This window comes from Mucilaginibacter gossypiicola (assembly GCF_900110105.1).
GTDB lineage: Bacteria > Bacteroidota > Bacteroidia > Sphingobacteriales > Sphingobacteriaceae > Mucilaginibacter > Mucilaginibacter gossypiicola.
Genome location: NZ_FOCL01000004.1, coordinates 865,866 through 920,847, shown reverse-complemented (window position 1 = coordinate 920,847; position 54,982 = coordinate 865,866). Strand labels below are relative to the sequence as shown.

Here is a 54,982-nt window from a genome sequence, read left to right as displayed (position 1 = left end):
CATTTTAATGCCGATGGCCTTGGCCTCGTTGCTGCGGGCGATCACGCAGCCGTCATTGTTCGACAGGACGACCACTACCCTGCCTTCGAGCGCCGGGTTAAACAGCCGCTCACAGCTGATATAACAGTTATTGATATCAACATGTGCAAACACGTGCGTACCTCCCCGTTCTGTGTCGCGGTTGCAAGACCGGATTAAGTGTTAGAGTAACCACTCCCCAGCAAACCCAGGTTTCACTGTTTTCAATGGAGATCGAGTCTTTAGGTTCGTCGGCTTTAAGAATCAGTTTTGTTCCCTGCGGCTGGTATTCCCGCGTGTAAAAGCCGTCCTCATGGAAGAATACGACAATACTGCCAGGCACGGGTTGCAGCGTGCGGTCTATCACGAGCACATGATCTTTGAGGATGCAGTGGCCCCGCATTGAGTCGCTGCCCATCCGCATAAAAAAAGTATTATCGGGATCCATGACAATGATCTCCGATATGTCCAGTTCCGGTTCCTCATGTGTCAGCATCGGAAGCCGGAACCCCAGTACATCCCTTTTCTCCCGATGTTGCTTAAATCTCAGCATTTGTGCTCCTCCCTTTTTTGAGACATCAAAATTATCATCTTGTTTTTGTATTTGCTAATATTTTTAGCATAAATTTGTAAACGAAAAAAAGGATAGCTATGGGATACGAGGGAATTAACGAGGGAACTGAAAACCTGATTAAGGGAACGGAACTGGTAGTCTGTGTGCATACGGGCCCTGCAAATGATGGCTTAACCTACGGTTTAGGGCATCTTTATACGGTGAAAGGGGGATTCGTCCCGGTCAGGACTTATGTATTCGAGGTGACAGATCTTGCAGACGTTACCGTTGAAGCTGTAAAGAAAATCATGGATTTCTTTTTTTCGGTTTTATTGGATACAGAATGGTATGTAAAAGAAATTCCGCCCGGTTCGCGGCTGTTTCCGCAGGAAGCGAGGCGTTTATACGGTGAGGTGATTATGGAGGAGCAATATGGAGCAATTGACATTATTCGCAGCGGCTGGTCAAAGTAAGGGCCTGCCTACTCATTTGCTGGATTACCGGCCGGGCCTTTTCTGCACAGCGGAAAGCGACGAATATTTAGGAAAATTCATAGCAGAAGCACCGTGGAAACAAACGGCGCTGAAGATAAAAGATAAAGAGATCGCCACACCGCGGCTGACGGCATGGTACGGCGACCTGGGAACTGATTATTCACATCCGGGCAGGATATCTAACCCTGCGCCCTGGACGCCCGAATTGTTAAAGATCAAAGCGATAGTCGAACCTTTGTCCGGTGTAAAGTTCAACAGCGTGCTGCTGAACTATTACCGGGACGGCAATGATTCCGTAGCCTGGCATAGCGATAAGGAAAGTATTTTGGGCAAACATCCCGTTATAGCCTCAGTTAGCTTTGGCGAGGTACGCAGTTTTGATATTCGCAACAAAACGGACCATTGGGAAAAGTATTCCGTCCGCCTGGAACATGGCTCTTTTCTCTTAATGAAATCCGGTTTACAGGAACATTGGGAACACCGGATAGCCAAGTCGGTTCAGCCTATGAAGGCAAGGGTCAACCTGACTTTCCGGGTAGTGATTTGATTTCAACCGGATGAATACAGATTACTTAAACAGGGTTATGCTTTTTTTGAAGCGGGAAATGCCGGATACCGGCGAGCTCATTATATTGAGAGATAATAAAGTGTTTTTCATGGTACCGGAAGGGCAGGTTTTTCAGTCGTTTTACGATGCCGTTTTCAAAAGTGTGACCCAACACACGAAAAAAAGAAAGCGGGAAGCCGATATTAATTTCTGCGTGTGGTCGCCTACGCAGGAAAGGGATTTTATAATCCCTAAGAAATGACAATTTCTTCTATATAGGGAGAAAGCCGCCGGGTCCCGCTGAACGCTTTCATGTGTTCTATGATATCGGTTCCGACCTCGTAAAAAACTTCAACATAGAGATCACGTACATTGTACAGATAGACATAATATTGGCCGGCGTCCCGCTTCGCGAGCCGTGTCCCTTTCAACACCAATTCCATCTGCTGAAAAAAGCACAAATTATTAAACGCTAATGCCTTCATTATCGGTAAGCGACTATTGATCACTGTAATAGCATCATAACAATTGCCGTGCCCGGGCACCAATAGAAGATCTTTAGAAATGGGATTGATCACTCGTGTAGGCAAATGTGGGCGGCCTGACCAATTATCATGTCATTAAATTCCAAATATTAAAGCAGTCCACCCGGCCCGAAAACTATGGCACATTATTGGCATGCTTTTGATTCAAACCAATCATCATCACTATGTTATTACAGGCCACATTCCAGCATCAGAAGCATGAGTTCGAGGTAACCGCGCTTGTCGATCACAATGAGTTATATTTTTTAATCCGGGAAGGCGCTGAAATTATTCTTGCCCGGAGGGAAAACAGCCATACCTGGTCTTACACGGGATCCTCAAATATAACCGACCCTATTGTCCGGACTGTTTTAGAAAAGATCGAACATACCAGCGCCTATATGCTTTTAGACCAGGTAACCGATATTGAACAGCTTAAATCAGCCGCTTAAGAAGATAATTCTTTATGGAAAACTATCAGATCACCGTCCGTAAGAATAAAGAAGTACGGAATTTCGAAGTCGGCGAATACCTGCACCATGACGGGGAGAACTGCAAATTCAAAGTTTTCGAGGACGGCAAATTTGTGGCCAGCTTCGAGCCGGACGAACACCAGTTCCTGCATATCTGCCAGAACCCGAATGGCCTGGACGAAGCGATGCTTCACCTGCTGGCAGACCAGATCGAATCGCACCACCCTTACGGCATTAATGATAACATCAAAAAAATAAAGTCATGAGATCAATCTGGACAGGCTCGATAGGGTTCGGGCTGGTGAGTATTCCCATTAAACTGTTTTCAGCGGTGCAGACTTCCTCGCTCGACCTGGACATGCTGGACAGCCGCGATCATGCCAACATCAAGTTCATGCGGGTAAACGAGCACACGAAAAAAGAAGTACCATACGATAAGATCGTAAAAGGTTATAAATATGACGATGATTACGTGATCGTTGAAGATGCCGACTTCCAGGCGGCGGCGCCTGAAAAAAGCAAGGTGATCGAGATCGAAAGTTTTGTCGATATTGATTCGGTTAACCCGATGTATTACGAATCATCCTATTACACGGAACCTGCTACCAAAAAGAACAAAGCGTATGCACTATTACTGGAGGCACTGAAAAAATCCAAGAAGGCGGGACTGGCCCGTTTTGTACTGCGTAGTACCGAGAGTTTGTGCATCGTGCACCCGGTAGAAAAAGATATCGTCGTAACGCGTATCCGTTTCCAGCAGCAGATCCGAGATCAAAACGAACTAAACCTGGATGATAAGATCGAGGTGACCAAGAAAGAACTGGACATGGGACTAGCGCTGATCAACCAGTATGCCGAAAAGCTCGACCTTTCGAAATATAAAGACGAGTACCATACCGAGTTATTGAAGATCATCGAAGCCAAAGCAAAAGGTAAGCGTCCTACAATTAAGAAACTGAAGCCGAAAGCTTCCAAAAACAACGATCTTTACGAACAACTGATGAACAGTTTGCAAAGTAAAAAACAAGCATAACATGATTAACCCAGTACAAACCCATATTCCCATCGCAGACGGGACTGACCGCTATGTGATCATTGAGCCAGCGCTGCATAAGGATGCCGAGGGAAAGCTCCATCCAACCGGCCTTTTCAAAATTTACAAAGATGCTCTCGGGGACGAAACGCATCTATTCGCTGAGCCTGCGGAAAACCAAGCGCAGTCCGATGACCTTCCGGATGACCGGAACCCGGATTATCTTGGCAAAATAAATCTTTCGGCGACGGAATGGAAGTATGAAGGCAGCCTCCTGTCTTATTACGAACAGGTAGCTTTAGTAGAATTTATTTCGAATTACCGGTCGCCGGAAGAACAACAAAAGCAACAGGCTTTACAGGATGAGTTCCCTGAAAGCGCCAATCCACCGGAAGACCTGCCCTTAAACCCCGGAAGCCTAAGTTAAGCCATTTGAAGATCGCGACGTATAATATCAACGGATGTTTACCGAACCTGCTGCACTGTCTTTCGGAGACGAAGCCCGACGTTGTCTGCCTGCAGGAGTTGAAGGCTCCGAACGACTGCTTCTTCTCAAAGGTGTGCGGATAAAATATATTTTTTTTCGTTAAAACAATTTGGGGATCAATTGATTTATTTGTCTAAATTTATATATAAAATATTTAGACAAAATGAAATATTCGATATCCGATCTGGCACAGCTTTCCGGGATATCCGTTCATAATATCCGGATCTGGGAGCGGCGTTACGGGGCCTTGAAGCCCTCCCGTACGGAAGGCAACACACGGTACTATGATGATGAGCAGCTTAAACGGCTCTTATGTATCGCGGGCCTTTACCATGCCGGGCATAAAATATCGCGGGCCTGCGCGCTGGACAAGGATGATATGTCAGCCCTGTTGTTGGAGCAGATCGGAGGCGCCTTGCTGGAAGAACACCGCTTTGAATATTTCATCCTGCAGATCGTTAACCAAAGCCTGGTTTATAACGAAGCCGGGATCAATGAACTGATCTCCGACTCCTTCCAGGTCAATGGGGTGCAGGGAACCTATAAACACGTGATCTACCCTATCCTGGTGCGCATGGGGCTGATGTGGCTGAACGAATCGCTTTGCCCCTCACAGGAGCATTTCCTGTCAGCGATCATCCGGCAAAAGCTGCTTGCGGCCATAGATAGCTTAAACCCCGTTGTCGGTGAACCCGGCTCAGGATGGTTACTCTTTCTACCCGAGGATGAAGACCATGACATTGGCTTGCTGCTGGCCAGTTATTTGTTACGCGCGGCGGGGCGACCCGTGGTATACCTGGGGCCGAAAGTACCATTGTTCGCCCTGGCGAACACCGCGGATGCTACGAAGCCACAAAACCTGCTTTTTTTCATGACCCGGGCCAGGCCTGTAGCCGACGCCCAGGATTATGTCGATCTGTTATCGGCACAATTCCCGGCCGCCAATATCCTGTTGTCGGGGAATATAAAAGTGTTGGGCAGTTTGGATTATCCTCCGGGCGTTACCTGGCTGCGCAGCCTGGCGGATTTTGAGTCCCTTATTGCCAACCCAACTGAAATGCCGAAACCATGAAGGAGAAATTTGACCAGCTCTCAGCAGCATGCAGTAAGCTGACCACCCGCAGGTACAGTACCAGTTTTGCCCTGGGGATCCGCTTCCTGGACAAGGAACTACATGAGCCGATCTACGCCATTTACGGTTTTGTCCGGCTGGCTGATGAGATCGTGGACAGCTTTCATGATTATAACAAACAACAGTTGCTGGAACAGTTCAGCAAGGACTGTTTTCAGGCGATCAGCGATAAAATAAGCCTGAACCCTATCCTCAATGCCTTTCAGCGGACCGTGGCGAACTACCGGATCGATCACCGGTTGATCCGCCAGTTCCTGGATAGCATGGAAATGGATTTGGAAAAGCAAACCTACGATCAGGGCCAATACGAAACCTATATCCTGGGTTCGGCTGAAGTCGTGGGACTAATGTGTCTGCATGTGTTCACCGGGGGCGACGCTCAGGCTTTTGAGCGGCTGAAGCCCCGCGCGATGAAACTGGGTGCGGCCTTTCAGAAGATCAATTTCCTGCGGGACATCGGAGCGGATTACCGGCAATTGAACAGGTCATACTTCCCGGGCATCGATCTGGACAATTTCACAGAGCAAGACAAGAAAAGGATCGAACAGGATATCGAAGCAGACTTTAAAGAAGCCTTGAAAGGCATCCGCGACCTCCCCGGATCTTCCAGGCGCGGTGTGTTCCTGGCTTACCGGTATTACCTGCAGCTGTTCAGCAAGATCCGTCGGGCCGGTGCCAGGGCTATTTTCTCCAAACGCTTCAGGATTTCCAATGCCCGCAAATTATTGTTGCTTTGCAGCACCATCCTTAAACACCGCCTGAACTGGATCTAAACGGCCTCTTGTCGTTCTTCTCTCCGCTTTGCCGAAGACTGATCTTCAGACTCGCCTCGCTTCCAGTAGGAAACAACGGAAAACGTGTCTGACGCCCAGCCCAGCTCATGTTTAAAATAGGCTTTCAGGTCCTTCGCCGTATCGTATTCAGCTGCTGCGAACACGAACCCTTTATTTTCGGGAAGAGCCGCTTCGCGGGCTATTTCAGCAAGGCCACTGCCTTCTTCCGGCTTTGCGTTGTAGAGCCAGCGGATATCAAGATCAGCCGGGCTGGACAATTTTAGCTCATCATTCTTCCTGAAAACCTCTATGATCACCTGGGCTTTGACACCCGCGGGCAGCTGTTCCAGCATAGCGCCGATCACCGGCAAGGCGGTGCTGTCACCGATGAACAGGAATTCCTCAGCTTCAGGAAAAAGCGGCCTTCGCCCCTCTTTCATCGCGATAGCGAGATGATCGCCCGGGCGCGCGCCATTAGCCCAGGCCGATGCAGGCCCGTTATCACCATGCGCCACAAAATCCACCCACAATTCCTTTTCCACAAAGTCAATGTGCCGGGTAGCATAAGTGCGTCGGGTATCGTCATCGAACAAAAGTTTGTTGTGACCTCCGGCCTGTACATTGCTGAATAATTCCAGCTGCTCATCCGTCATGACAAATTTAACACGGATATAATGCGGCGTCAGGAAAACCTTTTCCCTGACGGTAAAAACAGATTGAACCACTTTTCTCATAAACCCCTCCCTCCTGAAACTTCTATCCGATGGGCGGTGACACACCTGGAGGCCGCTAACGCATTTTTATTTCCTGACATTTTTCCCTATTAATATGATCACAAAAGTCGGAAGCTATTGCCGCTCAAATAATAGCACCAATCCGGTGATCATAGGACAATTCACGGTATTCCCGGCGTTTTTAGGCTCAATACTTAATCTAAAACTATCTGCCACTGCTGATCGTCATTGATCATATAGCCCAGGCCGTCGCTCATTTCGTGTACTTCCTTTTGAAATCTTTCATGAATATGGGTATGCAGCTCGCGTACGGGCCCGCCGTTTTCTCTTTTAAGAAATAACAATAAAGAGGCCATATTAGGTGCGATATCTTTTAACTGTTCAGAATCGCCCTCTTTGACGAATGCGCTGCTCATAAAGAATGTATTTTTGTTGTCTTAAGAAATAACAAATATTACTGCAACAAGTTTTGCGAACCGAAACAGCCGTACTTTACTGCTGTTGCATTGTTATGCTGACTGAACCACAACCATGAGCTGGACCTGCCCGAAATGCGAACGTGAATTACCCTGGAAAGATTATCGGCATTACTGCGCAAGGGTAAACCTGGATAGTCTTTTTGAAGGACGGCCCCCTGAACTACTTTTGGCCTTTGATAAAATACTGGCTGAGGTAGCCGATTGGCCGAAAGTTTTAGTGGGCGTCACGCCCAATTGTATCGTTTTTACACGCCGGGTTGGATTCCTGATCATCCGGCCCATGAAAAAAGAACTTGACCTCAAGTTTTATTCTGCCGTTGCACATCAGGAAAGACCGGTCTTCAAAAGCAAAGCTTCGGGAAAGAAATTCGAGAACCATATCCGCATAACTTCGGTAGCGGATATTCAGCCCGCTTTGTTTGTCTACCTGCGGGAATCTTATAATCTTATATGATACGGGTTAAGCCAGATTTTTGATGTTATGACCGGCTCACGCAACAAATAAGAATGTATTTGCAACGTATGCTAAAGTCAGGTTGGATAAAATAGCCTTTTTTTGACAGGCATTAGGATCATTAAAACATCAGCGTGAAAAAATTTTATCAGCTCAGCTTTATTATTATCGTGTTATTTGCAGCTTTGTCCTTTACTGCTGACCATAATAATCCCCTCGTGGGCAAATGGGGATATTCCAGCACACAGGCCGAAGGCCTGATGGGCCTGAGTGCTCCGTCCATGGCGCAGGCAACTAAGCCTGATACAATGGACAAACTGCTTGATTATTCAAGGCCCGGGCAGGCGCACGAAGTACTGGGAAAGCTCGCGGGTACCTGGTCATTTCAGGATGCCAAACTGACTTTTGTTAAAGGTACTCTGGTACGCAAGGCGATCTATAACGGCCGGTTTTACAGTGTTGAAATGACCGGGGGAAAACTGCCAGTTCCGGTTGCGGACGGAAAAATGAAAGAAGATTTTTACCAGAGCATGCAGATCGAAGGCTTTGACAACCCCAAAATGAAATATATCACTATATCAGTCAATAACCATATCGGCAGTGACATTCAAATGCAAACCGGCACATTCGATCCTGTAAAACAAGCTTTCACCTACGAATGGGACGACGAACTGATCCCGGGGCAGATTAATAAAAATCGCAGGGTTTTGACAATCAACGATGCCACTCATTATGCCGAAGTATTCTATGAACTGAATAATAATGAATGGGTCAAAGTCAGAGAACTAGATTACACACGGAAATGAACGCTCGCAGCTCAGTCGACCGCCCATGTAAACGGGCTCATTGCTGCTTGAGTTTAGCTTCCATGCTTTGGGTAGTATGCGGAACAGCCATTAAACGTTCTTTAGGGATCAGTTTACCAGTAGAACGGCAGATCCCGTAAGTTTTATTCTCGATACGCGTCAGTGCTGCTTCAAGCTGCTCGATAAACTTTTTCTGACGCCCTGCCAGTTGGTTGGTCTGTTCTTTTTCGAAAGTAGCAGATCCGTCTTCCAGCGTTTTCCCGGCGATTGCTGCATCATCGCCATTGGAATTGGAAGAACTGAGCGTTCCAACCAGGTCCTGCAATTCTTCGCGCGCCACATTGATCTTGCCTTTGATCAACATTTTGAATTCATTTAATTCTGTATCGTTGTACTTTGTTTTAATAATTTCTGATTGCATGATTCGCTTAACAATGATTTGAGAAAATGGTTGTGTAAAAGAATATAAATATAGATTTTTCCCAATCAGGTTAAAGGTTTGAGGCTGTTAGCCGGTAACCACGGTTCGGTATCCAAAGTATAAATGCTGAAATCAGAATGATGGGAATGATTGCTGATCGTCAATGGTAGGATTATGCAGGTGCGGTATAACGTTCTCTGATCAGTTGTAGATTTATTTAACCGGGCCAGGCACCTGCCATTGGCCTGAACCGTTTTTAAAAATTACAATGAGGGAGATTTTAATTGAATTTTAATTTATATTTTTTATTATCGAGAAATAATTACTAATTTCATTCCTGTAAGGTGTAACCAATATCTGAATCTAAAATCGCTATAAACATCTTATTCGAGGTAAATGCAAAAGAGAGTAATTGTAGTCGATAACGATGACGATATCCTGCAGATCATCCGCTTTATACTTGAAGAACAAGGCTACCTCGTTGAGGCCGTCAGCGATATATTGTCATTCAATAAATTGGGCGATATTCAACCTGACCTGATCCTGCTCGATGACTGGCTTAGTGATGGCTATGGCCACCTGCTTTGCAGGGCATTGAAGCAGAATAGCCAGACCAAAACAATCCCGGTGTTGCTGATCTCTGCAAAAAATGATATCGAAACGCTCGCTGCAAAAAGCCATGCAGATGATTACATTGCCAAACCCTTCGATCTCGACTTCTTTATGAATAAAGTCCGGTCCTGGCTGTCACCACATAAAAATCCTATGTGGCCGGATTGAGTCCGGCGCGTTACGTAGGCATGAATAAACTATACATCAACCCATGCCTGGCAGTTCCTTCAATGGTTCATCACGCTTCATTGTTTTAAATCAGGTTATGAACGAGGTAGCTTACGCTCTGACAGTGTTTGGGCGTCAACGGCCTCTTAACGCCACTCTTGCAAAGGGTTATAAGCGATCAGATACTGTAACTCATTGACCTGGATAGTTTTCAGACTGATTGGTTCGGTAAGTGGTAACATGAGCCCGGCCTCAACCATATTCAGCATAGACGCAATCTGGTCAGCTGGTGCCTCAACTGATATGCTTGCGCGGTATTGTTTTTCAATCGCAATCTTATCAGCTTTGTTAACTAATTTCAGCTGCCATGGCTTATCAGGTTTAAAACCATTCTCTATCGCTATGTTTCGCAAATCGAACAGATATTCCTTTACCTGAACATTGATCATCCTGTATGTCTTCAATCTTTTTTCTTCTTGTTAATCGCTAAATTTTCGTTTGACGTCGTTTTTTTACCGGCCTGGTAATCTGAAACCGACTTGTTACCGCCAGTGACGGGTGCTTTTTTGACATTTTTAATGCCTTTGTCTTTGCTCATAGGTTTGTTTTTTTATTTTGCAACACCGGGAAAACCCTGACAGGAGCTGTTCTGCACCCACACTATTGTCAGGACTTAACAAAAAAAGCACCCGCTATTATTGACGGATGCTTCTGCGAATTTGATATGGTGATAGTTAGATTACTTTAACATTAATCGCATTAAGGCCTTTACGGCCTTCCTCTACATCGTAAGCGACTTGATCGTTATCACGGATCTCATCGATTAAACCTGTAGCGTGAACGAAAATTTCGTTCCTGTTGTCATTTTGTGAAATAAATCCAAAGCCTTTTGCGGCATTAAAAAATTTCACGGTTCCTTCTTTTTGCATTATATCTTTTTTAATAAGTACGCAATATACAAATTAAATACTGAAATTTATTTTTAATTTAAATTATTTAACAAAAAATTAAATTATCAGATCTTAGTCGCATTTTCCATTATAAACAACGGGCGAAGAGCTTTGTTACCCTATGCTCAACTTGTGAGCGATTCTTGCAGTTTTTTTAACTTTAACAAATTTCGATCTTGAATTTAATGGTGAATGATGTTTTAAATCGCAACAACGTAAATGTAGTTGGTAACGGAGTCCAGGTTATGCTGTTTGCGCATGGTTTTGGCTGCGACCAAAATGCCTGGAAGTTTGTAACTGAAGCCTTCACCGATGTTTATAAAGGGGAACTGTTTGATAATACAGGTTCAGGCAAGTCCGATATCAGCCTGTATAATTCGGATAAATACAGTAAACTCGACGGTTATGCCCAGGATGTCATCGAAAGCTGTCAGGCTTTAAATCTTGATAATGTCGTTTTTGTTGGTCACTCTGTGAGCAGTATGATTGGCTTGCTTGCTGCCTTTGAGAAACCGGAATACTTTTCCAAACTGGTTCTTTTAGTACCTCACCCCGTTATCTGAATGCCGAAAATTACAATGGAGGTTTTGAGCAAAAAGACCTGGAAGGATTGTTCGAATTTATGGAAAACAATTACCTGGGCTGTTCAAGCGCGATGGCGCCGGCTATAATGGGTAACCCTGGGCGACCCGAACTGGGCGAATTTCTGACAGATAGTTTCTGTTCTACCGATCCGAACGCCGCCCGAGATTTTGCGCGCGTAACTTTCTTTTCAGACAACAGCGCCCTTCGGGATCAGCAGAGGTTGCCGTTGATCCAGTTTTCGATGTCGTAACCTTCCGCATAGCCTGCTTACGATCATTGCAAAAGTTGGAATACATATTTATCAATTATAACCTGTCATCTGGCGATACGCGTTTTAAAATATAGGATAGCAGGGCGGCGAAGAGCACATAGCCCGCGAAAATAAAATAGCCCGGCTGCAACGATGTGCCATTCGCCGTGACCACGTTTAAAGATGCGCTGTGGATATTCAAACCGGAAAGCTGGCTTTTCAGGATCCCGTTCAAGCCGATATAGGTCATCAGCATACCGACGATCATCACATCGGACATGTCCCATTTACCCAACTCAAAAGTGAGATATAGTATCATGTTGTTATTACCTGCTTTTTTCGGTCTAAGCACATAGATCCCTTTGGCGATCAGGCGCAATAAGGGCAGGATCAATATGAACAGTAAAATAAGCGAGCCAACAAGGATGGCATCAGGTTTGGATTGCGCGATTAGTGTTTCAACGATACCTAAAATACTTTTACTCTGGTAGAAAAGCACCTGGTTTTTAAACTCCACTTTTCCGTTCAGCAATTCCAGGTCGAGCGACTGGATACGCGCATCCACCTCGATGACCGGTAACAGGCTGCCGGTAATGAGCATCACGAAGGCGAATAACAATGCGAACATGAATAAGGGTGTTTGCAGGTGCACCTGTTTGCGCAGGATAAACCACAATACCAGGGCGGCCAGTACACAGCCCAGCATCATACAGACATACCGCACGAGTTGTATTTTCAAGACAGCGAGCCTTTGATCAATACGCTGGTTAAAGGTAGCCGGATCAGACACTTTGTATTTTTTATAGACATATTTGGTGACCGTGTAATTGGCCACACTCACGCTGTCATAGATCTGGCTCGTCAACTGGTCGACCTTGCTCCCGGCGATGTTTTTCAGGCGTTTTTCGCTCTCCGGGCTGCTGATTTTGGCCACAATGGTTTTGGCAAAAGGCCTGACCTGTGCCTGCAGTTCGGCAGAGTCCACCAGCGTATTAAAAGCGAGTTTTTTCAACTTGCCGCCCAGTCCTTTCTGCGGCTGGTTGATCTCGGCTACGGTTTTACTGACCAACCCGTGCATCTCCTTTTCCACCATGACCAGGAGGTCTTTTTGCTGGGTTTTCGTGATATGATAATCCTGGATCTGGTTGCTTAGCACATCGGTGATCCGGTCCCGCCACTGGTCGATCGAGAATAAACCGAATGTGACGCTGTTGGACAAGGCATAATCTTCCTTAACCTGCTTACGTTCGGTGGAAATACCGGCCAGCCGGTACCCTGAATAAGCAGCGCCGGCCAGCAATATACCGAGCCCGGCAAGCAGGATGACGTTTAAAATGGTATATTTCCTTTTAATGGCTGTCATGCGGAGTAATGTATTTCAGGATAGTAGATAGTATCAGCCCGTACAATACAAAACTGATAAAGATAATATAGCCGGGCTGCAAAGCCGTGTTATTGGTAGTGATCAGCGTCAGGTTCTGACCGCGGATATTCAGCATGGCGAGCTGTTTATCCAAAAGGCCGTTCAGTCCGATATAGGTCATCAGTATGGCGATCACGATAACGTCGGCCATACTCCATTTCCCCGACTGGAAAGCGAAGTACTTGATCACCTTATTTTCCGCTATTTTCCGATTGCTCAATAAATGAATACCTGTAGATGTAAGCTTCATAACCGGGAAAAGGATACTGAAGCAAAGTATCAGCACACCGACCGCGATAGATTCGGCAGCGGGTTGTTTCATTAAGACCTCCACAACGCCCAGGATGCTTTTACTCTCATAAAAAAGCACCTGGTCTTTAAAGGAAACGTGCTCACCCAGCAACATAAAATCCAGCGTTTTGATCCGGCAGTCCACCTCGATCATCGAAGCGCTCAATCCCACCGCCAGTAATACAAAAGCGAATAACAACGACAGGATGAACAGCGTGCCATGCAATTCGGTTCGCTTGCGCAAAACCCACCATAAAGCCAAAACAGCGAGGATACAGCCCAGCATCAGGAAACAGTAATGATACATAGCCACACGGATCTCTTCCAGCATCCGGTCCAGTTTTTCATTTAATTGTTCTTTGGAATGAACCTGGTATTTGCGGTACATCCGGTCAAAGAGGGCGTGATTAACCCGCAAAGTACTGTCTATGCTTTCAGTGTGCTGCAGCTGGGTAAATTTACCCATCGCCAGGTTGCTCAGCTTATTCTTTTGATTCGGGTTGTCAGCCTTGGCGATGATCTTCCTGGCGAAATCCGGAACCTGCGCCTTGATCTTATCGGTTTTGACAAAAGTCTTAATGGCCAGTTTGCGGATCTTTCCGGCCAGGCTTTGCGGCTTCTTTTCCACCATGACTTCGGCTTTGTTGATCAGCGCATAAAGTACCGACTCCACTTCTGCTTGTAGTTCCTTTTTTTGTTTGGGCGTCAGTTTGAAATGTTTCACCTGCCTGTTCACGATCCCCGCGACCTCGTCCCGCCATTGATCCACCGACAATAATCCGTAGGATATATTATTGACCGTGGAATGATCCAGCTTGATCATTTCCTGCCTGGCCGATAGGTCGTGTAACCGGTAACTGAAAAACCCCTCAAAGCCGAGCAGAATGGAGAGGCCGAGGATCAGTAGTAACTGGGGTAAGTATTTTCGAATAGCCAAAATAAATTGTAAAAAATTCGCGTGATCATTGGATCGCTATTCATACATATAATATCATGCCATATCTTTATACAGGATAGAGGCGGAAGGTTTCCCTTGTTTCTGTACTTTTTTCCGAACAAACTTTCAGGTCAACCGGTTCTCCAAAATCTCCGCCCGCTCTCTGGTTTATCATTATTGATCAGTCAGTGACACTGCTGTTAAATCCAGCCACAAATTGCTCATGCCCAACTTGCTGATCAGCCACTCCTGTCCCGGCGACTAAGAATTAGCTATAATAACACAGGTTCGTATAGACCGTCATGAGACCTGTTTATCCTGCGGCAGGCAAACCGACAGCATGTTTTGTCTGTATAGTTCATGCAAAACACTTGTTCATCCAAATTTAGGCCATTCGAAGTCAGAGCGAAAATGCCATGGCGTCTTTTTCTGCCCGGGAAGTCTCAAACGATAGCGTTTACATCGAAGTCATGTTATTATTCCTGAACAGGCGCCTGCTTTTGATCAGCGAGCCGAGCCCTATCTTAAGACATAATATTCCGGGATGCAAACCGGTAATATCAACGCCTGTTTTATAAACAGCTGAACTATTAAATTTGAACGGGTACACTAAACCAGAACGTTGAGCCTTTCCCCTCCTGACTTTCGACTCCTATCTTACCGTGATGCCGCTTGACGATTTCTGAACAAATGTACAATCCGAGTCCTAAACCCGCAAAGTGCGTGGATGATTCCTGAACACGATAAAAGCGGTCAAACAGAAATTCACGTTTATTCTCAGGTATACCTATTCCGAAATCTTTGACCTTTACGCAGAATTGCCCACCGGCTATTCCGCATTGAATTTCAACCCGATCATTATTGGGCGAATATTTGATGGCATTGGTCAGAAAATTATTGATCACCTGTTCCAGGCGGGCCCGGTCGGCAGTAATCTCGGCCCCCTCCGCGTATTCAAAGACCAAGTTATGGGCACCACCCTGTACCCGAACCTCCTCAATACTCTCGCGCACCATAGCTATTGCATCAAATCGCTCGCAGTTCAATTGCAGCTTGCCTTCCTGAATCTTGGTTACGTCCAGCAGATCATTCAGCAATACAGTAAGTTTACCGGTTTGTTTTTCAGCTTTGTCGATGAAAGATACCATTGGATCTTTCCTATTCATCCCGGCAGCCATGCGCTGTAGAATTTGCAACGAACCTTTTAGACTGGTAACCGGAGTTTTCAATTCGTGGCTCGCAACGCTCATAAACTCATCCTTTTTACGCATTAGTTCCTCAGTCGCTGCCTGGGCACTGATGAGGTTATTTTCGGTTTCCTTTTGTTTGGTGATATCAATGATTGATCCCACCAGGCGATAAGGTGTACGAAATTCATCTTCGAGTATACTCCCCCGGTCAAGGATATAAGCATACGTATCATCAGCTTTCAGGAAACGATATTCCGCTGACCAGTTTTTTTCATGGTGATTAATGGCCTTATAAACTCCATCCTGCACCCGCTGCCGGTCATCGGGATGAATCTTATCGAACCAGAAACCGATACGGTTAGTGTCGTCGTTGCGCTCATAGCCAAACATGAGCGTGAAGTTTTCACTGCGCCACATGGTATTATTGATGAGGTTCCAGTCCCAGATCGTGTCATTGGTGGCCTTAGCAACCAGGTTGAAACGTTCTTCGCTTTCTGTGAGTTTGCGTGTACGCTCAAAAACCCGGTCCTCCAACTGATTGTTTAAGGTTTTCAGGCCCTCTCGGGCTGTAATCAGTTCGTGATAATTCTTGCGTAGTTTTTGTTCCGCATTGCGCCTGTCGCTTATGTCCGTCAGACTAATCACGAAGCCATCGTCCATTTTAGCTGTAACGACCTGATACCACTGATTGTTAACAGTCTGAAGCTCGGTTTGCAATGGCTTTCCGCCCTCCGCCACCTTGGCAAACTGTTCAAAAGTAATGGTTTGATACAGATCAGCGAAAGCCTTGACAGAAGGTTGTTCATCCATCTGCTCCGCCTGCTTTTCCGACAAAGCTAATGCAGCGCTGTTATAAGCGATACATTTGAAATCAGTGATCTTGCCGGTGTGGTTGCGTTCTCCCTTGAAAGCGAGGATTGCAGCCGAGCTGGCATTGAATACGCCGGAAATTATATTATTCAGTTCCGTTACCACCGAAATATCAATAAAGGTGATCACCACCCCGTCCCGCTGTTTATCTTTCCGGATGTAAGGCATAATGCGCATCAGGTAGTTCTTACCATCTTTTACCCTGACCTCTTTTTCTACTACCCGTTCATTTGACAATACCGTATGGATATCATTCACCAGCTGGTCGTATTGAATGTTACTGGAAATATGGCTGATCGGTCGCCCTACGTCCGCCTCGATCAGGTTAACGATCTTCACAGCCGCCGGATTGAATTTACGGATTCGCATGCCGGCGTCGATAAAGATCTGGCCGATGTCAGTGCTCTTAAAATAGTTGTCCAGGTCATCGTTCAGTTCAACCAATTCGCGAATCTTGACTTGATGTTCGGTGTTCAGTGTATGTAGTTCCTCGTTCAGGCTTTGCGGCTCTTCATTACCTGATTGCAGCTCTTCATTTGCCGACAGCAATTCTTCATTGCTGGATTGCAACTCCTCGTTGGTGGTTTCCATCTCCTCCATCGCCATTTGCAGATTGGCGCGGGTTTCGTTCAGTTCGGCTTCCACTTCGAGGATATGCTCTTGCTGTTGCGCTGTCCCCATGACCGGCAGAGCAATGCCTTCTTTTGTTCCGGGCTCCGCCTGCGTTTCCGTGAACATCAATAAGGTGCGAGCGTCGGAGCCATTGTCCACGGGAGGTTTTACAGTGATCTGCAGGAACATTTCCTCTGATTCCCTTTTAACACGGATTTTATTTAAATAGGTCTTTTTATTCTCTTTCCATGCCCGGCGGATGGCGGTATTCAATAACAGCGCCACATCCCGGCCTACCAGGTTGAGGATATTCAGGTCCAGCTTTTTCTCAGGTAAATTCAGGTACCTGCGGTAACTACCTATAGTATCCCTGACCGTGAAGCTTTTGTCAATAAAAATAGCAACGGCATCAAATTCTTCGGTGACCAGCTCCAGGAAATCGTGTTCTATGGTTTTTACTTGCGAAACAAGTTTGGCCACTTTTTTCTCCGGTACTTTCAACGATGGCGTAGCTGCCGTGTAGGTATGATGCAGGCCGTAACTGATCGTCCCCGATTTCTGATAGACCTTCCATTTGCTGCTGATCTCGGTTATTCCTTCCTTTATACTGGCTGCATTCTCGCTGGAGCCCAGGAACAAAAAACCACCATTATTAAGTGCATAATGAAACGTAGCCACTACTTTTTGTTGCAGGAGGCTATTCATATAGATCAACATATTGCGGCAGGTCACCAGGTCGTTTTTAATGAAGGGCGGCGATTTAATCACATTGTGCCGCGCGAACACGATCTGTTTACGGATAGAGGGAATAACAGAATAGCCTTTGCGGTCTTTTACAAAATATTTTTTGAGTAAGGCGGGAGGTATTTCTTTAGCCACTGCCAGCGGATAAATATTCCTCCCCGCGATCTCGATGCTTTTCTCATCTACGTCGGTCGCAAAAACCTTTACCTCCAGGCTCTTACCGGCCTGCATTAAACAATCGTTGATCAACACCGCGACAGAGTAAGCCTCCTCCCCGGTGCTGCAGGCACAAACCCAGACTTTAAGCAGGTCACCTTCCTGCTTCTGACGGATCAGTTCCGGGATAATGTCTTTGGCCAATACTTCGAATGCCGCCTTATCACGAAAAAATTTGGTGACCCCAATCAGGAAATCTTTGGCAAGTAAGGTTACTTCCCCGGCGTCCTGGTGAAGAAGCGCCACATAGTCCCTGATATTTGTGACTTCTACCGCAGCCATACGCCGGGCGATTCGGCGGAGGATGGTCGGCGTTTTATATAAGTTAAAATCCTGGTCGCTGTTCTGGCTAACTAACTGAAACAATTCGTTCATCAGGTTGTCGTCCAACTGATCAGGTGCCAGTTCGGGCGCAAATTTTTGCTGGACGAAGTGGTGCAGTTCCAGATGCATTTTAGCGGGCGGCAAAATAAAATCGGCGTTGCCGGAAGTGATAGCGCTGTTGGGCATGCCGTCAAATTTCGCGGATGCAGGTTCCTGTACCATGACCATGCCTCCTGCTTCTTTAACTGCTTCTATACCTTTGGTCCCATCGGTGCCCGTGCCCGAAAGAATGATTGCAACCGCTTTGTCGCGCTTTTCTTTGGCCAGGCTGAAAAAGAAGGTATCTATCGCGGTGTTGGGTGTCTTATCTTTTACTTTATCCACTAGTTTCAACTGATTTCCTTTAATGGTCATCAGTTTTTTTGTCGGCATAATGTAAACACAGTTCCGCTGCAGCTTCTCGTCATTAGCCGCTTCCACAACCTTCATGCGCGTATGCTTGGCCACCAATTCAGCGAGCAGGCTTTTGTAATCCGGGGACAAATGCTGAATAACTACAAAAGTGAACCCAGAATTCTCAGGCATGTGGTCAAAAAATTCGTGAATCGCTTCAAGGCCGCCTGCTGATGCCCCAATGGCCACGATATATCGGTCGTTTGCTCTTCCTTCAGAAAATGTTAAGGTCTGCCTGGCCACGCGTTAATTATAATTAGCTTGTTTTGTTTTGAACTCATAAATAAATGCGCGAAGGTTTTCCGCCGTATCCAATTCCTGTTTATTCCAGGCCTCGGCAGTTTGGTAAACTTGTTCCTTCCATATTTTAAAGGAGGCCCTCGGATGATACTTTGTACCGTCAGGATCAAAATTGATCGTCTTTCCCGGATCGCCGCCCCAGTTGATCGTTTGCACCACTTCAGGACGGAATGCGAGCAGGTAATCACCGCGATCTTTATCAATCGGGATGGCCATTAAGCCGCTGGCAATGGCTGTAAAAGGAACGATTTCGTCAAAAAGCTCCGGCAGTTGATCGGTACTAAAAACACCGTCCGTATTTTTGTTTTGGAGCCAAAGCATTAAATTTTCAACTGTGTCCTTTTCAGGAACATCGCCTGTAACATGATAAATACCTTGATAAACGGCAATTGCTCCCGTCGCCCGGAATGCGGTCATGAAATGGATGCCTTGTTCAGGCATCAATCCGGCAAGCACGTCCTGTGCTGCGTAAACCTGGGCTATCAAACCGGTTTGCTGCCTTTGCAGTTCGCGTTCCCGCTCGAAAACATCCTTATTTAAGATTGCGGTTATGCGGTTGGAAATCACAGAAGAGACCAACTCACATACCGAACACAACTCAAAATTTAAATAATGCGGTGTCTGGTGATGGCAAGCGATCAGTCCCCAGAGCGTATTATTGTATATGACGCGTATGGACATAGATGCATCCACATTCATATTTTTCAAATACTCCAGGTGCACGGCGGCTACCCCGCGCAGATTGCAGTCGGAAAGATCGATAAAAGCGTTGATAACCGGATTAATCACCGGGTAAAGCCGTACCGGCAGATACTCCCGGTCGGGAATCAAACGGTAAGAATTTTTCAGATATAGCTCGCGCGCCTGTTTAGGCACATCCGACGCGGGGAAAGTATGCCCCAGATAATGTTCCAAATCTCCTTCTTTCTCCTCTGCGATAACCTTTCCGTTCCAATCTTCGTCAAATCGGTACATCATTACCCCGTCAAACCCGGTTATTTTTCGTAGTTCATGGACGGCTGCCCGGCTGGCATCTTCTATGGTTTCTGCAGCTTCGATAGCTGCCATGGCATATTTTACTTCCTCATAAACATTGGTGAAAGAGCGTTCAACCGGCTGGTCAGCGCCTTCGATCTCCAGTATGATAAGAGCGTCTTTGAAATGGGCGAGCGCCAACAGCCGCCGGCCGGAGATGTTCAGCGTCAGGGGGATTTTTTCTTTAGAACGCCCGGCAAAGCGTCGCTGCAAATCCTTTAATTGTTCCACATCAGCAAACTTTCCCAATTCCTTACCCGTAATTTCATGAAAATCTTCCTGAAACAAATCCGTACAATTTTCACTGAGCTGGAGAATATGAAAACTGACCTGATCAAGGACAAGCAGGTAACCGTAAGATTGAACCACATTGATGTAGTTCAGGGGCAGACTGCCGCAAAATTCCGAATCGTAAGTTTTCTTCTTAGCCATCAAGCATATCGTTTTTAACCGGCACTTACCTGTAATTGTATCGCAATTAAGCACACACAGGCCGACATCATGATTAATATCCAGGTTCAGCAGATGCAGGGCTAAAATATTAATTTCCCGGAAAGGAAAGAATTTTGCCTTATAATACAACACATGGGAGTATTCCGATGAATAATTCCGACCAATTTAACACCTGCAGCACAAAATGGTTTTGCAATCTGGATTTTTAAACAAACCCTAGGGCTTATTGTTATAGCTTCCAAAACGCGAATGTGGTTACTAAATGAATAAAGCAATCAACGAAACACTTAAAAAAATATTGATTTTGGAAGACAATCAGGATATTTTAGAAATCCTGAGCGAATGGTTAACCACTGCCGGCTATGAAGTAGCTGCTTACGACACGGTCACCGACATTATCGCCCTGACCGAAGCACAACAACCAGACCTGGTATTAATCGATTATCTGTTAGGCGGCATAAACGGCGGTGAATATTGCGCCCAGCTTAAGAAACATCGTACAACGGGACATATCCCGGTCATCATGCTGTCAGCCCACCAGCGGGTTATCGACTCTTTGGGACACTACGGCTGGGATGCGTTTGTCGCCAAGCCTTTTGATCTTGAATATCTCACGAAACGAATTGATTCCTTGATCAGCGAATAAGCAAAGTAAATTCATTGGGGAATTCGGATCTCTACAGTGGCAACTTTATTTGATAAAAACGGCTTAGCATACGATCTGCCAAAAACATATCAAGGGACGGAAGTCAATGTTTAATCAGCGCCAACGTTGCAGAACATCCAAAAGAAACAGCACTGAGTCCCACCGCAAAGACTATGGGACACTGAGCCTGTCTGATGAAGCCAGATGCTAAACAAGCCATCCTTTCGAACGCTTAGCGGACGAGCGTATTAAATGACGCCAATGCTTTATCTAAAGTGGTCCCTTACCGGATCGTCGTCGGTCCATGCCCTGCGTCATTGAAACAAGGTTTTACGTCGGAAATATCAGCGCAGCGAAATTTTGACATTGGGATGCTGTAAATTTTTCATAAAAACTGAAATTTTTGCAGCATCGAACGCAGTTTTCGTAATTGGCATACGGCTTGATCTCCCATGACCAGTTTAATTAACATTATAAGTTTCAAATCATTAATTTATTAAGGAGGAAAAGACCTATGACATTGGTTAAATTCAATCCCGCTAAAAACAGTCGTTCATTAATGCCAGGCTTTAATGACGTATTTGATTCTTTTTTTAATGACAATTTCTTTAACGACCGTCTGACCAGTCGTGTGCCTGCGGCCAACATTAGTGAAACTGAAGACCATTACCACGTGGAACTGGCTGCGCCAGGGCTGCGAAAGGATGATTTCAAATTGAATCTTGACCGCAACGTACTGAACGTTTCGGTGGAGCAACAGAGCGAGCGCAACAGCAATCAAAAGAACTATAGTAAACGCGAATACAGCTACAGTTCATGGGTTCGCTCATTCACACTTCCGGATAGTGCAAACGCGGAAAGCATCGAAGCGTCATATACCGATGGCGTGCTGAAGATCGATATCGCCAAACGAGAGGAAGCTAAAATCGTACGCCGACAGATTGAAATTAAATAAGCCCACTGACCGTAAAAACCACACGGCCCCAAACCGGGGCCGTAATTAGTCATCATGGAATCACCGTTTTATTTATTAATGAGCCTGAAAACACCCAGGAGTTATGAACCCTTCGGAGAATTTAACCTGGGGTTTGACCGGCAATCAGCCTACGATTTATTTGATAGCCTGGATGGCAACCCAACAATCGACGACCGTTGCCCTTTCCATATCGACCTCATCGAAACCGTTGACGCCCTGCCGGAAAAGATCCGCAGTAAATGCTGCAAGCTGGAAGAACTGGGTAACAATATGAAGCTGATTGCATTGGAAACATTCAGGCAAAAAAACTTAGAGGAGGAATAATGATCACCAAAACGTTGCTAACCCTGCTGCTGGTAGCTGCGGCACTTATTTTGTTTCGCCGGAATGACGATGACTGGGCCTGGTGACCACCAGGCTTTTTGAAAGGGCCTATGTGTGTGCTACACCGGCGCAACGGTGTTTATTTTTAAGGTAAGCAGCCGAATACAACTTCCAACTACCACGAATCAGGATAATGAGGGTGAATGGCACGGAATTGGCATAATGAACAACATAGGCATCATTTATATTAACAATGAAGAAACCGAGTCTGCATAAAATAACATTACCTGCCTGTTTGCCGAGACTGATGGTTCGCTAAAATTGTTCATAATGAGGCACATTACAATTTGTTCATGCTCTTACCATTCACAGGCCCGATCGCCTGACCATCATATATCAATCTACCTATGAAGAAAAGCCTCGAATGAGGCTTTTTTTTCTACCTTACTATCTGTTTTTTTGTACATATGAATATCATTATCAAATCAGGCAACCTTTTGTATGACTTTTTTTAAAGACAAAAACAGCCTCAAACAGCAGAAATCAAGTAATTTCTATGCCACTGAAGTGACGTACTTCGCAGCAATAAGCAGCATTAACGTCCTGTCAGCTTTGGCTTCATCGTAATTCTCCCGGATTAACTGTTTAATCTGGTTATTTTTCAATTTGACCGCCGCTATCTGAAGAATCTGAAATGATGCCATTTCCATGCTTTCAATATTGTGCAGATAAAACAAAATGGACATATCGCGTAACTCGTGTTTTTTTGCGTGCAGTTTGATATCCTTAAAAGCATCATCTACCAAACCGGCTAATCCGCCGAAGTTCCCAGGATCGATACTGCTGTCGAGTAAAGCAAAGATCAGTTCCATCCTTGCCATTTGTTTTTCTACGTCCTCCACCGTTTCTGTGATGGCATGCCGGAGATCCTTAAAATGGGCCTCAGCGGCGATTACCGGAAGGTTTGCAACCAGATGTGCTTTCGCTGCATAGATTTTATTGAGGTGGCTAATAAAAAACGACTTCAGTTCTTCTTTCGCCAAACTGATTTTATGAGCGTGGCCACCAGGTTGTTTTTCCATCATAGCTATAATTTCTTTCTGCTAAGATAGGTATTGTTTAACATGCATCAATAACTCGTAGATATCAAATGGTTTCCTGACAAAAGCGTTAGCGCCACAACCTGCAGCGATCAGGTCAAGATCGGTTTCTGCCGAAACCAGCATCACCGGCAGACTTGCAGTCTCGTAATTAGATTTGATTTCCCTGCAAATCTCCGATCCCGACTTTCCGGACCCTACAATATTTACATCCAGCAAAATAAGATCCGGGTGGATCACCTGGATATATCCCGCAGCCTCGCCCGTGTTGGATAAGACAACATCGTACCCAGATTCCTGGAACACGATGTTCAGTATTTCGAGGATATCCTCATCGTCGTCAATGACCAGAATTTTTTTTGACATATGCTGCGAGCTTAATGGTTCAGTTATTACAAAACCATGTCCAAAGCCTCGTAAAATAATAAAAAAAAATAACGAAGGTAATTTAAGGAACAAACAACTGGATTTGCTATTAATAAAACGGTGAAGTGTTCGACATAGGCTACAAGTTGTTTTATTAAATGGATTTTTCGATCTGTTTCTTTGTAAGCTATTTACCTCAGGTCGCCAGGGATTTTGACGGGTTTTTGTAAAAATGGCCTAAATTAGAAGGAAATGCGTTTGAGAGTTTAAAAAACGTGCCATTGGCCATGCCTGGTACGAAATTATTGAGGAGGGTGACCGTTAAATTAAAATAATAAAAAAGCACCTTTCTATTAAGAGAGGTGCTTCACATAAAGTTATAGTGAATTAAGCTACTTTTACATTTACTGCCTTGGGGCCTTTGAGACCTTCTTCAACATCAAAACTGACAATACATTCTTCGCGAATGTTGTCAATCAGCCCTGTAGAGTGAACAAAAATTTCGCCTCCACCATTGCTAGGTGTGATAAATCCAAACCCTTTTGTGTCATTAAAAAACTTTACTGTTCCTTGTTTCATTTTATGATAATTAATAAGTTGACAATCAATTAAACCTGCTTGCGCACTAACCGCTTTACTTTTTCGCCCGCGCACCTTTTAACCGCATCACTGAAGGTACTCCACAAGAAAAAGATTTTACACATGGTTTAAACCATGTACATATTTCTCAACTTATTTACATTCTATGATACATTCGTGCCTTGGAAATAGGAGCAAGAGGAAAAATTCCTAACTTACGATGGTAACCCTTACTAGCCCTTAATTCATAGAATTCCATTTCCTTTACTTCATCAAGTTGTGTGGTTACAATTCATCTGTAAAATTATAAACCATAATCTAAGCCATCTTTAATAATTCAGCGCGATATGAACAATGTTGGGATTTTAACAAGCGATACAGCCCTCAGACTGATAGGTCCGGTAACCACAGCAGATGCCCGAATAGTCCATCGTGGCGAAATTGTTGAATCGGTTGCACGCCGGAGCCATACAGGATTAAGTGAAATTTCAAGAAAAATCGGGGTTAGCCGGCAAACCTTGTACAACTGGTTTAAAAACCCCATTCTTGATATGGCCGATATTATAAAAATCGGCGCTGTAATTGAGCACGACTTTTCCGGGGAATTTCCCGCTTTAGCAAATGAGGAAGCGCTGTCTGCATTGAAAATCCAGGATGCCGATCCTTTACCCGGTGAGAGCCGAAACCAGGCTATGTATTATTGGATGGAAAAATACATCCGTCTGCTGGAAGGATATAACGAAATACTCTGTTGCAAATCGGACCGTTTCGATAGCAGCGGGCATAAGGAACGCAAGCCGGTTTACTAATTTTTGAAAGGGCAAAAAACGCAGAAGTTAAAATACTTTTTCGACAAAGCAGCTTATATTTTCAGCCGGGACAAACTACTTGGGATAAATACAATTTCAGACGGGCTTCGTGTGCTGAGAAAGATCCGATGATTTTCATTCTATCTGTGTTTTGCTGATCATTTAACATCATTTAGAAACATGGAAAAAGTCAATTTATATCGTAAAGTTGCCCGGCCACTCACGGCGCTGACGGAAGGCTGATTATTTTGAAAACGCTATAGCATAACACTTATCCTGAACAGCCATGGTTGATAAAGTTCTTGACGAGGCGTCACCCACTTGGTTAGTGCCCCGGGTCGTTATAACAGCGCGGAAAAAATCATTCATCATCTGCCTCATTTTAGTATTATCCGATAGGTCGTTTAACAAGCCGGAGGTAAATAGTTCACATCGGATAGCTAAACATGTTGGCGCTTCATCTGTTACACTTCAATGAAACAAAAAACCTGGAAGATCGGTCTCGCTGTTGGTGTGGCCGCGGCGGCTGCCGCAGTAGTATTGAATTCTTGTGTAACCATTCCAAAGGGCGCTAGAGCCGTGCGGCCTTTCGACCAACAACGCTATCTCGGCACCTGGTATGAAGTCGCGCGGATGGATTTTAAGTTCGAGCGTAACCTGTCTGATGTCAGTGCCAGCTATTCGCTTAATAATGACGGGACGATCAGGGTAGATAACAAAGGCTATAACTATGTCCAACAAAAATGGAAAGAAAGTATTGGGAAAGCCAAACCCGTCAGGGACGCAGGGACAGGCCGCCTGAAAGTATCTTTCTTCGGTCCGTTCTATGCCGGTTATAATGTCATCGCGATTGATCCGGATTACCGTTACGCTTTGGTGGCCGGCAATAACCTGAACTATCTATGGCTGCTGTCCCGGGAAAAATCTATGCCTGCAGCAACCCAAACTGCCTACCTTAAGCAGGCCCAGGCTTTGGGTTATGATGTATCTAAACTGGTTTGGACGAAGCATGAACACTCCAATTAAAAGGGCAAACACAGTCTTTATTTAGTGCAAACTGCCTTGCCGGTGTGTTGTTGAAAGCACATGCAAAACAAATACACCAAGACCCGTTACAGCGAATTACAGAGATTTCAACAACTCCTTAAAAAATTAAATCAGAACAGCCCGGAATGACTGCGAGAATAGTCCGCTGTTCTAAATTGATCGAACAGCAACAGGGATGATGCGGCTATGCCTGCAACGCTGGAAGACGATTCTGATATCTATGAAAAGGATTAAACGAATCAAAGCGGCCCTCCAGAAAAGGATCATTGAGTAACTGGGAGCAACTCCAAAACAAAACCAATGTCATTTGCAGGGTAACGGGTACGCCGGAATTAGCGAATGGCAGCGCTCTGATCAGTCGTCATAGCGGTCATTGCGCCAGGGGTATGCAGTATTGGAATAGCCGCGTTCTTCCCAGAAACCTAACTTATTTTCGGTGAGGAACTGAATGCGTTTGATCCATTTGGCACCTTTCCACGCGTAAAGTTGCGGCGTAATCATGCGGCAAGGGCCGCCATGCTCCAGGGGCAGCGGCTGGCCGTTAAAGGTGTGAACTAAAAGCACATCCGGCTTGAACGCTTCTTCCAGTGCGATGTTGGTAGTATAGGTGTCATAACCGTGGCAAAGCAAATGGGCGGCTTCGGCTTTGGGCAGCACCAGCGCGGCCAGGTCGAGCAGGCTAACGCCTATCCAGTGCATGTCCAGTTTCGACCAGTTGGTGACGCAATGAAAATCGGAAGTATCGTTGGTTTGCGGCAAGGTCAGAAAATCCTTCCAGGTCAATACCACGGGGTGCTCAACGGCGCCATCAATGGTCAGCCGCCAGCGTTCCTGCGAAATATTGGTATGGTAACCCAGGTCGAGAACGGGCCATCTGACTGTAGCATTCTGGCAACCGGAATGGTTGGCATGCCATACTGATTGAGTCTGCCTGAACCTTTTGGCAGGTCATCCGCCATCGACGGCGTAGACTGTATCTGCTCTTCGAAACGCGCTTTGCGTTTCATTCGCGCCTCGACGATACGTTCGAGTTTTTTTAAATCTTCCATATGCTAATTTATTCATTTAAAGCTTCTGCAAGCAAACGGTAGGATCTCAGGCGGGCTCTTTGATCGTAGATATGCGAGGTAGCCATCAATTCATTGATGCCCGAACGGCTGATGAAGTCATTCAATTGGGCTTGAATCGTGGCTTTGCTGCCAAAAAATGAATAAGTTAACATCTGCATGGCGGCTTCCCGCTCGGCAGCACTCCAGATGCTGTCCATACTTTCCACCGGAGGACGCAAAGGTCCCCTCCTGCCGGTAATAATTCCCTTGAACAATTGCTTTAATGAAGTGGCCAGATATTCCGCGTCCGCATCGGTATCGGCGGCTACCACATTTACGCAAGCGATGACGTAAGGCTTGGATAAATACCGTGATGGCCTAAACATATTCCGGTAAAGTTCGATGGCCTTAAAAAAATAAGCCGGCGCAAAGTGGCTGGCAAAGGCATAAGGGAGTCCCCTGGTGGCAGCCAGCTTTGCACTGTCCAGGCTGGAACCGAGTATCCAGATCGGGATATTTAAACCCTCACCCGGAACGGCGTTAACGCCGTTCGTATGATCACCGGCAAAATAATGCTGGACTGAGGCTACATCCTGCGGAAAATGAAAGGCCGCATTCATATTCTGGCCACGTATTGCCAGCGCTGTTGCCTGGTCACTGCCCGGTGCCCGGCCCAGTCCGAGGTCATAAGGCCGGGATATAAGGTTTCCAGGGTACCGAACTGTTCAGCTACCACCAACGGCGAATGGTTGGGCAGCATAATGCCACCTGAGCCGACACGAATAGTTGCGGTTTTACCTGCCACGTGTCCGATCAGTAAACTGGTGGCCGAACTGGCTACGCTCTCCATATTATGATGCTCCGCGAACCAGTAACGGGTATAGCCCAAAGCTTCCGCCTGCTGCGCATTCGCCACACATAGTTAAAGCTGTCTGCTATGGTATGTCCTTCTATGACGGTCGCCAGGTCGAGTATGGAATAATTAATTGCTGCCATAGGACAAAGGTAATGGCATAGAGAGGGCCCATTGTCAGCATTTTCCCGTATTAATATTTACATCTGTAGCGTCCAGGGCATAATGAAAGTGTACCAGGCCTTATATGCGTATCCAATTTTGAGAACCTTATTCTAAGTATCGTAAGCGTATGCCAATTGATTCCCTGTAGCTCGTCATTGGCAACAACCATAACCGCATTCAATTTTTTTGTTAAAAAATGTTAAAACTATTGTAAGATTTTAAATAGGTTTTTTTATTTGGACCGTCAATTTTTAACTCTTAAACCATTTTTTTTTCAGCATTTTTTGAAAGCTATTATTAATCATTTTAGTCGTTGAATTATGTTATCCAGATTATCTACACCACCACTAAGCGTATTACGCCGGACAACTCTGATCTTTGTATCAATCATTACGTTTGTCCATGTCCGGGCGCAGCAATCTCCGCCCCAGTCCAAGTCAGGTTCCAGCTTCAGTGCAAAGCTCATTAACATTGAAGCGGCCACTAACGAAACCTTTCGTTACAGCACGACGTTGCGGAACGGATCCGATGCGGCGCATGTATATGACTTACAGACCAATCTCCCGGCGGGTTGGGTCATCACTTTTAAAGTCGAAAGCAGCCAGGTAACTTCAATCAATATTGATCGCGGCAAATCACAGGATATCTCAGTTGAGGTTAATGCATCGCCGGAGGCCAGACCAGGGAAATATAAAATTCCAATTCACGCCATAACCGGTAAAGATACCATTGCTCTGACGCTCGAAGCAGTGGTCAAAGGTACATACAGCTTAAGCTTAACTACCCCGACTGGAAGATTGAGTGAAGAGGTTACATCAGGAAGCCAAAAACAGCTTCAGTTGGTTGTAAAAAATTCCGGTACCTTATCCCTGAACAATATCAACCTATCCAGTCAATTGCCGGCTGGATGGGAGGCAACTTTCGAGCCTTCCAATATCAATGAGATAAAACCGTCAAATTCTCGGAACGTTATATTGACCCTTAAGGTCCCGGATAAGACACTTGTCGGTGACTACGCTGCTACTTTCACGGCTTCCAATAGCAGTACAAATTCCCAGGTAGCCTTCAGGCTGGCCGTTAAAACATCCCTTCTGGCTGGCTGGATAGGTATGGTCGTTATTCTCCTTGCCGTCGGTATCGTTTATTACCTCATTCGTAAATATGGAAGAAGATAATTTTCTGTACGCATGAAAGATCCTGTTATACAACTAAGATCCCTAACGAAACGTTATGGCAATCACCTCGCGGTCGATAATTTGAACCTTCAAGTCCATAAAGGAGAAATATTCGGACTGCTTGGACCCAATGGCGCTGGAAAAACCACCAGCATACTCATGATGCTGGGTCTAACCGAACCAACAAGCGGAACAGCTACGGTTTGTGGATATAACGCGACGAGTGATGCCATAAAAGTAAAAAAGAAGGTAGGCTACATGCCTGACAGCGTCGGCTTTTATGATCACATGACGGCGTTGGATAACCTGCTTTATATCGGAAGGCTTAATGGCCTGCCTGAGCGGCAGCTTAAAGACAAAGCAGTACGGGTACTTGACGTAGTCGGACTGGCTGAAGCGGGAATGAAAAAGACCGCCACCTTTTCCAGAGGGATGAAACAGCGCCTGGGTTTGGCCGATTTGCTCATAAAGGACCCGGAGGTGATCATCTTAGATGAGCCTACTCTTGGTATTGATCCTACCGGCGTAAAAGATTTTTTGGCACTGATCAGAAAGTTGAGCCGGGAACAAGGCCTGACGGTTTTACTTTCCTCGCACCATTTACATCATGTCCAGCAGGTCTGTGACCGCGTCGGAATATTTGTGGAGGGGCGGGTTTTAGCAGAAGGTAACCAGGCAAGCTTAGCCCAGCAATTATTTGGCAAAAACGGCTACATGACCTCGATTGTCGTGGAAAACGACTTACCTCATCCCTGGCCGCTTGAAGCGATACTGAAAGCCTGGGAGGCCATCGATGACATTTCCTATCAAGGCAACACGATTGAGTTCAGGTGCAGCCGGAATATAACTCCGGCCCTGGTGCGTTTCTTCGTTGAAAATGATTGCAACATTATCAGTGTAAATCAAAAGAATTATGAACTTGACGATATTTATCAAAAATATTTTGAAACCGGCACAAGTAAAAGAGATTACAAAAAAACAGTCTGAAGCAGGTGCATTCGCCGTGATGCTGAGCAAGGAAATAACCGACCACATTCGCAGCTGGCGCTTCGTCGTTCTGATAGCGCTGATTGTGTTAACATTTATTGCGGCCATGTATAGCTCGCTTTCGAACATCATGCCGATTACCGGAAATTCACATGATCCGGACCACAATTTACTTTATCTCAAACTGCTGACGGTAACAGATAACTCGATCCCTCCTTTTCATATCTTTTTAAGCTTCTTAGCACCATTGCTGGGTATTGGCCTGGGCTTTGATGCGATTAATTCAGAAAAGAATAACGGAACGCTTATACGGCTGATGGCCCAGCCGGTTTACCGGGACAATCTGCTGCTCGCAAAATTTAGCAGCGCGTTGCTTATCATAAGCAGCTTATTTATTGTTCTTGCATTGCTGATGATCGGTGCCGGCCTCATTTTAACGGGCGTAAGGATAGAGCCCGATGAATTGTTTCGGATCGGAGGGTTTGTTTTCATCACCATCACCTACGTCGCTTTCTGGCTCAGTTTATCGATGATGCTTTCCATTGTATTCAGACAGACTGCGACTTCGGCGATCACAGCAATAGGGCTTTGGCTTTTTTTTACGATATTTTACCAGATTATCGTTAACCTGTTCCTAAGATCGCTGCTACCTGACACATCGCAGCTCACGCAAGAGCAGGCGATCAGTTACAACGATATGGTGTTGAATATTCTGCGGATATCACCTAACCAGCTATATACTGATTCTGTTACAACCTTACTAATGCCATCGGTACGCAGTCTGGGCCCGCTGACAATGGAGCAAATGGCGGGGGCGATTCCATCCCCGCTACCGTTCACGCAAAGCCTGATGATCGTATGGCCACAGTTTAGCGGGCTACTAGCCTGTATGACCTGCTGTTTCGCGTTGGCTTATTGTCTTTTCATGCGCCGGGAGGTAAGAAGTTGATAATTTAAATACCTCTCCTACAGCGAGAACATGGGCGGCGCTATTTCACGCTAACGAATTTTTAATGTCCGAGCGATGTCCGCAATTACAGGCGCGCTGGCAAACCCAATTTAAACTCTTAATTATATTGGGTGGGTACAAGCTGTTAGAATAAAACAGGGGTTACAAATTGTAACCCTGTTTTAATAATAAGAAATTCCGCAAAGTAATGGCAGTAGTGCAGTCTGCAAAAAAATTACAGCCTGGTTCCAAAAAGTTTAGGTCAGGATCAGTTCAGTATTTCGAAATGGTCTGCTGCAATTTCTGTTACATATCTTTTAATTCCAGATCGATCCGTAAAATTACGGGTACGGAGCTTACCTTCGATATACACCAATTGCCCTTTTATCAGTTGTACCGAACTTTCTGCGATGGATCGCCACATGACAATATTATGCCATTCGGTGACCACTTGTTGCTGGTCACCTTTGCAAATCATTTCCGAGGTAACCAAAGGGAAGGATGCGACAGCGTCGCCGTTATCAAGATGACGTAAATCCGGACCTTTACCTAAATGACCAATCAAAAACACCTTATTAATACCAGACATATTCAGCAATTAACATAAAAACAAACAAATTAGCAGTGAAATGTTTGAATACCAATATATTTTTAGCGCAATTCTTGTAAAAGAACAGATCGGAGAATTATTACGGCAAGAAAATATTTTATTACAATGAGAACAAGTTACAGCAACTTATTCAACATTTGTTGCTGCGTGATTCGATAATATGGACTTATGAATCTGAAAAATCGCTTCTGGTTTTTGCCGGCCTGAAAAGTATCGGCTGTAATCTCTTTGATATCATTTAATCTTTTTGAAGATCCGCAGTATTGCCTGTTTCGGTTTGACCGGATATACGAACGAAAAATGATATGAATGCGTTCATTGTTCCGGCGCCAGCCAACGTTATATAATCCTTGTTCAGCGGATTCAAAAAAGAATCATCGGTCAACGGATCAAAATAGACGCGTCTCGCTTGTCTCCCTGAATGAACAGCCCCAGCGAGTCTTCTAGCAAAACGCTGACCGATTGCTGTGTTCATAAGAAATCTCTTAAAACCTTTGCTGGCCATATATTGCGCTCAGAACTTATGACCGCGCAATGAAGTGCGTCACTATTATACTTTAACCAGTCCTCTAAAAAATGCAGGAAGAACGCCCAGATCGGCTGAGGCAGTTTGCACTTATTCCCGGTGATGATATGTAGTTCCCCAAGGGTTTTAAGACAAACATTGGAACACGTGATAAATCGTAGCGTCTCAGCGATGATTTCGGCAATAACTTCATCCTTTTTCTCCACCAGCCACTAACGCAAGTTTACTAACTCATTTTACAGGCGCTCTATCCGTTAAATATAGCTACACGCATGATAGATTTCGGCAATAACTTCATCCTTTTTCTCCACCAGCCACTAACGCAGGTTTACTAACTCATTTTACAGGCGCTCTATCCGTTAAATATAGCTATACGCATGGTCTAATGCTTTTTTCCGCAAAGCAGTGCTGCCTTTATCCATACGCTGTAATAATCGGATTTTTCGCTTCAGGTAACGTTTCGCTTTTTCAGGCTCATATCGCAGCTTCCAGTCCATATTGTATAATAGATCCGCATATTTGATGGTTTGTGCAGTGGCGCTAACCTTACTCAGTCGCTTGTTCTCTTTTCGCCGTCGTTCTCTCTTGCTTAGTTTAGGGAAAGCTCCACTTGTATACTTATCAGTCAATTCAAGTACTAAAACCATAATAGTATTTATTTCCGCTAAACTGTAGGCACAGGAGGACAAAGCATCGATCAATTCAACATCGGTACAAATATGATCTTTGAGCATATCATGGCACAGGCCCGCTTCATAACCGAATACCGCGTAATTTGCTGCAATTTCGGCAACCGCCATTACGTGATCAATATAGGGCACATCACTTACGGGAATGATCTTTCCTCCATATTTTTTCTTCACCCAATTCAATAGAAATTCTGATTTACTAATCATCCTTTCACCAAAACATCCTGTATCCCGGCTTGTTGCAAAAATGTTTTTTTTATGGTGGGGCGGGTAGTTTGCAATTATCCATACCTAAGCGCGAATTTCCTTAAGTTCATGCAGACCTGGCGAGGCTGAGCTGTTGCGCGCTGCTAAAGAACAGTCTGGAAGTGAACCGTTCTTTTTAAAAACTGCCGAGAGCGAAAACTATCAACAGGTGGGTTGAGGAAGTTCCGCCTGGCTTTCGGTTCTTTTAAATTATGGAAGGAGATCACGCGTCAAAAGAACTTGCTGTTTTCTTTAGCTGCCTTAACAGAGTTTATGAACGCGATATCGCCTGCTAAGAAGAGACAGGGGACCTTACTGATCAAGTTTCCGCCCGGTGTGAACTACCAGGCGTCAGCCCAGTTAGATGAATTACTGGGCATGTTAACAAGTACTGATTGGCCATTGGGGGGCGAATTTCGTCTCCCCTCGTGGCATAACGGCCATACATATGAATTACTAAACAGGTACCAGGCTTGCAGCGTTTTACAGGATGTGCCTGCTTCTGCCTTCCCAACGGAACTGAAGGTGGACAATTAGATTTACCTTTGGTTTCATGGGCCAGGGCCGATACAAGGGCAATTACGGTGTTGATTTTTTTTTTTCGAGTATGCAACCTGTACCCGGGAATGGATAAATGAGGGAAAAACTGTTTATGCTTATTTCAATAATACAGCGGGTGCTGCGCTGTAAAACCTGCCATCCTCAAAACGTTTCCTTGTCCAACCTTAACTTGTAATCATGTCCATTAAAAGACGTGTTAATTCTATAGAAATATCCGAGTCATAACTGATCATTCCAGCCGTGAGGTTTTTGACTTGTATTTTAACCGTTCTTTTTAAAATACTACCGAATATCAGCCAACAGGCTGTACCAGCCGTCACTGAAACTAATAGGATAGTTGATGTGGAAATTCTTTTCATGGTAAACTAAGTCAGGCAATGAATCCATTATTGGGTGTAAATACTTTGGGATTATTTTTTAAGAATTGACGTGGTGTGCCCGCAAAAATAGTCGCGTCACCGTCTATAAATAACTTCGAAACTGAACTTTCAACAACGGTTTTTGCTTTAGGGATCAACTTGAGGATTTTCATAATTATTAATTAGCGATTATCATACCATAAATAATTTCTTTATAATTAATTTTAATTAAAACCATCAAGCTCTCGGGACGTTGTATCAGATAGTAAATGTTCTATTAAAATCAAACCTATGGAAACCAAAACAACTTCAGTTCTTAACGAACTGATCGAGATCAACAATGACCGGATAGCCGGTTTTGAGAAAGCGATAGCAGATATTAAAGACGAAAACGTTGACCTGAAAGAAATTTTTCAGCGATATGCAGCCCAAAGCCGCGAGAACAGCCAGGAACTTTCCGCATTGGTTGGCGCGGAAGGAGGTGAGGTGGAAACCGGAACAAGCGTTTCGGGCAGCCTGCACCGTGCATGGATAGACGTGAAATCCGTATTTGGTGGTAATACGCGCGAAAGCATTTTATCAGAAGCGGAACGAGGAGAAGATGCTATCAAAAAAGCGTATCGTGACGCACTGGAAGATCCGGAGCTGAGTTCAAATGCCCGCGAGATCATTGGACGTCAGCAGAGTGGTGTAAACGCCGCTCACGACGAGGTAAAGGTTTTGCGTGACGCTTCGAAGTAAAAAAATCAGATTTCAGGAGCTGCCGAATGGCGGCTCTTTTTTTTAATATCAATGAAAGCATTATTTATCAATTGTACGCTTAAACGTGCGCCGAAATTCTCAAATACAGAAGCACTTGCCAAAAAAGCAGCTGGTCAGTTAAGGGAAAAAGGATTTGAAACAGAAATCATCAGGCTGAACGACTATAATGTGCTGACTGGAAACTCGTCCGATGAAGGAGACGGCGATGAATGGCCCGCCTTGCTTGAAAAGATCAGGGACTGCAGCATTTTTGTAATTGCCGCTCCTATATGGATGGGGCATCTCGCCTCTCCCGCCCAAAAAGTTATTGAACGTCTGGACGCGGTGTTTCGTGACTAATTCTCCATCTTACAAACGATATTGTTGCGTTGAGATAAATCCATCTTCTGATTTGATGATTAAATGTTGTAATAACCAATGTCAAAAAATGATTACCAACTAGTAAGAAAACAAAAAATCACTCCAGAAACAGCCGTGAATTTGCTTAAATCCTACGGCACAGTAATAACGCTCGATGAGGCTCGAATCATTTTGGTTATCATGTACAAATTCGCTAAATTGTCAATAGAACAGCAAAAAAAGCTGATAACCGGCAATAAGGGAGATTTAGAGATATGAAAACAGCGATTCTGTATATACGCGTTAGTACCGATGAACAGGCCGACAAAGGTTTTTCACAAAGGGACCAAGATGAGCGACTTAGGCAATATTGCGAACGTAATAATATAATAGTCGGACAAGTTATTTTTGAAGACCATTCTGCCAAAACATTTGATCGACCCGCCTGGAATAAAATGCTGTCCAATCTCAAGCAAACTAAAGGCAAAGCACATGACAAATTGATATTTACCAAATGGGACCGCTTTAGCCGGAACACAGCAGACGCTTATGGAATGATTAGCGTATTGATGAAATTGGGATTACAACCCGTTGCAATCGAACAACCCCTCGATCTCTCCATCCCAGAAAGCAAGATCATGCTTGCAGTTTATCTTTCAATGCCCGAAGTAGAAAATGACAGAAGAGCGTTAAATGTCAAATATGGCATGAGACGAGGAAAAAAAGAAGGACGTTGGATGGGCAGGGCGTTGCCTGGTTATATCAATAAAACAAGGGAAAACGGGACAAAATATATCGCATTCAACGAACCAGAATCTGCCCACATGAAATGGGCATTTGAACAAATTGCCGAGAACATCTTCGCTATTGAGAACATATGGGCCATGGCGCGACGTCGAGGGTTGAAGTGTTCCAGAAATAGTTTCTGGGAGGCGATAAGAAATCCATGTTACTGTGGCAAAGTCATAGTTCCCGCATTTAATGATGAACCTATGACTATAGTACAAGGTGTACACGAGGCATTAATTTCCGAAACTCTGTACCACGAGGTCCAGGATGTTTTAACTGGCCGGAAAAGAGATTTGGCCATCAAAGCGGTTTGTCCGAAAAATTTACCATTACGAGGCTTTCTGTTATGTCCTGAATGCTCCCGTACACTGACAGGCAGCGCGTCAAAAGGCCGGACGGGATACTATTATTACTACCATTGTAAAGCGCCTTGTAAAGTCAGACTTAAGGCCGAAGAAGTAAATACATCATTAGAGCATGAATTAATGAAATTCGTGCCCAAACCAGGGGTAGCTGAATTATACACTGCGATTGTTCGCGGCGAATACGGCGATACCCAGGCAATCTATATTACTGAACGAAAAAAAATTATAGAGCAGATTACCGAACAAAACCATCGGATGACGAGGCTGCGAGAAATGCTGTTGTCGGATACAATTGATAGTGCCGATTACAAATTGATGAAAACAGAGTGCGAAACTAAGACATCGTCGTTAGAAGCTGACCTTGCTGATTTATCAAGTTTCTATGAAGCGGATATCGATATTGAAAACCTAATAGAGAATGCGGTAAATAAATTAAAGGATCTCATTTATTTATATCGGTCAGCTGATATAAAAGGTAAACAATTTATAATTGGTTCGATCTTCTCAAAAAAATGGCGTTTTTCAGAAATGAAAGGTCGAACCGCCGAAGTAAACGAAGCAGCAGCACTTATCTACCACATTAACAACACATTACAACAAAAAAAAACCGGAGTAAAAACGAATTATCGTGATTACTCCGGCAAAGTACCCAGAGCCGGAGTCGAACCGGCACGGTTTCCCACAGGTGTTTGAGACCAGCGCGTCTACCAATTCCGCCATCTGGGCATTTTGTAAGTGCGTTCCCTTACAAGCGGGCTGCAAATGTAGACAAACTCTCTTTAATTCGCAACAAATATTTTTGTTTATAGTAAATATTTGCAATTTCTATTCGGCGGCTTTCCTTGGCGGTATCGTCCAACTCTTCGTAGTCTTTAGTCAGCTCGGCAAGCTCTTCATTCATATCCCCCTCAATTGCAAGCGCTTCTGAAGTTATAGATGCCAGTTCTGTTGCATCTTCCACTTCCATAAGGCGTTCGTTGATGTCCATCATTTCCATTAAAAAATCTGCAGGCAATTGTGGTTTTGCCCCTTCTGATACCAGATCATGCAGCTTTAAAATGTATTCTAACCGCTTGGCTGGGTCGCCAAGTGCCAGATATGCCTTGTTATTTAGGGTCGACAGCTCCAATATCTCCTGTTGTTTTGCCTCATCCTCGTTGGCGTAAAAATCGGGATGATATAGCTTACTCAACTCGTAAAACTTTTTCTTCAGCAATGCCTGGTTAACTTTAAAAGATTCCGGGATGCCATAAAATTCAAAATAGTTCATAGCGGCAAAGATAACTATTAGCTGGCTATTCATGCCGCTACGAACTTCATGTTAAGGTAAGTTATCTGCTACTCATCGGGCTTTTCCTGGTCGGTTTCAGCTTTTTCTGCAATTTCTGTCGTGGGATGTTTATCAGCAAACAGTTTCCTGTCTTTGGTTAAAGTGGGTGCCACGCCTAATATGCCTATGCCTGCAACTGCTAATATCATAAACAATATAAGTCCGCAAACCCTAATGAACTTCTTAATTTTCTTCATTCTGATCTTATAAATAAAATGGCGGGGACAATCCTTATAAAGGTTGTTACCCCGAATAATTAAAAGGGAAGATGATTACCGACCGGTAATCAATTTATGAAGGGTTATGCAATAAATGGAAGATCATCACCTGATGCCAGACAGTAAGCCCGGATGAAAGAAAAGTTTTTGAATGCTTTGATTGTTATAAACAGGCGAGACGATTGTTTAATTTCGATACAAGCTTCCCAACTATGCAAAAGGCTTAAAATCTGAAAGTTGCAATATCCAGGAATTAAGCCCGAAGAAGCTGGTTGATTACCAATCTTCGAAGCAGCCTTATACGAAATTGACCTGGAAGTTTTCGTCACATTGCCTGTAACTAAAGTTATATCAGGCTTGTTAAAGCGATTGGTTGTTTGAATAGTAAACCCCGAAAAAGTAAAAAAGCCAAGTATCAAAACGGCTGTAAATAACCATTTAAATAAGACACTTTTTTGTGGGATCAATTTCATTAAATAAAGATAGCCATATAAATTCATAAAAAAGGCCCCTGCGAAAAATCACAGGAGCCAGCCCATACATCCGAAAAAAAGGTCTTATTTCATGTAATCTTTATCTAAAAACAAATAACGGGCACGGTTAACTTCCGGCTTTTCTTCACTTTTAACGTCTATATCCATGAATTTAACATTGTTGTTATCTGTAATTGCCGACCATTTAGGCAAGCCAGCTCCATTAGGGTTTGCCTTTTTTATAAAGTTGGCAAAGTAATTTTCCATAGTTTCAGATACCTTGAAATCGTCAGGGGTCCAGGCATAGGTTTTGTTTCCGGCCAGGTTACCCATAGCATACTCAATTTCTGAGGCATGTGCTGCTCCCACTGCCGGTGGCATTTTAGGGGCAGGTTTTGCTGCATCGCCTTTAACTACGCCACCGGCAAGCCCTGGAGTTGCATTACCCATTGAAGCTACCATCGCCGGACGTACGCGCGAAAACAAATAACGATAAACAGGCTTCCCTCCTGTTTGCACTTGTAAGTCGGCCCATTTCCAGGTGCTGTATACAATAAAACGATCACTTGAAAGATCGGTTGCTACTTTAATCACTTCTTCATCATTTGCAGCGGGATATAACTTCAATGCTTCCTCCGCCCTGTCACCATATAGTTGCTTTAGCGTTTTGGTGTAATTTTCAAGCGTTGGCGCGTCTCCGCGCATCATAAACTGGAAAGGCACTTCGGCCGAGTTCCACCCTACCAGCAATGGCACCTTAGCCTGCTCACCTGCCATAAATATTTCGGGCAGTGATTTTGGTAACAAATAATTATCAATAGTGGCCGACATTGGCGGTGTACCGGGCTTAAAGGCGTCATTCAGTAACTGTTCGGCAGGTATAGCCCGTAAATCGGCCAGGGTATTTGCTTTTTCATTAGCGGCAAACTTAACGCCGTTTTGCTCGGCATCAGCCAGCGGAATAGGGAAAAGTGTTGGCTTAATACCGGCACCGCTTTCACCAATAGCGCCCGCTATCAGATCTTTTGATAAGGGTGAAGCCATTTGTACCGATACAGAAATAGACCCTGCAGATTCGCCGGCTATGGTAACCCTTGCAGGATCCCCGCCAAAGGCTGCAATATTTTTTTGCACCCAAAGCAAAGCGAGGTGCTGATCAAGATATCCATAATTGCCCGATGAATGATTAGGCGACTCCTTTGTTAACTCCGGATGCGAAAAGAAGCCAAATACACCAAGTCTGTAATTAACCGTTAGTGCTACAATGCCCTTCTTAGCCATGCTCTCACCATCATAGCGCGACTCCGAGCCATCACCAGCCATCAAACCGCCGCCGTAAAAATAAACCAGCACAGGCAGTTTTTCTTTAGATGACTTTGCAGGCGTCCATACATTGAGATACAAGCAATCTTCGCTCATACCTGATGACCTGAACCCCATATCGCCAAAAATCGGCTTTTGCATAGGGTTATGACCAAAATGATCGGCTTTTAAAGTACCCTCCCAGTTTTTGGCCGGCTGAGGCTCCTTCCAACGCAAATCGCCGACAGGTGGCTGGGCAAAAGGGATGCCCTTAAAGCTTAAAACATTTGATGCTTCGCGCGTACCCTCAAGCGCACCGGTCTCAACGGTTGTTTTGTTTGCAGATAGCTGCGCCATTACCCTTACCGAGGCAACCTGCGCAAGCAACAGCATTACTAAAATTGGTTTCTTCATTATTGGTTATTTGGTTTGTAGCGAATGTGTAAATGAGAAAATAAGGACAGCACACCTTATTGTAACATAATGATACAATAATAAAATATTTAACTTCACATTTCAAATTTTTTTGTTACTTGTGCAATCATTTTTTTCAAAACTGCATGAATAAAGAGTTTGAGCAACAGGAAAGCAATATCAACGGCGAAGGTTTTTTGCCCGGCTTGGCTATCGACACAGTTATTTTCGGTTTTCATGATAACCAGTTAAAGGTATTATTGCTATCCTATAAAAACTCATCATTATACGCCCTGCCGGGTGGCTTTATTCATGATAATGAAGATGTAAACCAGGCAGCCCGCAGGGTATTGGAAAGCCGCACGGCTTTAAGCGATATTTACCTGGAGCAGTTTTATGTATTTGGCGATTATAGCCGCTATGACCCCGCCCCTCTTAAAACAATTATGAAAGCCCGGGGATACGAACCACCTCATGACCACTGGCTCCTTAAGCGTTTTGTTTCAATTGGCTATTACGCCCTTGTTGATTTCACCAAAGCCGTACCCGCTCCTGATGAAATATCCGATAGCTGCGATTGGTATAGCCTCGACAACTTGCCTCTTTTAATGCAGGACCACCGGCAAATTATTGATAAGGCTTTAGAAACCCTACGAAGCAACCTCGATCAAAAGCTTATAGGCTTTAACCTCATGACCGATGAATTTACAATGGGCGATCTCCAGTCGCTCTACGAAACTATTTTGAACAAAAAACTTATCCGCGCTGCTTTTCAACGCAAAATGTTGGGGCTTGGTATTCTGGAACGGATAGCCAAAAAGTGGACTGGCGGCGCGCATAAAGCACCATACCTATATAAATTTATATCAAACAAAGTACCGACTGAGAATTAACAAAGAACAAAATCCTCTCGGTTCTTTTGTATTTTACGGCAAATAATAATGTCGCAATTAGCCCCTTAACATGTCTTAATACCACCCTTCTGTATTAAGCAGCAACGCTTATCTTTACTTTATAAAATCACCAATTATAAATCAAAAACAATCAAGCAACATGTTAGTCGTAAATCCTTATTTAAACTTCAACGGTAATACCGAAGAAGCATTTAACTTTTACAAATCGGTTTTTGGAGGCGAATTTGCCGTAATTATGCGTTTTAAAGACGGCCCCGAAGCATCAAAGCTTGCCGAAAAAGACCTTAACAAGCTTATGCACATTGCACTGCCGCTTGGCCCCGGTAATATGCTTATGGGTACCGACGCTTTGGGTGTTGAAGAAGGGGGCATGGGTTTGGTAACCATGGGCACTAACTTTTCGCTTACTGTCAGTTGCGAATCAAAAGAAGAAGCCGATAGGTTTCACGCTGGTTTGTCAGCCGGTCAGCAGAGTGGCGGCCCAATGCGTGAAGAGTTCTGGGGCGATTACTTTGGCTGGATCAAAGATAAATTTGGCATCAGCTGGATGATCTCTTACAACCCTAACCGTCCGTAATAATTGCAAAACCATCAGAGATGCCAATAGTATGGCATCTCTGATATATTTTAATCTCCATTAAAAGTGCAACTAATCAAAAACTTATGATGGTAGAAGTTTTTAAAACCAACGTAAATAAGCGCCGCCAGGCCAGCATGCTTTTGGACGCCATTCACAAAGCATTTGGAAATCATAAAGCCAATTTTGATTTGGATGATTGCGACAGGATATTGCGGGTACAATGCGACAGCGGCACTTTATGTGCAAAATCGTTAATCAGCTTTTTAAATGATTTGGGCTGCAGGGCCGAGGTATTGACCGATTAATCTTATTTTTTTCGCAAACAAATCTTTTAATGGCATGGTAGTACATTAATATAAATCAATTATTATGTTAAAAGACAGCAAAGCATTTAGTGGATTTTCGGTAGACGATACAGCTAAAGCCAGGGCGTTTTATGCTGATGTGCTTGGTTTAAACGTAAGCGTTGTGCCCGAAATGGAGGGCTTGCTCAACCTTAATATAACAGGCAGCACGCCTATATTGATATACACCAAGCCCAATCATGTGCCTGCCACCTTTACTATTTTGAATTTCCCGGTTGATGATGTAGAGAAAGCTGTAGATGAACTCAGCACCCGCGGAGTTAAATTTGAAATTTACGATCAGGAAAATTTTAAGACAAACGAAAAAGGAGTATTCTTAAGCGGTGGACCTAAGATAGCCTGGTTTAAAGACCCTGCGGGGAATTTTTTATCCATCATAGAAAAGTAACATGATAATACCTTTTACCAGGTATAAATAAATCCCGTTTTGGGGAATAATAGCTACCTGCCGTGGGAATAAATTCCTCGGGCTATTATTAACTTTCCGTTAATTTCCCTGTTTTTTTACAACTTTTTTCGTGCATTACCCGTATAAAAGGTCATCAAACCTTTGATTACGGTTATTTTTCATTTCAGGAATGTTTTTTGCATATAATTACATGAAAAACAAAAGCAGTAATTGTTAAACTATTTATTTTATACTTAGCTGTTAGTTAAAACAAATAATAAGTTCATTTACTTTTCATTAATAATATTTATTAAATTCATATTTTTCTATATTTCAAACACAGATAACAAACAATAATAAAAATCAACATACTGATTAATAAATAATTGCTTTTTACTTATTAAATAACCCCAATTAAATTAAGCATGAAAAGAACACTACTTATAGTTGATGATGACCTGAGCATATTGAAACTGCTCAATTTTATCCTTTCAAAAGAATATGATATCGTAGTTAAGAACAATGGCATAGAAGCTTTTAGCTGGCTTGAGGATGGCAACATGCCCGAGCTGATCATATCCGACCTTCAGATGCCTTATTTTGACGGGCAATCATTTGTCAAAAACGTTAAGATCAGTGGTTTTTACCGCGACATTCCGGTTATATTGCTTTCTGCTGCCCATGATCTTGACACCCAGGTAAGCGCCATGCCCTTTAAGGTTGATGCTCACATACACAAGCCATTTAATCCAACCGCATTAAAAACAGCCATTAACCAAGTTTTACAAGTTTATGAATCATCAAACATCTGATTGGAACGAAAGCTCAGGTTCTAACATCAGGATAGCATATGCCGGCAGCGAGTTCAAGGAAAAAATCTCCAATGGCTTAAACGAAGGCTTCAAAATAGCTTACAACACAACCATTGATCAGCTTAATGATTATTTGGGCGAGCAATCTATTTTAACCGTTCCGGATATTCTGTTGGTTGAAATTGATGCCGAAGGTAAATGGTTAAAACTGGTTGACGAAGTTAAAAAAAGCTTCCTGTTAAACGGTTTGATCATCGTTTTGCTTTCATCAAAAAATGATAAAGCCTTAAGGCAACAAGCCATTAAACTAAAAGTCCATGACTTTTATGGCGAACCTTTTTCTATAAGCGATTTGCGTGAAAGGCTTAACTTTTTGGTGCGTTTTAAACTGATAAAACCTAAACTGCTTGAGCTGTCAAAAGTTGTTGATACAGCATATAAAATGCCTGCAGGTAAACGCCTTATCGATCTTGTAATTTCGGGGGGCATGATGCTGGTATTATCTCCGGTTATGCTGGTAGTTGCCATTTTAATTAAACTGGATTCAAAAGGACCCGTGTTTTATAAAAGCAAACGTGTAGGTACAGGCTATAAAGTGTTTGATTTTTATAAATTCAGGTCGATGCGTACCGACGCTGACCAGTTACTTGCCAAGCTTTCGGCCGAGAATAATCAATATGCATCTGAAGCCGGCGATAATAAGGTAGCTTTCGTAAAAATCAAGAACGATCCTCGTATTACTAAACTGGGCAACTTCCTGCGCAACTCCAGCCTGGATGAGTTACCTCAATTGTTCAATATCCTACGTGGCGATATGTCGGTAGTTGGTAACAGGCCTTTGCCGCTGTATGAGGCAGAGATGCTTACCTCAAACGAATGGTCGATGCGTTTCCTTGGCCCTGCCGGCTTAACTGGTTTATGGCAGATCAGCAAACGTGGCAAAGAAGACATGTCTGAACGTGAAAGGAAAAAATTAGATAATTTTTATGCTCAGAAATACTCTATTTGGTTAGATTTAAAAATTATTGTAGGTACTGTACCTGCCCTATTCCAAAAAGAAAAAGTATAATTAACTATGCCTGTGAAACTAAAGCTCACGTATCTTTCTATAATCGTTCTTTTTTTTACCAGCCGCGTACAAGCGCAGCAAAGTTCATTTATAAACGACGTTAACTATCCGTACCTTGAAAAATTGATAGCTACTGCCAAAAAGAATTACCCTGAAGTTAAGGCACGCCAAAGCCAGGTGAATGCAGCGAAGGGCCTTTACAATTCAACAGTATTTTCATGGCTTGAAGGTGTAACGGCATCTTACATTTATAGCCCGCAAAACTCAATCAATCTTTCGCAGCCTACAATATTTAAAGGCTACCAGATAGCTATATCGTTAAACATAGGTCAAATGTTTTCAAGGCCGGGAGTTATCCGTCAGGCAAAAGAAACTTATAAAGCGGCCGAATATCAGCAGGCAGCGTATATGTTAACCCTTGAAGCACAGGTTAAGCGTTACTACTATGCTTATCTTGAAGCTCAAGCCGAGCTAAGGTTACGGGCCAATGCCGTAATAGATGCCGAAAGTGCAGTTAAGCAATTAAAGTATGCATTCCAAAAAGGTGAAACAACTTTTCAGATTTATAACGAACAACTTAACAGTTTATACAACCAAAACTCCTTTAAAGTACAAGCTGAATTAGCGACATTTACAGCCAAGACCAATCTTGAAGAATTATTGGGCACCAAATTAGAAGACGTTAAGTAACAAATGGAGATAGGCAATTTTTTTAATCTACTAAAAAAACACCGAACTACGCTGATTATAATACCGCTTGTGGCGGTAATCGCTTCGTTTTTCCTGGTAAAAAACTTACCCGATGATTACCAGTCGCACGCGGAGATAGCAACCGGTATTATTGATGCCTCCAGGCATATTCTTGATAAAGATGCTACGGCCAACGTACAGGAACAGCAGGTTTATCGCGAATTCAGCAACCTGATTGCCATCATGAAGCTGAAGAAACTTGTTGACCAGGTTTCTTATTCGCTTATGATCCATGACCTGACAGACCCTTACCCTTTTCGTAAACCAAGTAAAGAATTACTTGAACTGCACTCCTATGAAAAGGACAACGTATTGGCAATTTTAAAAAAGAAATTTGCTACCCTCGAGCCCTTATCCGTTTATGATAAAACAGAAAACTCCGTTGTAGGACTGCTCCGGTCAATGAAATATGATGAGCGCAACATCATGAAAGACCTGGTGATCATGCGTAACGAAGACAGTGATTTTATATCGGTGAGCTTTGACTCAGAAAACCCTCAACTTTCTGCTTTTGTAGTAAACACCTTGTGTAAACAGTTTATTGACTATTACACCGAGAGTGTAAAACAAAACGAATCACACGCGGTAACATTTTTATCTAACCTGCTTGACACTAAACGTAAAGCCCTTAGCGATCAAACCGGCAAGCTACAGCAATATAAAATTGAAAATGGCGTACTGAACCTTGATGAGCAATCAAAAGCTATTTTTGGTCAAATTATGGTTTACAACGATAAAAAGTTGCAGGCCGATAAAGATATGATAGCAAACCAGGGTGCTATTGATGCTATCAACCAAAAGTTTACGCCCGATGACCGGAAATATGTTGAAGCTGTAACAAACAAATACAATCAGGCTATTATTTCTACTCAGGAGCAGTTGCATACACTTGAAGATCAGTATGTACGGAGCGGGTTTAATAACAAGTATAAAGAATCGATCGACTCTTTACAGCAACAACTAGCAAACCAGATTAATTTAACATCTGATAAATATATTACCAATCCGTTAATAGCTAAAGACGACCAGATTAAACAAAAGCTTACCCTTGAGGTTTCGCGTGATTTGGCCAAGTATAGCGTAAAATCAATAGAAAATGAATTGGCAAGCCTAAATGCCAAGTTTTCACGATTGGTTCCGTTTGATGCTAAAGTAAAAACTTACGACTTTGATATTGACATTGCCGGTAAAGAATATCTTGATGTATTAAATAAATACAATGAAACCAACCTGCGTTCGAGCTTTTCAATAAAACTCATCCAGGTTGAAATGGCCCAGCCAGATGTGGCACAGCCATCAAAGAAAATGTTGCTCATCATATTAAGTGGCATAGGCAGTTTATTTGCCTGCATTTTTTGGCTGTTTGTTTTATTCTACATTGATGATACCATTAAAAGCCCTGCCGAATTGGTTAATAAAACCCAGTTACCGTTATTAGGTTATTTAAATAAGATCAGCGGTGAAAACCTCGATCTGCGCAAACTTTGGGATGTGGAACACCGGGATAAAATGAAAACCTTTAAAGAGTTGCTGCGCTCTATCAGGTTTGAAATTGACCAGGAATTAAGAGGCGAAAAAGTGTTAGCCATAACAAGTATTGAGCCGGCCGAAGGTAAAACCCTCTTGGCTATAAGTTTGGCCTACTCCTACTCTATGATCAACAAAAGGGTGCTGTTAATTGACGGTAACTTCAATAACGCCACTATTAGCAATACAGCCCAGCCACAAACCTACCTGGAAGATTACTTTAAAAGCAACCCGTTGGGACAACAAGAGCTCAGCAGTTCAAATACTACTGTTTTAGGTAACCGTGGCGGCGATGTAACCCTGCTTGAAATTGGCAGTGAGGTGTTTGTAAAAAGCAGGTTTGATGACTTACGCTCTAAATACGATGTTGTGATCATTGATACAGCCCCGCTTACAGCGCTTAATAAATCAAAAGAGTGGTTGTTGTTCGCTAATAAAACCATTGCGGTATTTGAGGCAAATAAAAAGATAAGCAATTCTCAAAAACAACACATAGCCTATTTAAAAGGGTTGGAAAACAGATTTGCAGGTTGGGTACTCAATAAAACTGATTACAATCAGAAAAAAGAAAAAAACTCTTAATTAACCGGCGCTCCAGGCATCGTTAAATATTAATACTACTTAAAATGAGAATAGACCCTCCAAAACCAGAAAAGGATCCGTTTGAAGATTTAAGTCCGCTGCAAAAAAAAACACGTAAAGCGGCCATAGTATTTGCATTTATTGGTGTATTTGTATGGGCGGTAAAGATCCTGTTCCTGTAGATTTTAAAAAGCATTTCTATTCTACCTTATGCGAAATGAACAAACAGGCAATAATGACATTAAGCGAAACGTTTGGAAAAATCTTGTAATCCAAAAGTTTTCGCATCCTTTTGCCTTGTTTTTTCTGCTCATCACCTCACTTGCCGTGAGCTTTTTAACGTATAAGCTCGAATTTATAGGTGTGGGCGCCGTTTTGGCATTAACCATAGGCCTGCCCATTGTATTCGCAATTACTGTGTATCCCGAATTTGGGATCTGTGCACTGATTATAGCGGCATTTTTTATCAGTTACGTTTCAGAATTTTTACCAGATCAGGTTCCCATTGGTACGCTGATGGACGTAACAACCTACCTGCTCATCCTTGGTTTTTTTATCAAACAGCGTACCGAACGGAACTGGACTTATTTTAAAAATCCAATCAGTTACATGATACTGGTGTGGCTGGCGTACAACATGCTTGAGTTTGTAAACCCATCCGCCGAATCAAGGCTGGCCTGGATATATACTGTGCGTACAGTAGGCTTTATTATGCTTATGTACTATGTTTTTGTTTACCAGATCCGCACGGTAAGGTTTATTAAAACCTTATTAAAGCTTTGGATCTTCCTGGATATACTGGCCGGAATCTCGGCTTTCCAACAAGAAAACATTGGTTTTTTTCCGTTTGAGCACAAGTATCTGTATGCCGATCCCTTGCGCGTAAGCTTATTATTTATTAACGGACACATGCGTAAGTTCGGCATCTTTTCGGATCCTGTTACGTTTTCTTATAACATGGTTATTGGCGCGCTGCTTTGCGTTGTGTTGCTTATGGGTGATGTTCCGCTTAAGCGTAAGGTAACCCTGGGCTGTATCGCGGGCTTTTTTCTGTATGTGATGCTTTACTCTGGCACCAGGGCTGCTTATGTATTGGTGCCGGGAGCGCTTTCCATGCTGGCGGTTTTAAATTTTAACAGACGGGTTTTAACCTTTACGCTTATAGCAGGTGCATTACTTGGTATTTTGATAGTAATGCCAACATCAAACCCGCTAATCAAGCGTTTCCAAACCGCTTTCAACCCTTCTGATGACCCGTCATATAACGTTCGTGCCGAAAATCAGAAAAAAATAAAACCATTTATCCTCTCCCACCCAATTGGTGGAGGCTTGGGCTCTGTAGGTGTTTGGGGCCGAAAGTTTTCGCCAAATTCGATGCTGGCCAAATTCCCTCCCGATAGCGGCTACGTACGCGTATCTGTTGAAATGGGCTGGGTTGGCCTGCTCCTTTTTTGTACGTTGTTTTTCGTGGTGCTAAAAACGGGGATCAACTTTTATTTCAGTATTAAAAATCCGGAGCTCAAAAATTATTGCCTTGCCATGTTACTGATCCTGTTTGCATTCAACATAGGTAACTTTCCGCAACAGGCACTCGTTCAATATCCGTCAAACATCCTGTTTTACCTGGCCATATCCATCCTTGTAGTATGCAAGCGCATAGATGACCAGGAGCAGGAACAGCTGAAAAAGAATAACAACACAGGGGCAATACTAATTTAATTAAGCAGATGTCATTTGTATCATCCATAAAATCAAACCCGAAATTAAAAAAGTTAGTCCATTGGATGCTGATCCCGCCGGGCCAGTCGAGACCGAGGCTATGGGTTAGGCTTATACTCAACCGCTTTTTTCACGAGCGCGGTAAAGGTAGTGTGGTAAGGAGCAACGCGCGGATGGACCTTTTTCCGTTCAATAAATTCTCACTTGGCGCAAAAAGCATTGTCGAAGATTTTGCGGTGATCAATAACGGCGTCGGTGATGTTTTTATTGGCGAAGGATCGGGTGTTGGCATCAGCACTGTTGTAATTGGCCCGGTTAAAATAGGCAATTTCAGTATGACGGCTCAGCACGTTGTTATCTCCGGTCTTAATCACGGCTACCAGGATGTAACTATACCGCCACGGCATCAAAAAGTTACAACCAAGCAAATCACTATTGATGATAATGTATGGATAGGCGCGAATTGCGTGGTGACCGCGGGGGTAACTATCGGAAAACATTCGGTTATTGGGGCCGGCAGCGTGGTAACACGGGATATTCCGCCCTATTCGGTAGCGGTTGGCAATCCGGCCAAAGTAATAAAACAGTATAATTTCACAACACAAGCCTGGGAGAAAGCGTAAAACAACATACATGAGTTTATTCAAAAAATTAATTAATAAACACACGCTTTCACTGGCAACTAACGCGGTTTTGCCGGTTTTAGGGATGGTGATATTATCACTACTGGCCCGCCGGTTAAGTAAGCCCGACTTTGGTAATTACGTATTCTTCCTCATCGTGTTTACACTGGCAGATACCTTCCGCACCGGCTTCCTTCAAACCTCGCTCATTAAATTTTATGCGGGGTCAACACCCGAAAGAAAGAAAAATATATCGGGAGCAACCTGGTACCTTGGCTTTATAATTACTTCGGTATTTGCCATTGTAAACCTGCTGATCTATCTTATCTACAGAAATCCGGAAACCGATATCGCCATTACGCTTAAATGGTTTAGTCTCATTTATTTCTGTACGCTTCCGTCGGCCGTGAGCCTCTGGATATTGCAAGCCGAAGAACGTTTTGATAAAATGTTCATTCTGCAGTTAATGAACCAGGGAGGTTTCCTGGTATTGGTAGTTGGCTTGGCCATTGCGGGCAAATCAGACTTTGAAACAACTATTTACTCTTATTTTGCGGCCAACCTGTTAAGCAGTATTATTTGCATTATTATAGGCTGGGCCAAGGTAAAAACGATAGCTTATAAAAGCTGGGATACCATAAAAGAAATGGCCCATTTTGGCAAATTTAGTGTAGGCACATCCATAAGCTCTTATCTGCTCAGGAGCTCCGATACATTGATCGTAAAACCTATGTTCAGCCCCGATTTGCTGGCTGTATATTATATCCCGCAAAGGCTTATGGAAATCTTTGAGATCCCGCTAAGGGCCTTCATTTCTACGGCTTTACCGGCAATGTCGGCAGCGGTACAACGTGGTGATAAAAAACATGTAACCTATATCATGAAAAAATATGCGGGCATGCTTACCATGGCACTCACTCCTATTGCTATAGTTTGCTTTGCAGCTGCTGATCTTATTATCGGCTTGATATTCGGCGCCAAATACCAGCACTCTGATGCAGGCAATATCTTCAGGATTTTTATGTGCTATGTGATGCTGCTGCCTATCGACAGGTTTTTCGGGATCACGCTTGATATTATTAATAAGCCCCATCTTAACATGATCAAGGTATTCCTGATGTTAACAGTAAACATAATTGGCGACTTCACGGGTATCCTGGTGTTTCACAGTCTTTACGCAGTAGCCATTGCATCCATCTTCACGTTTTTTACCGGGGCAATATTTGGTTACTGGGCATTAAAGAAAAACCTGCAATTTAAAATATCCGACATCTTTGTTTTAGGTTACATCGAACTAAAAGAGTTGATAGGCGTTGTGCTGAACAAAATCAAAGGAAAACAATTAACCGAATAACAAGCTATTTATATGGAGCTAAAAAACCAGCATATCGTTATATTCTCGCAAATGCAGTTTGATAGCCGTCTCGAGTCAACTAACTATACCATGGCCAAACACCTGGCCACGGATAACTTTGTGTACTATGTTGACAGGCCGTATACCTGGAAGGATTATATCCAGTTTAAAAACACGCCGGGTTATAACGCCCGCAAGCCGCACTTTTTTTCGCCGAAAGATAGTTTTATTCAAACGGAGATCCCAAACTTAAAGATCATCATTACCGCTCCGGTACCCTCAATCAATTCACTGCCCGAGGGGGCCTTATACCGCTTGGCCTTGAAGGTGAACGAAGGGATTGTTGCACGCCGGCTAAATAAGGTTATAAAAAACCTGGGGATAAAGGAATATATCTTCATCAATTCGTACGCGTTTTATTATCCAACCATGCACAGGTTGTTGAAGTTAAAGCCGCTACTTAAGGTTTACCATTGTGTCGACCCTTTGATTGAAGAATACCAAACCCGCCACGGCCTGATATCAGAGGATATACTGGTGAAAGATATGGATATGATAATAAGCACCAGTAAGGAATTGAGCAATGTAAAAGGAAAGCTTAACCCCAATTCGTACTTTGTGCCCAACGCAGCCAACATCAGTCATAGTCAAAAAGCGCTTGATCCCACTTTGCCGGTGGCCGAGATTCTGGCTGATGTAAAAAAGCCTGTCATTGGCTATTTCGGTAATATCGAACGCCGTATTGATTATGAACTGATAACACAATTACTGGAGCAAAATCCGGATAAAAATTTTGTTTTTGTTGGCCCGGTTGATATTGATTACGAAAACAATCCTGCTTTTAACGCTCCTAATATTTTCAAAAAAGGTGCAGTACCCTATGAGCTATTACCCGCCGTACTCAAAGGCTTTGATGTTGCCATTATCCCTTTTAAAAAGGATGATGTAAGCAGCTCAATTTTTCCACTTAAATTATTTGAGTACCTGGGATCGGGCCGCCCGGTTGTGATCACCGATTTTAACGGAGATCTGGAAGAATTTACCGGCGATACCGTATATATCTGCAAAAATGCAGATGAATTTACAGCAGCCCTTAACCTTGCGTTAAACGACACTCCTTTTTTACAGCAAAAAAGATTAAAAATAGCAGCACAAAATACGTGGGAGCACCGTATAACAGAGATCAAAGGCTTACTGGCAACAAATTTGAATAATAAGCAGAAAGGTTAATTTTTAGAGAAACAAACCTGTTACTTATAATTAATAAAAACAGGATTTATCATCAAAACACATGGAAATCATTAAATTCATTGCATCTGTTATCGCCGTTTTGCTCTTTATATACCTCGGTGTATATAGCTTATACCTGTTTGTGTTCTCCGTGCTGGGGAAATTAATCCCCATTAAGCAGCCCGTTCCAGCAAAAGCACTCAGTAAATTCATCGTTTACATTTGCGCTTATAAAGAAGATGAAATTATTTTAAACTCGGCAGCGGCAGCGTTAACTATCGATTACCCTAAAGATATGTTTACGGTTTGCGTTATTGCCGACTCCATGAAACCTGAAACCATTGTCAAATTAAAGCAGATGCCTTTGCAAGTGGTTGAAGTTATTTTTGAAACGAGTACTAAATCAAAAGCATTAAACAAAGCCATCGAAAACACAGCTGCCGGATATGATGCAGCCGTTGTTTTTGATATTGATAATATCGCCGCGCCCGATTATCTGCACCAGATCAATAATTATCTGCAGGCAGGCCACCTTGTGGTACAAGGCCATCGCGTAGCAAAAAATTCAAATACGCAGGTAGCCATACTTGATGCTGTGAGCGAAGAAGTTAACAATCACATTTTCAGAAAGTCACAACAGTTATTTAAGTTTTCGGCAGCCATTATTGGTTCAGGAATGGCTTTGGAATACAAGCTTTTTGTGAATGTAATGTCGCGCATTGATGCTGTGGGCGGCTTTGACAAAGAAATGGGCCTGCTGCTTACCCGCGATAAAATCCATGTTGCTTACGCCGAAAAAGCCTACATATACGATGAAAAAGTGAGTAACCCGGCGGTGTTTGAAAAGCAGCGTAAACGCTGGCTTTCGGCTCAGTTCAACCTGCTTAAAAAGTACGGAGCTACCGCGCCTGCCCAGTTTTTCCGCGGCAATTTTGATTATGTGAACGAGATTTACCAAATGGCTATCCTACCCCGCGTGCTGATGCTTGGCCTGATGCCGCTCATGTTATTGATCTCCTTTTTCACACCTGGTATCGGTCCGCACTGGCATTTATGGCTCGGTGCAACTGCAGCTTGTTACCTTGGTATCATAGTTGCCATACCCACATCGTTCTATAATGGAAAACTGTTAGAAGCTATGCTTAAACTACCGCTCATATTTTTCACCATGTTCCTGCTGTTGTTCAAACTAAAAGGAGCAAACAAAAAGTTTATTCATACGCCACATGATCACGCACCTGCAGAACCCGTAAATGACCAGGCAACTGCAGTTAAATAACGGAAACAAGGTTGATAATTAATTGAATCAGGAATAATATAGCATATAAAAATTATGGATGCCCCTCTGAATACCGACGTTATAAGCATGTTAAACAATACTGCCGTAGATTATCCGAAAGAAAAGGCACTTATCCATTTAACTACAGCAGCAGCAAACCAGTACCCGGATAAGGTTGCGCTGAAATTTCACGAACGTGTTTTTACTTATAAAGCGCTCAATGAAGCTGCAAACAAGCTGGCCGGCTACCTGATTGATCAGGGGCTTAAAAGAGGCGACGTTGCCGGTGTTGCGCTTGACCGTTCGCCCGAAATGGTGATATCCCTATTGGCTATTATGAAAACCGGTGCAGCCTATGTACCGCTTGATCCTGAATATCCGAAAGATCGTATCGAATTTATGCTCGAGGATTCTTCAGCTAAGATTCTGATCACTTCCGAAAAATACCACAACCATTTTGCTGCAAGCTCAACCGAAGTTTTGATTGAAGATGCACTGGAGAAGTTTCCCTCGTATCCTGTAACTGAACCCGAAACCGGCGTTAACGGCGAGGATCTTGCTTATATCCTATATACATCTGGTTCAACCGGAAAGCCAAAGGGGGTTCAAATCCGTCATTTCAGCCTGATCAATTTTTTGGTGAGCTGCCAAACAGTTCCTGGATTAACGCCGGCTGATAAAGTATTAGCTGTAACTACCATATCATTTGATATTGCCGGTTTGGACTTGTATTTGCCGTTGATAACAGGCGCTGAACTTTTGTTAGCCGATTCGGCCACCGCAAAAGATGGCCGCGCACTGGTTGATTTGGTTAAGGCTGAAGATGTAACGGTAATGCAGGCAACTCCTTTTACCTGGCGCATGATGCTGGTATCTGGCTGGGACAACAAACTACCCTTAAAAGTATATTGCGGTGGCGAAGCTTTCCCTAAAGACCTGGTTACGCAACTATTACCTAAATGCGAGAAAATCTGGAACCTGTATGGCCCTACCGAAACCACTATTTACTCAACCATTAAGCAGATCACCAGCGACGAAGATATCACGATTGGTAAACCCGTTGCCAATACCCAGATCTATATTTTGGATGAAGCGCTTAACAACCTTACCGATGGTTCAATTGGCGAAATTTATATAGGCGGCGATGGCGTTGCAGTTGGATATCTTAACCGTGCAGAGTTATCTGCCGAGCGTTTTGTGAAAGATATATTCTCAACCGATGAAAGTGCCCGTATGTACCGCACCGGCGACTTGGGCAAGATCAGACAGGATGGTGAAATTGTTTGTCTTGGCCGTATTGACCACCAGGTTAAGGTACGCGGTTACCGTATAGAACTGGAAGAGATTGAACAAAACCTGTTAAAGCAGGAAAATATTAAGCAGGCGGTTGTTATAGCCCGTGAAGATACTCCGGGAATGCCCCGACTGGTAGCTTACGTAA

The 54,982-nt window shown here is 43.7% G+C and carries 67 protein-coding genes and 1 tRNA gene (2 of these 68 only partly in view); 40 read left to right on the top strand and 28 right to left on the bottom strand.

Features of this window, described 5'->3' with window-relative positions; all coding sequences use genetic code 11:
- Positions 1-153, bottom strand: the 5' portion of a protein-coding gene (locus BMX50_RS17490) for a Y-family DNA polymerase (protein WP_091211802.1). 1,101 nt of this gene lie to the left of the window's left edge; only the first 153 of its 1,254 coding nucleotides appear in the window; it begins with the start codon at positions 151-153; the stop codon falls past the left edge of the window.
- The gene (locus BMX50_RS35210) at positions 137-514 is read right to left on the bottom strand and encodes a LexA family protein (protein WP_394332318.1); all 378 of its coding nucleotides are present in this window, start codon (positions 512-514) and stop codon (positions 137-139) included. Before BMX50_RS35210 ends, BMX50_RS17490 begins: the two co-directional genes overlap by 17 nt.
- 155 nt (positions 515-669) lie before the next feature.
- On the opposite strand from BMX50_RS35210, the gene BMX50_RS17480 reads away from it, so the two are divergent.
- From BMX50_RS17480 to BMX50_RS17435, 9 genes are all read left to right on the top strand, one after another.
- Positions 670-1,044, top strand: a complete 375-nt coding sequence (locus BMX50_RS17480; RefSeq protein ID WP_091211800.1) for a hypothetical protein — start codon at positions 670-672, stop codon at positions 1,042-1,044.
- Positions 1,004-1,612: an alpha-ketoglutarate-dependent dioxygenase AlkB family protein gene (locus tag BMX50_RS17475; protein ID WP_091211799.1), complete on the top strand. Its 609-nt coding sequence runs from the start codon at positions 1,004-1,006 to the stop codon at positions 1,610-1,612. The genes BMX50_RS17480 and BMX50_RS17475 overlap by 41 nt, the downstream gene beginning before the upstream one ends.
- A gap of 10 nt (positions 1,613-1,622) precedes the next feature.
- On the top strand, positions 1,623-1,874 hold the full coding sequence (locus BMX50_RS17470) for a hypothetical protein (RefSeq protein WP_091211798.1): 252 nt from the start codon (positions 1,623-1,625) through the stop codon (positions 1,872-1,874).
- Between the two features lie 447 nt (positions 1,875-2,321).
- Positions 2,322-2,588 carry a hypothetical protein gene (locus BMX50_RS17460; protein ID WP_091211796.1) on the top strand — a complete coding sequence of 89 codons (267 nt, stop codon included), beginning with the start codon at positions 2,322-2,324 and terminating at the stop codon, positions 2,586-2,588.
- 14 nt (positions 2,589-2,602) lie between these two features.
- Positions 2,603-2,875, top strand: a complete 273-nt coding sequence (locus tag BMX50_RS17455) for a hypothetical protein (RefSeq protein ID WP_091211795.1) — start codon at positions 2,603-2,605, stop codon at positions 2,873-2,875.
- The gene (gene ku, locus BMX50_RS17450; RefSeq protein ID WP_091211794.1) at positions 2,872-3,642 is read left to right on the top strand and encodes a non-homologous end joining protein Ku; all 771 of its coding nucleotides are present in this window, start codon (positions 2,872-2,874) and stop codon (positions 3,640-3,642) included. The genes BMX50_RS17455 and ku overlap by 4 nt, the downstream gene beginning before the upstream one ends.
- Position 3,643: 1 nt before the next feature.
- Positions 3,644-4,069 carry a hypothetical protein gene (locus BMX50_RS17445; protein WP_091211793.1) on the top strand — a complete coding sequence of 142 codons (426 nt, stop codon included), beginning with the start codon at positions 3,644-3,646 and terminating at the stop codon, positions 4,067-4,069.
- Between the two features lie 223 nt (positions 4,070-4,292).
- The gene (locus tag BMX50_RS17440) at positions 4,293-5,201 is read left to right on the top strand and encodes a MerR family transcriptional regulator (RefSeq protein WP_091211792.1); all 909 of its coding nucleotides are present in this window, start codon (positions 4,293-4,295) and stop codon (positions 5,199-5,201) included.
- Complete coding sequence (locus tag BMX50_RS17435; RefSeq protein ID WP_091211791.1) at positions 5,198-6,034, top strand: phytoene/squalene synthase family protein; 837 nt, start codon at positions 5,198-5,200, stop codon at positions 6,032-6,034. The genes BMX50_RS17440 and BMX50_RS17435 overlap by 4 nt, the downstream gene beginning before the upstream one ends.
- Here BMX50_RS17435 and BMX50_RS17430 read toward each other — a convergent pair.
- Entirely contained in the window at positions 6,031-6,768 is a 738-nt protein-coding gene (locus BMX50_RS17430; protein ID WP_091211790.1) for a siderophore-interacting protein, read from the bottom strand. The two genes, BMX50_RS17435 and BMX50_RS17430, sit on opposite strands and share 4 nt — an antisense overlap.
- Positions 6,769-6,962: 194 nt before the next feature.
- Entirely contained in the window at positions 6,963-7,184 is a 222-nt protein-coding gene (locus BMX50_RS17425; protein ID WP_091211789.1) for a hypothetical protein, read from the bottom strand.
- A 115-nt stretch (positions 7,185-7,299) separates the two neighbouring features.
- On the opposite strand from BMX50_RS17425, the gene BMX50_RS17420 reads away from it, so the two are divergent.
- Entirely contained in the window at positions 7,300-7,701 is a 402-nt protein-coding gene (locus tag BMX50_RS17420; RefSeq protein WP_091211788.1) for a DUF5655 domain-containing protein, read from the top strand.
- A 134-nt stretch (positions 7,702-7,835) separates the two neighbouring features.
- Positions 7,836-8,507 carry a DUF1579 family protein gene (locus BMX50_RS17415; RefSeq protein WP_091211787.1) on the top strand — a complete coding sequence of 224 codons (672 nt, stop codon included), beginning with the start codon at positions 7,836-7,838 and terminating at the stop codon, positions 8,505-8,507.
- A 37-nt stretch (positions 8,508-8,544) separates the two neighbouring features.
- Here BMX50_RS17415 and BMX50_RS17410 read toward each other — a convergent pair whose 3' ends face one another.
- Positions 8,545-8,928 (bottom strand): TraR/DksA family transcriptional regulator, encoded by a 384-nt coding sequence (locus BMX50_RS17410; RefSeq protein ID WP_091211786.1) that lies wholly within the window; start codon positions 8,926-8,928, stop codon positions 8,545-8,547.
- Positions 8,929-9,324: 396 nt separating this feature from the next.
- Between BMX50_RS17410 and BMX50_RS17405 the strand changes: the two genes are divergently transcribed.
- The gene (locus BMX50_RS17405) at positions 9,325-9,708 is read left to right on the top strand and encodes a response regulator (RefSeq protein ID WP_091211785.1); all 384 of its coding nucleotides are present in this window, start codon (positions 9,325-9,327) and stop codon (positions 9,706-9,708) included.
- 146 nt (positions 9,709-9,854) lie between these two features.
- Here the strand turns inward: BMX50_RS17405 and BMX50_RS17400 are convergent, their stop codons facing one another.
- From BMX50_RS17400 to BMX50_RS17395, 3 genes are all read right to left on the bottom strand, one after another.
- Positions 9,855-10,172: a hypothetical protein gene (locus BMX50_RS17400; protein WP_143065204.1), complete on the bottom strand. Its 318-nt coding sequence runs from the start codon at positions 10,170-10,172 to the stop codon at positions 9,855-9,857.
- Complete coding sequence (locus tag BMX50_RS34585) at positions 10,169-10,306, bottom strand: hypothetical protein (protein ID WP_167667984.1); 138 nt, start codon at positions 10,304-10,306, stop codon at positions 10,169-10,171. The genes BMX50_RS17400 and BMX50_RS34585 overlap by 4 nt, the downstream gene beginning before the upstream one ends.
- A gap of 136 nt (positions 10,307-10,442) precedes the next feature.
- Positions 10,443-10,637: a cold-shock protein gene (locus BMX50_RS17395; protein WP_091211783.1), complete on the bottom strand. Its 195-nt coding sequence runs from the start codon at positions 10,635-10,637 to the stop codon at positions 10,443-10,445.
- Positions 10,638-10,843: 206 nt separating this feature from the next.
- Between BMX50_RS17395 and BMX50_RS17390 the strand changes: the two genes are divergently transcribed.
- The gene (locus BMX50_RS17390; RefSeq protein ID WP_091211782.1) at positions 10,844-11,221 is read left to right on the top strand and encodes an alpha/beta fold hydrolase; all 378 of its coding nucleotides are present in this window, start codon (positions 10,844-10,846) and stop codon (positions 11,219-11,221) included.
- A gap of 327 nt (positions 11,222-11,548) precedes the next feature.
- On the opposite strand, the gene BMX50_RS17380 is transcribed toward BMX50_RS17390, so the two are convergent.
- The 4 genes from BMX50_RS17380 to BMX50_RS17365 all read right to left on the bottom strand — a co-directional run bounded on the left by BMX50_RS17380 (position 11,549) and on the right by BMX50_RS17365 (position 20,320).
- The gene (locus tag BMX50_RS17380; RefSeq protein WP_091211780.1) at positions 11,549-12,856 is read right to left on the bottom strand and encodes a paraquat-inducible protein A; all 1,308 of its coding nucleotides are present in this window, start codon (positions 12,854-12,856) and stop codon (positions 11,549-11,551) included.
- Entirely contained in the window at positions 12,843-14,144 is a 1,302-nt protein-coding gene (locus tag BMX50_RS17375) for a paraquat-inducible protein A (RefSeq protein ID WP_244281021.1), read from the bottom strand. The genes BMX50_RS17380 and BMX50_RS17375 overlap by 14 nt, the downstream gene beginning before the upstream one ends.
- Positions 14,145-14,734: 590 nt before the next feature.
- A complete protein-coding gene (locus BMX50_RS17370; protein WP_244281019.1) occupies positions 14,735-18,796 on the bottom strand; it encodes a chemotaxis protein CheB in 4,062 nt (1,353 codons plus the stop codon).
- 3 nt (positions 18,797-18,799) lie between these two features.
- On the bottom strand, positions 18,800-20,320 hold the full coding sequence (locus BMX50_RS17365; protein WP_091211870.1) for a GAF domain-containing protein: 1,521 nt from the start codon (positions 20,318-20,320) through the stop codon (positions 18,800-18,802).
- 283 nt (positions 20,321-20,603) lie between these two features.
- On the opposite strand from BMX50_RS17365, the gene BMX50_RS17360 reads away from it, so the two are divergent.
- The 3 genes from BMX50_RS17360 to BMX50_RS17350 all read left to right on the top strand — a co-directional run bounded on the left by BMX50_RS17360 (position 20,604) and on the right by BMX50_RS17350 (position 22,287).
- The gene (locus tag BMX50_RS17360) at positions 20,604-20,987 is read left to right on the top strand and encodes a response regulator (RefSeq protein ID WP_091211779.1); all 384 of its coding nucleotides are present in this window, start codon (positions 20,604-20,606) and stop codon (positions 20,985-20,987) included.
- A 514-nt stretch (positions 20,988-21,501) separates the two neighbouring features.
- A complete protein-coding gene (locus BMX50_RS17355; RefSeq protein ID WP_091211778.1) occupies positions 21,502-21,942 on the top strand; it encodes an Hsp20/alpha crystallin family protein in 441 nt (146 codons plus the stop codon).
- Positions 21,943-21,996: 54 nt separating this feature from the next.
- Positions 21,997-22,287, top strand: a complete 291-nt coding sequence (locus BMX50_RS17350) for a hypothetical protein (protein WP_091211777.1) — start codon at positions 21,997-21,999, stop codon at positions 22,285-22,287.
- 554 nt (positions 22,288-22,841) lie between these two features.
- Here BMX50_RS17350 and BMX50_RS17345 read toward each other — a convergent pair.
- From BMX50_RS17345 to BMX50_RS17335, 3 genes are all read right to left on the bottom strand, one after another.
- Positions 22,842-23,372, bottom strand: a complete 531-nt coding sequence (locus tag BMX50_RS17345; RefSeq protein WP_091211776.1) for a DUF892 family protein — start codon at positions 23,370-23,372, stop codon at positions 22,842-22,844.
- A gap of 18 nt (positions 23,373-23,390) precedes the next feature.
- Positions 23,391-23,753, bottom strand: coding sequence for a response regulator (locus BMX50_RS17340; RefSeq protein WP_091211869.1), 363 nt, complete (start codon positions 23,751-23,753; stop codon positions 23,391-23,393).
- 387 nt (positions 23,754-24,140) lie between these two features.
- Entirely contained in the window at positions 24,141-24,332 is a 192-nt protein-coding gene (locus BMX50_RS17335; RefSeq protein WP_091211775.1) for a cold-shock protein, read from the bottom strand.
- Between the two features lie 347 nt (positions 24,333-24,679).
- On the opposite strand from BMX50_RS17335, the gene BMX50_RS17330 reads away from it, so the two are divergent.
- Positions 24,680-25,141, top strand: coding sequence for a helix-turn-helix domain-containing protein (locus tag BMX50_RS17330; RefSeq protein WP_091211774.1), 462 nt, complete (start codon positions 24,680-24,682; stop codon positions 25,139-25,141).
- Between the two features lie 579 nt (positions 25,142-25,720).
- Positions 25,721-26,167, top strand: coding sequence for a lipocalin family protein (locus tag BMX50_RS17325; protein WP_244281017.1), 447 nt, complete (start codon positions 25,721-25,723; stop codon positions 26,165-26,167).
- A 375-nt stretch (positions 26,168-26,542) separates the two neighbouring features.
- On the opposite strand, the gene BMX50_RS34925 is transcribed toward BMX50_RS17325, so the two are convergent.
- The 4 genes from BMX50_RS34925 to BMX50_RS35065 are packed head-to-tail and all read right to left on the bottom strand — an operon-like array spanning position 26,543 to position 28,153.
- Positions 26,543-26,971 carry a molybdopterin-dependent oxidoreductase gene (locus tag BMX50_RS34925; protein WP_244228208.1) on the bottom strand — a complete coding sequence of 143 codons (429 nt, stop codon included), beginning with the start codon at positions 26,969-26,971 and terminating at the stop codon, positions 26,543-26,545.
- A 32-nt stretch (positions 26,972-27,003) separates the two neighbouring features.
- Positions 27,004-27,237: a hypothetical protein gene (locus tag BMX50_RS34920; RefSeq protein ID WP_244228210.1), complete on the bottom strand. Its 234-nt coding sequence runs from the start codon at positions 27,235-27,237 to the stop codon at positions 27,004-27,006.
- Between the two features lie 8 nt (positions 27,238-27,245).
- Complete coding sequence (locus BMX50_RS17315; RefSeq protein WP_262494041.1) at positions 27,246-27,872, bottom strand: MsnO8 family LLM class oxidoreductase; 627 nt, start codon at positions 27,870-27,872, stop codon at positions 27,246-27,248.
- Complete coding sequence (locus BMX50_RS35065) at positions 27,854-28,153, bottom strand: LLM class flavin-dependent oxidoreductase (protein WP_262494039.1); 300 nt, start codon at positions 28,151-28,153, stop codon at positions 27,854-27,856. The genes BMX50_RS17315 and BMX50_RS35065 overlap by 19 nt, the downstream gene beginning before the upstream one ends.
- 422 nt (positions 28,154-28,575) lie before the next feature.
- Here BMX50_RS35065 and BMX50_RS17310 point away from each other — a divergent pair, with 422 nt between their 5' ends.
- The 3 genes from BMX50_RS17310 to BMX50_RS17300 are packed head-to-tail and all read left to right on the top strand — an operon-like array spanning position 28,576 to position 31,366.
- Entirely contained in the window at positions 28,576-29,430 is an 855-nt protein-coding gene (locus tag BMX50_RS17310) for a COG1470 family protein (RefSeq protein ID WP_091211772.1), read from the top strand.
- A 12-nt stretch (positions 29,431-29,442) separates the two neighbouring features.
- The gene (locus BMX50_RS17305; RefSeq protein ID WP_091211771.1) at positions 29,443-30,417 is read left to right on the top strand and encodes an ABC transporter ATP-binding protein; all 975 of its coding nucleotides are present in this window, start codon (positions 29,443-29,445) and stop codon (positions 30,415-30,417) included.
- Positions 30,344-31,366 carry an ABC transporter permease gene (locus tag BMX50_RS17300; RefSeq protein WP_208864733.1) on the top strand — a complete coding sequence of 341 codons (1,023 nt, stop codon included), beginning with the start codon at positions 30,344-30,346 and terminating at the stop codon, positions 31,364-31,366. The genes BMX50_RS17305 and BMX50_RS17300 overlap by 74 nt, the downstream gene beginning before the upstream one ends.
- Positions 31,367-31,634: 268 nt before the next feature.
- Here BMX50_RS17300 and ssb read toward each other — a convergent pair whose 3' ends face one another.
- From ssb to BMX50_RS17285, 3 genes are all read right to left on the bottom strand, one after another.
- Entirely contained in the window at positions 31,635-31,955 is a 321-nt protein-coding gene (gene ssb / locus BMX50_RS17295) for a single-stranded DNA-binding protein (RefSeq protein ID WP_091211770.1), read from the bottom strand.
- Positions 31,956-32,214: 259 nt separating this feature from the next.
- Entirely contained in the window at positions 32,215-32,451 is a 237-nt protein-coding gene (locus tag BMX50_RS17290; protein ID WP_143065202.1) for a hypothetical protein, read from the bottom strand.
- A 410-nt stretch (positions 32,452-32,861) separates the two neighbouring features.
- Positions 32,862-33,398 carry a hypothetical protein gene (locus tag BMX50_RS17285; protein ID WP_091211768.1) on the bottom strand — a complete coding sequence of 179 codons (537 nt, stop codon included), beginning with the start codon at positions 33,396-33,398 and terminating at the stop codon, positions 32,862-32,864.
- A 213-nt stretch (positions 33,399-33,611) separates the two neighbouring features.
- On the opposite strand from BMX50_RS17285, the gene BMX50_RS17280 reads away from it, so the two are divergent.
- Positions 33,612-33,974: a DUF72 domain-containing protein gene (locus BMX50_RS17280; RefSeq protein ID WP_091211767.1), complete on the top strand. Its 363-nt coding sequence runs from the start codon at positions 33,612-33,614 to the stop codon at positions 33,972-33,974.
- 394 nt (positions 33,975-34,368) lie between these two features.
- Here BMX50_RS17280 and BMX50_RS34580 read toward each other — a convergent pair whose 3' ends face one another.
- Entirely contained in the window at positions 34,369-34,530 is a 162-nt protein-coding gene (locus BMX50_RS34580) for a hypothetical protein (protein WP_162996888.1), read from the bottom strand.
- A 118-nt stretch (positions 34,531-34,648) separates the two neighbouring features.
- Between BMX50_RS34580 and BMX50_RS17275 the strand changes: the two genes are divergently transcribed.
- The 3 genes from BMX50_RS17275 to BMX50_RS17260 all read left to right on the top strand — a co-directional run bounded on the left by BMX50_RS17275 (position 34,649) and on the right by BMX50_RS17260 (position 37,305).
- Positions 34,649-35,098 carry a ferritin-like domain-containing protein gene (locus BMX50_RS17275; protein WP_091211766.1) on the top strand — a complete coding sequence of 150 codons (450 nt, stop codon included), beginning with the start codon at positions 34,649-34,651 and terminating at the stop codon, positions 35,096-35,098.
- Between the two features lie 51 nt (positions 35,099-35,149).
- Complete coding sequence (locus tag BMX50_RS17270) at positions 35,150-35,458, top strand: flavodoxin family protein (protein ID WP_091211765.1); 309 nt, start codon at positions 35,150-35,152, stop codon at positions 35,456-35,458.
- Positions 35,459-35,733: 275 nt separating this feature from the next.
- The gene (locus BMX50_RS17260; protein ID WP_091211867.1) at positions 35,734-37,305 is read left to right on the top strand and encodes a recombinase family protein; all 1,572 of its coding nucleotides are present in this window, start codon (positions 35,734-35,736) and stop codon (positions 37,303-37,305) included.
- Here the strand turns inward: BMX50_RS17260 and BMX50_RS17255 are convergent.
- The 5 genes from BMX50_RS17255 to BMX50_RS17235 all read right to left on the bottom strand — a co-directional run bounded on the left by BMX50_RS17255 (position 37,259) and on the right by BMX50_RS17235 (position 40,349).
- Positions 37,259-37,338 (bottom strand) — tRNA-Leu (locus BMX50_RS17255). The two genes, BMX50_RS17260 and BMX50_RS17255, sit on opposite strands and share 47 nt — an antisense overlap.
- A gap of 19 nt (positions 37,339-37,357) precedes the next feature.
- On the bottom strand, positions 37,358-37,882 hold the full coding sequence (gene hscB / locus BMX50_RS17250) for a Fe-S protein assembly co-chaperone HscB (protein WP_091211763.1): 525 nt from the start codon (positions 37,880-37,882) through the stop codon (positions 37,358-37,360).
- Positions 37,883-37,950: 68 nt separating this feature from the next.
- A complete protein-coding gene (locus tag BMX50_RS17245; protein WP_091211762.1) occupies positions 37,951-38,139 on the bottom strand; it encodes a hypothetical protein in 189 nt (62 codons plus the stop codon).
- Positions 38,140-38,243: 104 nt separating this feature from the next.
- Positions 38,244-38,633 carry a hypothetical protein gene (locus BMX50_RS17240; protein WP_091211761.1) on the bottom strand — a complete coding sequence of 130 codons (390 nt, stop codon included), beginning with the start codon at positions 38,631-38,633 and terminating at the stop codon, positions 38,244-38,246.
- An 84-nt stretch (positions 38,634-38,717) separates the two neighbouring features.
- On the bottom strand, positions 38,718-40,349 hold the full coding sequence (locus BMX50_RS17235) for a carboxylesterase/lipase family protein (protein ID WP_091211760.1): 1,632 nt from the start codon (positions 40,347-40,349) through the stop codon (positions 38,718-38,720).
- A 146-nt stretch (positions 40,350-40,495) separates the two neighbouring features.
- On the opposite strand from BMX50_RS17235, the gene BMX50_RS17230 reads away from it, so the two are divergent.
- The 15 genes from BMX50_RS17230 to BMX50_RS17165 all read left to right on the top strand — a co-directional run.
- Positions 40,496-41,242 carry an NUDIX hydrolase gene (locus BMX50_RS17230; protein ID WP_091211759.1) on the top strand — a complete coding sequence of 249 codons (747 nt, stop codon included), beginning with the start codon at positions 40,496-40,498 and terminating at the stop codon, positions 41,240-41,242.
- A gap of 160 nt (positions 41,243-41,402) precedes the next feature.
- A complete protein-coding gene (locus BMX50_RS17225) occupies positions 41,403-41,840 on the top strand; it encodes a VOC family protein (RefSeq protein WP_091211758.1) in 438 nt (145 codons plus the stop codon).
- Between the two features lie 86 nt (positions 41,841-41,926).
- Entirely contained in the window at positions 41,927-42,148 is a 222-nt protein-coding gene (locus BMX50_RS17220) for a hypothetical protein (protein ID WP_244281016.1), read from the top strand.
- Positions 42,149-42,212: 64 nt separating this feature from the next.
- Positions 42,213-42,596, top strand: a complete 384-nt coding sequence (locus tag BMX50_RS17215) for a VOC family protein (RefSeq protein WP_091211757.1) — start codon at positions 42,213-42,215, stop codon at positions 42,594-42,596.
- Positions 42,597-43,021: 425 nt separating this feature from the next.
- On the top strand, positions 43,022-43,408 hold the full coding sequence (locus BMX50_RS17210) for a response regulator (protein WP_091211756.1): 387 nt from the start codon (positions 43,022-43,024) through the stop codon (positions 43,406-43,408).
- Positions 43,389-44,477: a sugar transferase gene (locus BMX50_RS17205; protein WP_091211755.1), complete on the top strand. Its 1,089-nt coding sequence runs from the start codon at positions 43,389-43,391 to the stop codon at positions 44,475-44,477. Before BMX50_RS17210 ends, BMX50_RS17205 begins: the two co-directional genes overlap by 20 nt.
- Before the next feature lie 12 nt (positions 44,478-44,489).
- A complete protein-coding gene (locus BMX50_RS17200; RefSeq protein ID WP_167667982.1) occupies positions 44,490-45,167 on the top strand; it encodes a TolC family protein in 678 nt (225 codons plus the stop codon).
- A gap of 3 nt (positions 45,168-45,170) precedes the next feature.
- Positions 45,171-47,336 carry an exopolysaccharide transport family protein gene (locus tag BMX50_RS17195; protein WP_091211753.1) on the top strand — a complete coding sequence of 722 codons (2,166 nt, stop codon included), beginning with the start codon at positions 45,171-45,173 and terminating at the stop codon, positions 47,334-47,336.
- Positions 47,337-47,380: 44 nt separating this feature from the next.
- Complete coding sequence (locus BMX50_RS34575) at positions 47,381-47,518, top strand: hypothetical protein (RefSeq protein ID WP_167667979.1); 138 nt, start codon at positions 47,381-47,383, stop codon at positions 47,516-47,518.
- 28 nt (positions 47,519-47,546) lie between these two features.
- The gene (locus tag BMX50_RS17190; protein WP_091211752.1) at positions 47,547-49,055 is read left to right on the top strand and encodes an O-antigen ligase family protein; all 1,509 of its coding nucleotides are present in this window, start codon (positions 47,547-47,549) and stop codon (positions 49,053-49,055) included.
- An 8-nt stretch (positions 49,056-49,063) separates the two neighbouring features.
- Positions 49,064-49,678 carry an acyltransferase gene (locus BMX50_RS34915; protein ID WP_091211751.1) on the top strand — a complete coding sequence of 205 codons (615 nt, stop codon included), beginning with the start codon at positions 49,064-49,066 and terminating at the stop codon, positions 49,676-49,678.
- Positions 49,679-49,688: 10 nt separating this feature from the next.
- A complete protein-coding gene (locus BMX50_RS17180; protein ID WP_091211750.1) occupies positions 49,689-51,032 on the top strand; it encodes a lipopolysaccharide biosynthesis protein in 1,344 nt (447 codons plus the stop codon).
- Positions 51,033-51,044: 12 nt separating this feature from the next.
- Entirely contained in the window at positions 51,045-52,262 is a 1,218-nt protein-coding gene (locus tag BMX50_RS17175) for a glycosyltransferase (protein ID WP_091211749.1), read from the top strand.
- Between the two features lie 61 nt (positions 52,263-52,323).
- Positions 52,324-53,541: a glycosyltransferase family 2 protein gene (locus BMX50_RS17170; protein ID WP_091211748.1), complete on the top strand. Its 1,218-nt coding sequence runs from the start codon at positions 52,324-52,326 to the stop codon at positions 53,539-53,541.
- 54 nt (positions 53,542-53,595) lie between these two features.
- A protein-coding gene (locus BMX50_RS17165) for a non-ribosomal peptide synthetase (RefSeq protein WP_091211747.1) crosses the window boundary here: on the top strand, positions 53,596-54,982 show its 5' portion. The gene runs 1,265 nt beyond the window's last position; 1,387 of the gene's 2,652 nt are visible here — the first part of the coding sequence; the start codon lies at positions 53,596-53,598; its stop codon lies beyond the right edge, outside the window.

What these genes read in the sequence shown, in the direction of transcription:
- BMX50_RS35210 (WP_394332318.1), bottom strand. Translation starts at nt 514, where the DNA reads ATGCTGACACATGAGGAACCGGAACTGGACATATCGGAGATCATTGTC.
- BMX50_RS17480 (WP_091211800.1), top strand. Translation starts at nt 670, where the DNA reads ATGGGATACGAGGGAATTAACGAGGGAACTGAAAACCTGATTAAGGGA.
- BMX50_RS17475 (WP_091211799.1), top strand. Translation starts at nt 1,004, where the DNA reads ATGGAGCAATTGACATTATTCGCAGCGGCTGGTCAAAGTAAGGGCCTG.
- BMX50_RS17470 (WP_091211798.1), top strand. Translation starts at nt 1,623, where the DNA reads ATGAATACAGATTACTTAAACAGGGTTATGCTTTTTTTGAAGCGGGAA.
- BMX50_RS17460 (WP_091211796.1), top strand. Translation starts at nt 2,322, where the DNA reads ATGTTATTACAGGCCACATTCCAGCATCAGAAGCATGAGTTCGAGGTA.
- BMX50_RS17455 (WP_091211795.1), top strand. Translation starts at nt 2,603, where the DNA reads ATGGAAAACTATCAGATCACCGTCCGTAAGAATAAAGAAGTACGGAAT.
- ku (WP_091211794.1), top strand. Translation starts at nt 2,872, where the DNA reads ATGAGATCAATCTGGACAGGCTCGATAGGGTTCGGGCTGGTGAGTATT.
- BMX50_RS17445 (WP_091211793.1), top strand. Translation starts at nt 3,644, where the DNA reads ATGATTAACCCAGTACAAACCCATATTCCCATCGCAGACGGGACTGAC.
- BMX50_RS17440 (WP_091211792.1), top strand. Translation starts at nt 4,293, where the DNA reads ATGAAATATTCGATATCCGATCTGGCACAGCTTTCCGGGATATCCGTT.
- BMX50_RS17435 (WP_091211791.1), top strand. Translation starts at nt 5,198, where the DNA reads ATGAAGGAGAAATTTGACCAGCTCTCAGCAGCATGCAGTAAGCTGACC.
- BMX50_RS17430 (WP_091211790.1), bottom strand. Translation starts at nt 6,768, where the DNA reads ATGAGAAAAGTGGTTCAATCTGTTTTTACCGTCAGGGAAAAGGTTTTC.
- BMX50_RS17425 (WP_091211789.1), bottom strand. Translation starts at nt 7,184, where the DNA reads ATGAGCAGCGCATTCGTCAAAGAGGGCGATTCTGAACAGTTAAAAGAT.
- BMX50_RS17420 (WP_091211788.1), top strand. Translation starts at nt 7,300, where the DNA reads ATGAGCTGGACCTGCCCGAAATGCGAACGTGAATTACCCTGGAAAGAT.
- BMX50_RS17410 (WP_091211786.1), bottom strand. Translation starts at nt 8,928, where the DNA reads ATGCAATCAGAAATTATTAAAACAAAGTACAACGATACAGAATTAAAT.
- BMX50_RS17405 (WP_091211785.1), top strand. Translation starts at nt 9,325, where the DNA reads ATGCAAAAGAGAGTAATTGTAGTCGATAACGATGACGATATCCTGCAG.
- BMX50_RS34585 (WP_167667984.1), bottom strand. Translation starts at nt 10,306, where the DNA reads ATGAGCAAAGACAAAGGCATTAAAAATGTCAAAAAAGCACCCGTCACT.
- BMX50_RS17395 (WP_091211783.1), bottom strand. Translation starts at nt 10,637, where the DNA reads ATGCAAAAAGAAGGAACCGTGAAATTTTTTAATGCCGCAAAAGGCTTT.
- BMX50_RS17390 (WP_091211782.1), top strand. Translation starts at nt 10,844, where the DNA reads ATGGTGAATGATGTTTTAAATCGCAACAACGTAAATGTAGTTGGTAAC.
- BMX50_RS17380 (WP_091211780.1), bottom strand. Translation starts at nt 12,856, where the DNA reads ATGACAGCCATTAAAAGGAAATATACCATTTTAAACGTCATCCTGCTT.
- BMX50_RS17365 (WP_091211870.1), bottom strand. Translation starts at nt 20,320, where the DNA reads ATGGCTAAGAAGAAAACTTACGATTCGGAATTTTGCGGCAGTCTGCCC.
- BMX50_RS17360 (WP_091211779.1), top strand. Translation starts at nt 20,604, where the DNA reads ATGAATAAAGCAATCAACGAAACACTTAAAAAAATATTGATTTTGGAA.
- BMX50_RS17355 (WP_091211778.1), top strand. Translation starts at nt 21,502, where the DNA reads ATGACATTGGTTAAATTCAATCCCGCTAAAAACAGTCGTTCATTAATG.
- BMX50_RS17350 (WP_091211777.1), top strand. Translation starts at nt 21,997, where the DNA reads ATGGAATCACCGTTTTATTTATTAATGAGCCTGAAAACACCCAGGAGT.
- BMX50_RS17345 (WP_091211776.1), bottom strand. Translation starts at nt 23,372, where the DNA reads ATGATGGAAAAACAACCTGGTGGCCACGCTCATAAAATCAGTTTGGCG.
- BMX50_RS17340 (WP_091211869.1), bottom strand. Translation starts at nt 23,753, where the DNA reads ATGTCAAAAAAAATTCTGGTCATTGACGACGATGAGGATATCCTCGAA.
- BMX50_RS17335 (WP_091211775.1), bottom strand. Translation starts at nt 24,332, where the DNA reads ATGAAACAAGGAACAGTAAAGTTTTTTAATGACACAAAAGGGTTTGGA.
- BMX50_RS17330 (WP_091211774.1), top strand. Translation starts at nt 24,680, where the DNA reads ATGAACAATGTTGGGATTTTAACAAGCGATACAGCCCTCAGACTGATA.
- BMX50_RS34920 (WP_244228210.1), bottom strand. Translation starts at nt 27,237, where the DNA reads ATGGAAGATTTAAAAAAACTCGAACGTATCGTCGAGGCGCGAATGAAA.
- BMX50_RS17310 (WP_091211772.1), top strand. Translation starts at nt 28,576, where the DNA reads ATGTTATCCAGATTATCTACACCACCACTAAGCGTATTACGCCGGACA.
- BMX50_RS17305 (WP_091211771.1), top strand. Translation starts at nt 29,443, where the DNA reads ATGAAAGATCCTGTTATACAACTAAGATCCCTAACGAAACGTTATGGC.
- BMX50_RS17300 (WP_208864733.1), top strand. Translation starts at nt 30,344, where the DNA reads ATGAACTTGACGATATTTATCAAAAATATTTTGAAACCGGCACAAGTA.
- ssb (WP_091211770.1), bottom strand. Translation starts at nt 31,955, where the DNA reads ATGTCTGGTATTAATAAGGTGTTTTTGATTGGTCATTTAGGTAAAGGT.
- BMX50_RS17290 (WP_143065202.1), bottom strand. Translation starts at nt 32,451, where the DNA reads ATGAACACAGCAATCGGTCAGCGTTTTGCTAGAAGACTCGCTGGGGCT.
- BMX50_RS17285 (WP_091211768.1), bottom strand. Translation starts at nt 33,398, where the DNA reads ATGATTAGTAAATCAGAATTTCTATTGAATTGGGTGAAGAAAAAATAT.
- BMX50_RS34580 (WP_162996888.1), bottom strand. Translation starts at nt 34,530, where the DNA reads ATGAAAATCCTCAAGTTGATCCCTAAAGCAAAAACCGTTGTTGAAAGT.
- BMX50_RS17275 (WP_091211766.1), top strand. Translation starts at nt 34,649, where the DNA reads ATGGAAACCAAAACAACTTCAGTTCTTAACGAACTGATCGAGATCAAC.
- BMX50_RS17270 (WP_091211765.1), top strand. Translation starts at nt 35,150, where the DNA reads ATGAAAGCATTATTTATCAATTGTACGCTTAAACGTGCGCCGAAATTC.
- BMX50_RS17260 (WP_091211867.1), top strand. Translation starts at nt 35,734, where the DNA reads ATGAAAACAGCGATTCTGTATATACGCGTTAGTACCGATGAACAGGCC.
- hscB (WP_091211763.1), bottom strand. Translation starts at nt 37,882, where the DNA reads ATGAACTATTTTGAATTTTATGGCATCCCGGAATCTTTTAAAGTTAAC.
- BMX50_RS17245 (WP_091211762.1), bottom strand. Translation starts at nt 38,139, where the DNA reads ATGAAGAAAATTAAGAAGTTCATTAGGGTTTGCGGACTTATATTGTTT.
- BMX50_RS17240 (WP_091211761.1), bottom strand. Translation starts at nt 38,633, where the DNA reads ATGAAATTGATCCCACAAAAAAGTGTCTTATTTAAATGGTTATTTACA.
- BMX50_RS17235 (WP_091211760.1), bottom strand. Translation starts at nt 40,349, where the DNA reads ATGAAGAAACCAATTTTAGTAATGCTGTTGCTTGCGCAGGTTGCCTCG.
- BMX50_RS17230 (WP_091211759.1), top strand. Translation starts at nt 40,496, where the DNA reads ATGAATAAAGAGTTTGAGCAACAGGAAAGCAATATCAACGGCGAAGGT.
- BMX50_RS17225 (WP_091211758.1), top strand. Translation starts at nt 41,403, where the DNA reads ATGTTAGTCGTAAATCCTTATTTAAACTTCAACGGTAATACCGAAGAA.
- BMX50_RS17220 (WP_244281016.1), top strand. Translation starts at nt 41,927, where the DNA reads ATGATGGTAGAAGTTTTTAAAACCAACGTAAATAAGCGCCGCCAGGCC.
- BMX50_RS17215 (WP_091211757.1), top strand. Translation starts at nt 42,213, where the DNA reads ATGTTAAAAGACAGCAAAGCATTTAGTGGATTTTCGGTAGACGATACA.
- BMX50_RS17210 (WP_091211756.1), top strand. Translation starts at nt 43,022, where the DNA reads ATGAAAAGAACACTACTTATAGTTGATGATGACCTGAGCATATTGAAA.
- BMX50_RS17205 (WP_091211755.1), top strand. Translation starts at nt 43,389, where the DNA reads ATGAATCATCAAACATCTGATTGGAACGAAAGCTCAGGTTCTAACATC.
- BMX50_RS17195 (WP_091211753.1), top strand. Translation starts at nt 45,171, where the DNA reads ATGGAGATAGGCAATTTTTTTAATCTACTAAAAAAACACCGAACTACG.
- BMX50_RS34575 (WP_167667979.1), top strand. Translation starts at nt 47,381, where the DNA reads ATGAGAATAGACCCTCCAAAACCAGAAAAGGATCCGTTTGAAGATTTA.
- BMX50_RS17190 (WP_091211752.1), top strand. Translation starts at nt 47,547, where the DNA reads ATGCGAAATGAACAAACAGGCAATAATGACATTAAGCGAAACGTTTGG.
- BMX50_RS34915 (WP_091211751.1), top strand. Translation starts at nt 49,064, where the DNA reads ATGTCATTTGTATCATCCATAAAATCAAACCCGAAATTAAAAAAGTTA.
- BMX50_RS17180 (WP_091211750.1), top strand. Translation starts at nt 49,689, where the DNA reads ATGAGTTTATTCAAAAAATTAATTAATAAACACACGCTTTCACTGGCA.
- BMX50_RS17175 (WP_091211749.1), top strand. Translation starts at nt 51,045, where the DNA reads ATGGAGCTAAAAAACCAGCATATCGTTATATTCTCGCAAATGCAGTTT.
- BMX50_RS17170 (WP_091211748.1), top strand. Translation starts at nt 52,324, where the DNA reads ATGGAAATCATTAAATTCATTGCATCTGTTATCGCCGTTTTGCTCTTT.